At 72.0% G+C, this 57671-nt stretch carries 47 protein-coding genes and 1 pseudogene (2 of these 48 only partly in view); 29 read left to right on the top strand and 19 right to left on the bottom strand.

The features are described 5' to 3' along the window. The 3 genes in view from OCT49_RS12405 to OCT49_RS12395 are tightly spaced (at most 38 nt apart) and all read left to right on the top strand, a layout consistent with a single transcriptional unit that may run on beyond the window. On the top strand, nt 1-997 hold the 3' portion of the coding sequence (locus OCT49_RS12405; RefSeq protein ID WP_283851936.1) for a COG1470 family protein. It extends 32 nt beyond the left edge of the window; the window shows 997 of its 1029 coding nt (coding positions 33-1029); its start codon lies beyond the left edge, outside the window; its stop codon occupies nt 995-997. Continuing rightward, a complete protein-coding gene (locus OCT49_RS12400) occupies nt 994-2178 on the top strand; it encodes a hypothetical protein (protein ID WP_283851935.1) in 1185 nt (394 codons plus the stop codon). Before OCT49_RS12405 ends, OCT49_RS12400 begins: the two co-directional genes overlap by 4 nt. Before the next feature lie 38 nt (nt 2179-2216). Further along, nucleotides 2217-3587, top strand: coding sequence for a hypothetical protein (locus OCT49_RS12395; protein ID WP_283855770.1), 1371 nt, complete (start codon nt 2217-2219; stop codon nt 3585-3587). Between the two features lie 186 nt (nt 3588-3773). Here the strand turns inward: OCT49_RS12395 and OCT49_RS12390 are convergent, their stop codons facing one another. After that, complete coding sequence (locus OCT49_RS12390) at nt 3774-5264, bottom strand: peptide MFS transporter (RefSeq protein WP_283851934.1); 1491 nt, start codon at nt 5262-5264, stop codon at nt 3774-3776. Nucleotides 5265-5757: 493 nt separating this feature from the next. On the opposite strand from OCT49_RS12390, the gene OCT49_RS12385 reads away from it, so the two are divergent. Together OCT49_RS12385 and OCT49_RS12380 are read left to right on the top strand one after the other, a co-directional pair. Beyond that, nucleotides 5758-6435, top strand: a complete 678-nt coding sequence (locus tag OCT49_RS12385; RefSeq protein ID WP_283851933.1) for a response regulator transcription factor — start codon at nt 5758-5760, stop codon at nt 6433-6435. A gap of 119 nt (nt 6436-6554) precedes the next feature. Further along, nucleotides 6555-7820, top strand: coding sequence for a sensor histidine kinase (locus OCT49_RS12380; protein ID WP_283851932.1), 1266 nt, complete (start codon nt 6555-6557; stop codon nt 7818-7820). A gap of 301 nt (nt 7821-8121) precedes the next feature. Here OCT49_RS12380 and OCT49_RS12375 read toward each other — a convergent pair. Continuing rightward, nucleotides 8122-8598: pseudogene (locus OCT49_RS12375) on the bottom strand (GtrA family protein); the annotation flags it as partial. A 213-nt stretch (nt 8599-8811) separates the two neighbouring features. On the opposite strand from OCT49_RS12375, the gene OCT49_RS12370 reads away from it, so the two are divergent. The 3 genes from OCT49_RS12370 (at nt 8812) to OCT49_RS12360 (ending at nt 11790) form a co-directional block, all read left to right on the top strand. Next, nucleotides 8812-9951 (top strand): 5-(carboxyamino)imidazole ribonucleotide synthase, encoded by a 1140-nt coding sequence (locus tag OCT49_RS12370; protein WP_283851931.1) that lies wholly within the window; start codon nt 8812-8814, stop codon nt 9949-9951. Then, nucleotides 9948-10487: a 5-(carboxyamino)imidazole ribonucleotide mutase gene (purE, locus tag OCT49_RS12365; RefSeq protein ID WP_283851930.1), complete on the top strand. Its 540-nt coding sequence runs from the start codon at nt 9948-9950 to the stop codon at nt 10485-10487. The genes OCT49_RS12370 and purE overlap by 4 nt, the downstream gene beginning before the upstream one ends. A gap of 109 nt (nt 10488-10596) precedes the next feature. Next, entirely contained in the window at nt 10597-11790 is a 1194-nt protein-coding gene (locus tag OCT49_RS12360) for a dipeptidase (RefSeq protein WP_502963364.1), read from the top strand. Between the two features lie 97 nt (nt 11791-11887). Here OCT49_RS12360 and OCT49_RS12355 read toward each other — a convergent pair whose 3' ends face one another. Next, nucleotides 11888-12250, bottom strand: coding sequence for a VOC family protein (locus OCT49_RS12355; protein ID WP_283851929.1), 363 nt, complete (start codon nt 12248-12250; stop codon nt 11888-11890). Between the two features lie 95 nt (nt 12251-12345). On the opposite strand from OCT49_RS12355, the gene OCT49_RS12350 reads away from it, so the two are divergent. After that, nucleotides 12346-12897 carry a CGNR zinc finger domain-containing protein gene (locus OCT49_RS12350; RefSeq protein ID WP_283851928.1) on the top strand — a complete coding sequence of 184 codons (552 nt, stop codon included), beginning with the start codon at nt 12346-12348 and terminating at the stop codon, nt 12895-12897. Between the two features lie 48 nt (nt 12898-12945). On the opposite strand, the gene OCT49_RS12345 is transcribed toward OCT49_RS12350, so the two are convergent. Further along, complete coding sequence (locus OCT49_RS12345; protein WP_283851927.1) at nt 12946-14289, bottom strand: UDP-glucose dehydrogenase family protein; 1344 nt, start codon at nt 14287-14289, stop codon at nt 12946-12948. Between the two features lie 199 nt (nt 14290-14488). Here OCT49_RS12345 and OCT49_RS12340 point away from each other — a divergent pair, with 199 nt between their 5' ends. Further along, the gene (locus OCT49_RS12340; RefSeq protein WP_148838296.1) at nt 14489-15646 is read left to right on the top strand and encodes an acyl-CoA dehydrogenase; all 1158 of its coding nucleotides are present in this window, start codon (nt 14489-14491) and stop codon (nt 15644-15646) included. A gap of 85 nt (nt 15647-15731) precedes the next feature. On the opposite strand, the gene OCT49_RS12335 is transcribed toward OCT49_RS12340, so the two are convergent. The 3 genes from OCT49_RS12335 to OCT49_RS12325 form a co-directional block, all read right to left on the bottom strand. After that, a complete protein-coding gene (locus OCT49_RS12335) occupies nt 15732-16628 on the bottom strand; it encodes an RpnC/YadD family protein (protein ID WP_283851926.1) in 897 nt (298 codons plus the stop codon). Nucleotides 16629-16661: 33 nt separating this feature from the next. Beyond that, nucleotides 16662-17660: a helix-turn-helix domain-containing protein gene (locus tag OCT49_RS12330; protein WP_283851925.1), complete on the bottom strand. Its 999-nt coding sequence runs from the start codon at nt 17658-17660 to the stop codon at nt 16662-16664. Between the two features lie 204 nt (nt 17661-17864). After that, entirely contained in the window at nt 17865-18356 is a 492-nt protein-coding gene (locus OCT49_RS12325; RefSeq protein ID WP_283851924.1) for an ATP-binding protein, read from the bottom strand. A gap of 165 nt (nt 18357-18521) precedes the next feature. On the opposite strand from OCT49_RS12325, the gene OCT49_RS12320 reads away from it, so the two are divergent. After that, entirely contained in the window at nt 18522-19403 is an 882-nt protein-coding gene (locus OCT49_RS12320; protein WP_283851923.1) for a helix-turn-helix domain-containing protein, read from the top strand. Further along, nucleotides 19400-19609, top strand: coding sequence for a DUF397 domain-containing protein (locus OCT49_RS12315; protein ID WP_283851922.1), 210 nt, complete (start codon nt 19400-19402; stop codon nt 19607-19609). Before OCT49_RS12320 ends, OCT49_RS12315 begins: the two co-directional genes overlap by 4 nt. Nucleotides 19610-19646: 37 nt before the next feature. Here OCT49_RS12315 and OCT49_RS12310 read toward each other — a convergent pair whose 3' ends face one another. Next, on the bottom strand, nt 19647-20396 hold the full coding sequence (locus OCT49_RS12310) for an SMI1/KNR4 family protein (RefSeq protein ID WP_283851921.1): 750 nt from the start codon (nt 20394-20396) through the stop codon (nt 19647-19649). A gap of 106 nt (nt 20397-20502) precedes the next feature. Here OCT49_RS12310 and OCT49_RS12305 point away from each other — a divergent pair, with 106 nt between their 5' ends. Further along, nucleotides 20503-21513, top strand: coding sequence for a DUF5954 family protein (locus tag OCT49_RS12305; protein WP_283851920.1), 1011 nt, complete (start codon nt 20503-20505; stop codon nt 21511-21513). An 84-nt stretch (nt 21514-21597) separates the two neighbouring features. Here the strand turns inward: OCT49_RS12305 and OCT49_RS12300 are convergent, their stop codons facing one another. Continuing rightward, a complete protein-coding gene (locus OCT49_RS12300; protein WP_283851919.1) occupies nt 21598-22944 on the bottom strand; it encodes an LCP family protein in 1347 nt (448 codons plus the stop codon). Nucleotides 22945-23063: 119 nt separating this feature from the next. On the opposite strand from OCT49_RS12300, the gene OCT49_RS12295 reads away from it, so the two are divergent. Then, entirely contained in the window at nt 23064-23612 is a 549-nt protein-coding gene (locus OCT49_RS12295) for an acyl-CoA thioesterase (protein WP_283851918.1), read from the top strand. Nucleotides 23613-23672: 60 nt separating this feature from the next. On the opposite strand, the gene OCT49_RS12290 is transcribed toward OCT49_RS12295, so the two are convergent. The 5 genes from OCT49_RS12290 to OCT49_RS12270 all read right to left on the bottom strand — a co-directional run bounded on the left by OCT49_RS12290 (nt 23673) and on the right by OCT49_RS12270 (nt 31692). After that, nucleotides 23673-25301, bottom strand: a complete 1629-nt coding sequence (locus tag OCT49_RS12290) for an LCP family protein (protein ID WP_283851917.1) — start codon at nt 25299-25301, stop codon at nt 23673-23675. 206 nt (nt 25302-25507) lie between these two features. Continuing rightward, complete coding sequence (locus OCT49_RS12285; protein ID WP_283851916.1) at nt 25508-27178, bottom strand: LCP family protein; 1671 nt, start codon at nt 27176-27178, stop codon at nt 25508-25510. Between the two features lie 49 nt (nt 27179-27227). Beyond that, entirely contained in the window at nt 27228-29048 is a 1821-nt protein-coding gene (locus OCT49_RS12280) for an LCP family protein (RefSeq protein ID WP_283851915.1), read from the bottom strand. Nucleotides 29049-29271: 223 nt separating this feature from the next. Continuing rightward, nucleotides 29272-30771 carry an LCP family protein gene (locus OCT49_RS12275; RefSeq protein ID WP_283851914.1) on the bottom strand — a complete coding sequence of 500 codons (1500 nt, stop codon included), beginning with the start codon at nt 30769-30771 and terminating at the stop codon, nt 29272-29274. 168 nt (nt 30772-30939) lie between these two features. Next, nucleotides 30940-31692 carry a TIGR03089 family protein gene (locus tag OCT49_RS12270; protein ID WP_283851913.1) on the bottom strand — a complete coding sequence of 251 codons (753 nt, stop codon included), beginning with the start codon at nt 31690-31692 and terminating at the stop codon, nt 30940-30942. A 137-nt stretch (nt 31693-31829) separates the two neighbouring features. Between OCT49_RS12270 and OCT49_RS12265 the strand changes: the two genes are divergently transcribed. The 3 genes from OCT49_RS12265 to OCT49_RS12255 all read left to right on the top strand — a co-directional run bounded on the left by OCT49_RS12265 (nt 31830) and on the right by OCT49_RS12255 (nt 35879). After that, nucleotides 31830-33479 carry a peptidoglycan recognition protein family protein gene (locus tag OCT49_RS12265; protein WP_283851912.1) on the top strand — a complete coding sequence of 550 codons (1650 nt, stop codon included), beginning with the start codon at nt 31830-31832 and terminating at the stop codon, nt 33477-33479. Between the two features lie 119 nt (nt 33480-33598). Next, nucleotides 33599-34690, top strand: coding sequence for a mannose-1-phosphate guanylyltransferase (manB, locus tag OCT49_RS12260; protein ID WP_283851911.1), 1092 nt, complete (start codon nt 33599-33601; stop codon nt 34688-34690). Between the two features lie 112 nt (nt 34691-34802). After that, nucleotides 34803-35879 carry a DNA-3-methyladenine glycosylase family protein gene (locus tag OCT49_RS12255; RefSeq protein WP_283851910.1) on the top strand — a complete coding sequence of 359 codons (1077 nt, stop codon included), beginning with the start codon at nt 34803-34805 and terminating at the stop codon, nt 35877-35879. Nucleotides 35880-35985: 106 nt separating this feature from the next. Here OCT49_RS12255 and OCT49_RS12250 read toward each other — a convergent pair whose 3' ends face one another. From OCT49_RS12250 to OCT49_RS12240, 3 genes are all read right to left on the bottom strand, one after another. After that, entirely contained in the window at nt 35986-37371 is a 1386-nt protein-coding gene (locus OCT49_RS12250; protein WP_283851909.1) for a coenzyme F420-0:L-glutamate ligase, read from the bottom strand. Then, nucleotides 37368-38324: a 2-phospho-L-lactate transferase gene (gene cofD / locus OCT49_RS12245; RefSeq protein WP_283851908.1), complete on the bottom strand. Its 957-nt coding sequence runs from the start codon at nt 38322-38324 to the stop codon at nt 37368-37370. The genes OCT49_RS12250 and cofD overlap by 4 nt, the downstream gene beginning before the upstream one ends. Nucleotides 38325-38485: 161 nt before the next feature. Continuing rightward, complete coding sequence (locus OCT49_RS12240) at nt 38486-39025, bottom strand: cysteine dioxygenase (protein ID WP_283851907.1); 540 nt, start codon at nt 39023-39025, stop codon at nt 38486-38488. A 738-nt stretch (nt 39026-39763) separates the two neighbouring features. Here OCT49_RS12240 and OCT49_RS12235 point away from each other — a divergent pair. From OCT49_RS12235 to OCT49_RS12225, 3 genes are all read left to right on the top strand, one after another. Next, a complete protein-coding gene (locus OCT49_RS12235) occupies nt 39764-40027 on the top strand; it encodes a WhiB family transcriptional regulator (protein ID WP_003968728.1) in 264 nt (87 codons plus the stop codon). Nucleotides 40028-40795: 768 nt separating this feature from the next. Beyond that, the gene (locus tag OCT49_RS12230; protein ID WP_283851906.1) at nt 40796-44668 is read left to right on the top strand and encodes a glycosyltransferase; all 3873 of its coding nucleotides are present in this window, start codon (nt 40796-40798) and stop codon (nt 44666-44668) included. Continuing rightward, complete coding sequence (locus OCT49_RS12225; protein WP_283851905.1) at nt 44665-46227, top strand: DUF5719 family protein; 1563 nt, start codon at nt 44665-44667, stop codon at nt 46225-46227. The genes OCT49_RS12230 and OCT49_RS12225 overlap by 4 nt, the downstream gene beginning before the upstream one ends. Nucleotides 46228-46422: 195 nt before the next feature. On the opposite strand, the gene OCT49_RS12220 is transcribed toward OCT49_RS12225, so the two are convergent. Next, nucleotides 46423-46869 (bottom strand): metallopeptidase family protein, encoded by a 447-nt coding sequence (locus tag OCT49_RS12220; RefSeq protein ID WP_283855768.1) that lies wholly within the window; start codon nt 46867-46869, stop codon nt 46423-46425. Between the two features lie 322 nt (nt 46870-47191). Here OCT49_RS12220 and OCT49_RS12215 point away from each other — a divergent pair, with 322 nt between their 5' ends. The 8 genes from OCT49_RS12215 (at nt 47192) to OCT49_RS12180 (ending at nt 55830) form a co-directional block, all read left to right on the top strand. Next, nucleotides 47192-47569, top strand: coding sequence for a DUF3499 domain-containing protein (locus OCT49_RS12215; RefSeq protein WP_283851904.1), 378 nt, complete (start codon nt 47192-47194; stop codon nt 47567-47569). Between the two features lie 236 nt (nt 47570-47805). Beyond that, nucleotides 47806-49188: a phosphomannomutase/phosphoglucomutase gene (locus tag OCT49_RS12210; RefSeq protein WP_283851903.1), complete on the top strand. Its 1383-nt coding sequence runs from the start codon at nt 47806-47808 to the stop codon at nt 49186-49188. A 160-nt stretch (nt 49189-49348) separates the two neighbouring features. Next, complete coding sequence (locus OCT49_RS12205) at nt 49349-49531, top strand: Trm112 family protein (RefSeq protein WP_283851902.1); 183 nt, start codon at nt 49349-49351, stop codon at nt 49529-49531. A 159-nt stretch (nt 49532-49690) separates the two neighbouring features. Beyond that, nucleotides 49691-50827, top strand: a complete 1137-nt coding sequence (locus tag OCT49_RS12200) for an SIS domain-containing protein (protein ID WP_283851901.1) — start codon at nt 49691-49693, stop codon at nt 50825-50827. 118 nt (nt 50828-50945) lie between these two features. Next, nucleotides 50946-52127, top strand: a complete 1182-nt coding sequence (gene manA / locus OCT49_RS12195) for a mannose-6-phosphate isomerase, class I (RefSeq protein ID WP_283851900.1) — start codon at nt 50946-50948, stop codon at nt 52125-52127. Nucleotides 52128-52215: 88 nt separating this feature from the next. Continuing rightward, entirely contained in the window at nt 52216-53211 is a 996-nt protein-coding gene (locus OCT49_RS12190; protein ID WP_283851899.1) for a cation diffusion facilitator family transporter, read from the top strand. 355 nt (nt 53212-53566) lie between these two features. Further along, nucleotides 53567-55024 carry an adenosylhomocysteinase gene (gene ahcY / locus OCT49_RS12185; RefSeq protein WP_283851898.1) on the top strand — a complete coding sequence of 486 codons (1458 nt, stop codon included), beginning with the start codon at nt 53567-53569 and terminating at the stop codon, nt 55022-55024. Nucleotides 55025-55218: 194 nt separating this feature from the next. Beyond that, nucleotides 55219-55830: a hypothetical protein gene (locus tag OCT49_RS12180; protein ID WP_283851897.1), complete on the top strand. Its 612-nt coding sequence runs from the start codon at nt 55219-55221 to the stop codon at nt 55828-55830. Between the two features lie 67 nt (nt 55831-55897). Here OCT49_RS12180 and OCT49_RS12175 read toward each other — a convergent pair whose 3' ends face one another. Beyond that, nucleotides 55898-56899, bottom strand: coding sequence for an RDD family protein (locus OCT49_RS12175; protein WP_283851896.1), 1002 nt, complete (start codon nt 56897-56899; stop codon nt 55898-55900). A 124-nt stretch (nt 56900-57023) separates the two neighbouring features. On the opposite strand from OCT49_RS12175, the gene OCT49_RS12170 reads away from it, so the two are divergent. After that, nucleotides 57024-57671, top strand: the 5' portion of a protein-coding gene (locus OCT49_RS12170) for a stage II sporulation protein M (RefSeq protein ID WP_283851895.1). The gene runs 360 nt beyond the window's last position; only the first 648 of its 1008 coding nucleotides appear in the window; it begins with the start codon at nt 57024-57026; the stop codon falls past the right edge of the window.

Here is a 57671-nt window from a genome sequence, read left to right as displayed (position 1 = left end):
ACTCGCCCTCGCCGTACTGCTGTGCGCTCTCGCCGTGCCCCCGGAGGCGGTCGCCGTTCCCCGGGCGCCGTCGCCCGCGAAGGACGCGTCGTGGACGGCGCGGCCTGCCGGGAGCGGTTCGGGCGGGAAGGGCAGCAGACCGTACTTCTACCTGGAGGGGGCGCCCGGCAGCGTTCTGCAGGACCGGCTCTCCGTCACCAACCCCGGCTCCTCCCCGATCACCGTGCGCCTGCGCGGCACGGACGGGCCCGGGGCGACGACCGCACCGCGGCCGGGCACGGGGGGCGCGCCCGGCACCGGCCCCGGGGCCTGGCTGCGGGCCGCCGCCACCGAGGTGACCGTGCCCGCCCGCACCCGCGCCGACGTGCCGTTCACCGTCACGGTCCCGGCCGGGGCGGTGCCCGGCGACCGTTCCGGCGCGCTCGTCGTACGCGGCGGCGACCGCTCGGTGGAGGTGGACCTCCGGCTGCGGATCGGCGGACCGGCCGTGGCCGCGCTCACCGTCGAGGACGTCACCGTGTCCGGCCGGACCATCCACTACACGCTGGTCAACCGGGGCAACACGGTCCTCGCCCCGGAAGTCGCCGTCCGGGCCGACGGGCTGTTCGGGACGGTGCTGCGGCGCGAGGCCCGCGCCCTGCCGGTGCGCCTGCTGCCCGGACAGCGCCTCGGGCTCACCGAACCGTGGCGGGACACCCCCGCGCTGGACTCGACGACCGTCCGGCTGCGCGTCACCGCGGCGGGCGACGTGCACGGCGAGGCGACCGCCCGCGCGGTCTTCGTCCCGTGGGCCCCGCTGACCGGCGGCGCGCTGTTCCTCCTGGCCGCCGTCGCCACCGGCGCGTACGCGTACCGGCGCCGGCGCCCGCGCGGCCGACCGGCGGACGAGGGCCGGTCGACGGGCGACGAGCGGTTGCCGGACGGCGAGCGGGCCGCGCGGGACCAGCAGCAGCACTCCGGGACGAGGCATTCGGTGCAGGCGGGAGCGGAATCGTGACGGGACAGGCCGGACCGGCGGCACTCCGGAGAGGCGGTCGGCGGCGGACCGCGGCACTGCTCGCCGTACTGCTGCCCGTACTTCTGCCCGCCCTCCTGCTGCTCCCCGCGACCGGCGCCGGAGCGGCGGACGCGAAGGCGACGGGGGGCGTCGAGGTGGCGTCCGCGAAGGCGACGCTGGGAGCCAAGGCGGCGGAGAAAGATGCGAAGCCCGTGGTCACGCTCTCCGCCCGGCAGGCGGGCAAGGGTGGCGAGATCACCGTGAAGGGCCGAGGCTGGCGCCCGAACACGTTGCTGATGATGCTGATCTGCGGCCGGTCCACCCCGGACCGCGGCGTGATCGGCGGCACCAACTCCTGCGCCAACGCCGACGGCCGGGCCGTCACCACCGACGCGGAGGGCGGCTTCCGCAAGAAGCTGCCGGTCGCCGAACCGCCCGTGCCCTGCCCGTGCGTGGTGCACATCGCCACCGTCACCGGCGAACGGGCCGACGCCGACGCCGTGTTCGTCGTCGCGGGCCACCCGACCGCCCCGCTGCCGAAGGAGGGCACGGGCGGCAGGCTCGCGGTGCTCGCCACCGCACGGCTGGAGGGCGACAGCGGCATCCTCACCTGGTTCGGGGCCCCGCCCGCCCGGCGCCTCGTCCTCACCGTGGGCAACCTCGGCTCCGCCCCGGTCGAGGACCCGGTCTTCGAGATCGGCACCGCGCACGGCGTCTTCGCGCCGCAGTGGGAGGAACGGCCGTGGCGCGGCACCATCGCCTCCGGCCGCAAGGCCCGGATCGAGCTGCCGGTCGAGCTGGCCGCGGGCGCCCACGGCGACTACCAGATCTCGCTCAGGTACGGCGGCAAGGTGCTGGTCGAGCAGCCGTGGGGGGTCGGCCGCCCCTGGGGGGTCACGCTCTTCTGGGTGCTGTTGTGCCTGGTGGTGCCGGCCGCCGTGTTCCGGATCGGTATGGCGGTCGTCGACAAGGTGCGCCCCCGTTCCCCGCGCGCTCCGGCCCGTACCCCGCGCGCTCCGGCCCGCGCCGGGCGCCGCCACCGTCCGCGTCCGGCCGCCGCGCCCACGAACCCTCCGGCCGGGTCCGCCGACGACCCGGCCGCCACCACGGCCGCGCTGCCGTGGTTCACCCCCGATTCCGCACCGTCAGGGAACAGACCGACGACGAAGGGACAGTCGTGAGTACGCAACGGAGGACGGTCGCGGCGGGAGTCGCGATGATGCTCGGCGGGGCGGGCCTGCTGCTGGCCGCCACCCCGGCCGAGGCCGCCGACATCTCGTACAGCACCGAGTGCATACCCCCGCCCATCTCCGGGCTGCCGGCCATGCAGGGCACCACCGTGGTGCAGCTGACCGCGCCCGCCGAGGCCGAGGTCGGGGACACCGTCGAGGTGGTGTGGAAGACGGTCCGGGCCGCTTCCAAGAACCCCGACGTGCTCGACCTGGACAAGGACACGGTCAAGCCGACCGGCACGATCAAGCTGGGCGGCGCGGCCACGGGCACCCTGCGGATGGAAGGACCGCGGCAGAACCCGCCGATTCCGAAGAACAGCGACATGCTGCTGTCCGACATGAAGGGCACGCTGAAGCTGGAGAAGGCCGGTGAGATCACGCTGACGCCGGACGCGTACGACATCAACGTCTCCAAGCCGATCTCCACGGACACCAAGTGCAGCCCGAAGGGGACCGTGCAGCCGGGCGCGACCATCAAGGTCACCGACGGCGGCTCGACGACCACGGGCGGCACCAGCTCCGGCACGACCAGCGGTACGACCAGTGGCACGACCGGTGGCACCAGCTCCGGTTCCACCACCGCGGGCGGTACGACCTCCGGCACCACCTCGGGCTCCGGCGGCAGCACGTCGGCCTCCGGAGGCACCACGTCCGGCACCACGTCCGGGACCACCTCCGGCTCCACGTCCGGTTCCGGCGGGGGCGACGGGCAGACCGACTTCCCGGGCAAGGAGGTCTCCGCCAACTTCACCTGTACGTCCCCCGGCCCGGCCGACATCGCCTCCAAGGTGACGATCAACGCCAAGAAGAGCGGCGGCAGCTACGCGCTCACGGTCAAGACGGCCAAGGGCGTGATGGACAGCCCGGCCGCCCTGCCGGCCGGTGCGCTCAAGCCGTCCATGGACGTCACCCTGGGCGGCGCCGACAAGGGCTCGGTGAAGGTCACCGGACCCGCCAACACCGAACCGCTGGAGCAGGGCAAGCCGGTCGACCTGCCCGACATGACCGGCACCTACAAACCGGGCGCGTCCGGCAAGTCCACGCTCAGCCCCGGCACCCTGACCATCGACGTCACCCTGGGCGCCTCGAAGATCAGCATCCCCTGCAAGATCAAGGGCACGGTGAGCCCGTCGCTGGAACTCGACACCACGGCCCAGGAGGGCGGCGCGTCCGGCTCCGCCGCCTCGGGCTCGGCCGGGGCCACCGGCTCCGCGACCTCCGGCGGCGGACTGGCCGACACCGGGGCCGGGGACCACGGCACCCTGCGCGCCCTCGGCCTGGTCGCGGGCACGACGATCCTGCTCGGCGGCGCCGTGTTCGCCTTCACCCCCTGGCGCAGGCTGCGCGGCACCGCCTGAGCCGTACTCGCACTCGCACCCGTATCCGTACGAAACACCCGTACCCGTACGGAATCGCCCGGGGCCGTCGTACCGCCGCACCGGCGGCGCGGCGGCCCCGGAACGCACCGTGCCCGCGCCCTCCGGAGAACCGGACGGGCGCGGGCACGAGCACGGGCGTGCGACGCGGATGGGCGGGTCAGCGCATCAGCGCACGTCCCCCATGAGCTGGGTGACCTTCTTGCGGTACATCCAGATCGCGAACGCCGCGACGACGGCGAGCCCCGCCTCCAGGGCCACGATCCCCGTCTTGTTCAGGTTGACGCCCGCCAGCGACAGCAGGCTGGTGGTGCAGTCGCCCGCGGTGACGGCGAGGAACCAGACACCCATCATCTGGCTGCCGTACTTCGCCGGAGCCATCTTCGTGGTGACCGACAGGCCGACCGGGGAGAGGCAGAGCTCACCGACGGTCTGCAGGAAGTAGATCGACACCAGCCACATCGGGCTGACCTTGTCGCCGTCCGACGCCATGGTCAGCGGCATCATGAAGACGAAGAAGGAGACACCGACGAGGAAGAGGCCCGAGCCGAACTTGACGACCGTGCTCGGCTCCTTGCCGCGCCGGTTCAGCGCCAGCCAGATCCAGGCGACGACCGGGGCCATCGCCATGATGAAGACCGGGTTGATCGTCTGGTACCAGGAGGTCGGGAAGTCCAGGCCCAGCACGCTGCCGGTGGTGGAGGACTCACCGAAGAGCGACAGCGTGGAACCGCCCTGGTCGTAGATCATCCAGAACACGGCGGCGGCGACGAAGAACCAGATGTAGCCGGACATCTTCGACTGCTCGGCCTTCGACAGGTCCCGGTCGCGCTTGATCCGCACCAGCACCGTGACCGGGATGAGCAGACCGGCGACGGTGATCGGGACGAGCGCCCAGTTCAGCGTGTAGACGTCGGTGGCGACGAGCACGCCGTAGAAGACGACGGCGACGATCAGCCAGATCAGACCCTTGCGCAGGGCGGAGCGGCGCTCCTCGGCCGACAGCGGCTTCGGGACGACGCTGCTGCGCGCGCTGAGGTGGCGGGTGCCGATGAGGAACTGGGCCAGGCCCAGCGCCATGCCGACCGCCGCGATGGCGAAGCCGAGGTGCCAGTTCACCTTCTCGCCGACGGTGCCGATGATCAGCGGCGCGGCGAAGGCACCGAGGTTGATGCCCATGTAGAAGACGGTGAAGCCCCCGTCGCGGCGCGGGTCCTCCGGGCCGTTGTAGAGGTGGCCGACCATCGTCGAGATGTTGGCCTTCAGCAGCCCGGAGCCGAGCGCGACGAGCGCCAGACCGGCGAAGAAGGTTCCGGAACCGGGCAGCGCGAGCGTCAGGTGGCCCAGCATGATGACCGAGGCCGAGACGGTGACCGTCTTGCGCGGCCCCCAGACCCGGTCGCCGAACCATCCGCCGGGCATGGCGAGCAGGTACACCATCGCCATGTAGATGGAGTAGATCGCGGTGGCCGTGGCCGCGTTCATGTCCAGGCCGGAGCTGGAGACCAGGTAGAGCGGAAGCAGGGCCCGCATGCCGTAGAAGCTGAAGCGCTCCCACATCTCGGTCATGAAGAGAGTGGCCAGGCCGCGGGGGTGGCCGAAGAAGGTCTTCTCGGATCCAGAAGTACTGGCCGGGTCCTTCGTCAGGCTGGACGCCATGGTCGATCCTTGTGTGCTCGGGACGCGACGCCTTGTGAGCGTGGTGCGCCCGGTGGGGGGAGGCCGGCACCGGCACGGACACGTCCCGCTCCCCGACGCCCCGGAGGAGATTTCGTCCCGCCCGCCGTACTCGTCGAGGAGCCGGCGGAGCGACGGGGACCGACCGTGCCGGGATCCACGCCCGGCGCGCATTCTCGCGCTCCGGGCCCGGCCGCAGGTCATTCACTGACATTCACGACTGGCGGGTACCAGCCGGCAAAACAAAAGAGACCCTCGGCGCTAAAAGCTGCCCAAGGGTCCTTGAGTGGTGCAACAGGCGTCGAGCAACCATACGACATGACAGAGCCCGAAATGAACGGACTTGAGAGATGGATCACAGGTGCCGGTGCAACCGCACCCGTGTATTCGAAGGTTTCTCCCCCCTTGTTTCGCAGACCCGCAGGGCTTTTGGATCACCTCCCGGCAGCCGCCCCGCGCGGACTACCATCACTGCATGACCCGTGTACTGCTCGCCGAGGACGACGCGTCCATCTCGGAGCCGCTGGCCCGCGCACTGCGCCGGGAGGGTTACGAGGTCGAGGTCCGGGAGGACGGTCCGGCCGCGCTCGACGCCGGCCTCCAGGGATCGATCGACCTGGTCGTGCTCGACCTGGGCCTGCCGGGGATGGACGGGCTCGAAGTGGCCCGCAGACTCCGGGCCGAGGGCCACACCGTCCCGATCCTGGTGCTGACCGCCCGGGCCGACGAGGTGGACACCGTCGTCGGTCTGGACGCGGGCGCCGACGACTACGTCACCAAGCCCTTCCGGCTGGCCGAACTCCTGGCCCGGGTCCGGGCCCTGCTGCGTCGCGGCGCCTCCGAGCCCGCCCCGCAGCCCGCGACGCACGGCGTCAGGATCGACGTCGAGTCGCACCGGGCCTGGATGGGCGACGAGGAACTCCAGCTCACCGCGAAGGAGTTCGACCTGCTCCGGGTCCTGGTGCGCGACGCCGGCCGGGTCGTCACCCGCGACCAGCTGATGCGGGAGGTCTGGGACACCACCTGGTGGTCGTCGACCAAGACCCTCGACATGCACATCTCCTGGCTCCGCAAGAAGCTCGGCGACGACGCCGCCAACCCGCGGTACATCGCGACCGTGCGGGGCGTCGGCTTCCGCTTCGAGAAGAGCTGACCGGACGAGGCCGATCGGGAAGAACCGACCGGACGAGCTGACGTCCCGGGAGGACCGGAGGACCGGAGCATTTGGAGTCCTCCCGGAACCCGGGGAAGAACCGACGAGCAGAAGCAACCATGCGCCGCAGACTGATCAACTCCACGCTCGCCGTGGTGCTCGTGGTGATCGCCGTCTTCGGCGTCTCCCTCGTCATCGTCGAGACCCGCACCATCAGCAACAGCGCCCAGGAGAGCGTCGAGTCCGAGGCGCTGCGGCTCATCAGCGTCGTCGAGAGCCGGCTCGTGGAGGACGAGCGGCTCACCCCCGGCCTGCTCTCCCAGCAGATCGACAGCAAGCGCTACGCACTGGTCAAGGTGCCCGGCCGGCCCACGATCGAGGTCGGCGAGCGTCCCACCGGCAGTGTGATCCGCGGCACGGCCGAGGGGGAGCGCGGCGAGCGGGTCACCGTCGAGGAGTCCAGCTCCGCGGTCACCCGTGAGGTCGGCCGCACCCTGATGATCATCGGCGCGGTGGCCCTGCTGGCCATCGTCTCCGCCGTGCTCCTGGCGGTGCGCCAGGCCAACAGGCTGACCCTGCCGCTGACGGACCTCGCCGAGACCGCCGAGCGCCTGGGCTCGGGCGACCCGCGACCCCGCCACAAGCGGTACGGGGTGCCGGAGCTGGACCGGGTCGCCGACGTCCTGGACGCCTCCGCCGAACGGATCGCCCGGATGCTGACCGCGGAACGCCGACTGGCCGCCGACGCCTCGCACCAGCTCCGCACGCCGCTGACCGCGCTCTCCATGCGGATCGAGGAGATCTCCGTCACCGACGACCCGGAGACGGTGAAGGAGGAGGCGAACATCGCGCTCACCCAGGTCGAGCGGCTCACCGACGTGGTGGAGCGGCTGCTGACCAACGCCCGCGACCCGCGCACCGGCTCCGCCGTCGTCTTCGACCTCGACGAGGTGGTCAAGCAGCAGATCGAGGAGTGGCGTCCGGCCTACCGGAGCGCGGGCCGCGCCATCGTCTGCTCCGGCAAGCAGGGGCTGCGGGCCGTCGGCACCCCGGGCGCGGTCGCCCAGGTGCTGGCCGCGCTGATCGAGAACTCGCTGATGCACGGTGGCGGCACGGTCGCGCTGCGCACCCGGGTCACCGGCAATCAGACGGTCATCGAGGTCACGGACGAGGGCCCCGGCGTTCCCGCCGGTCTCGGCGCCCGGATCTTCGAGCGGACGATCAGCGGCCGCAACTCCACCGGCATCGGCCTCGCCGTCGCCCGGGACCTCGCGGAGGCGGACGGCGGCCGTCTCGAACTGCTCCAGCAGCAGCCGCCGGTCTTCGCCCTGTTCCTCAGCCGGGTGGCCCGGAAGCGGGAGGAACCGGAACGTCCGGTGCGGTGACCGGCAGAGCCGGAGACGTACCGGCCCATACGGGCACCGGCCCCACCGGCCCGTACCGGGCACTGACCGCCACCCGGCCCGTGCCGGGCACCGGCTACCGGCGTGCCGAATTCGCCCCGACCCGCGCCGGCCGCGCCGATCGTTCCGCGCGGCGTTGCTTCAGGAACCCCTCGGCGACCCGCACGGGCCCGTCCGACACGGCTTCCCCGGCCGACGCGGCTTCCCCGTCGGGCGCGGCGGAGTCCGCGGCGGAATCGGCCGGGGCATCGGTCACGACATCGGCCGGGGAATTGCCCACGGCATCGGCCGGGGGCGCCTCGGCCTCGTCGGGCAGGGGCCTCGCCTCGGGCAGGGCCTTGAAGACCCACGTCCGGTAGGACCAGAAGCGGAACATCGTCGCGATGCCGATCCCGAGGATCTTGAAGACATTGCTCTGGACCGGGCTGTTCCAGCCGAAGCCGTACGTCGCCACGTACAGCACACCGGACTCGATCACCGCACCCACCGCGCTGAACAGCAGGAACAGTGTCAGCTCCCGGGTGCGCCCGCTCTTGTCGCGGTCCCGGTACGTCCAGTAGCGGAAGCCGAGGTAGTTGCCGCAGATGGCGATCAGGGTCGCCAGCAGACCGGCCCGGACCGTCGGGATGTCCGTGTACCGCCAGAGCAGGTTGGACGCCCCGATGTTGACCACCAGGCCGACCCCGCCGACCACGCCGAACTTGGCGATTTCCCGGGCCAGCAGATCCAGCCGGGCCCGCAGTGCGCCCCGTTCGCTCATGGTGATCGCTCAGCCCGTCAGTCGATTACGTCAACCCGGTCATGCTAACCAGCCCGTCCCCGCCCCGCCCCGGATGCGGTGTTCCGGTGTGGCGATGCCGTGACGCGGCCGGGCGGCGGCGGAGGGACCGGAGCGGAGGGCGCCGAGGGAGCGGAGGGACCGGGGCGGAGGGCGTCGTCGGAGGGGCTCCGGGACGGCGGATACCCTGGAGGAGTGACGTTCCCGGTAGTCGGCATGGTCGGTGGCGGTCAGCTCGCCCGTATGACCCACGAGGCGGGCATCCCCCTCGGCATCAAGTTCAAGCTCCTCAGTGACACCCCCCAGGACTCGGCGGCCCAGGTGGTGAGCGAAGTCGTCGTCGGCGACTATCGCGACCTGGACACGCTGCGCGCCTTCGCGCAGGGTTGTGACGTGATCACCTTCGATCACGAGCACGTACCGACCGAGCACCTGCGGGCCCTGGAGGCGGACGGCATTCCCGTGCGCCCGGGACCCGCCGCGCTGGTGCACGCCCAGGACAAGGGGGTGATGCGCGCGAAGCTCGACGAGATCGGCGCGCCCTGCCCCCGCCACCGCATCGTGGCGGATCCGGCCGACGTGGCCGCCTTCGCCGAGGAGACCGGCGGCTTCCCCGTCGTCCTCAAGACGGTCCGCGGCGGCTACGACGGCAAGGGCGTCTGGGTGGTCCGCTCCGAGGCGGACGCGGCCGAGCCCTTCCGGGCCGGTGTCGCGGTCCTCGCCGAGGAGAAGGTCGACTTCGTACGGGAGCTGGCGGCCAACATCGTCCGCTCGCCGCACGGCCAGGCCGTCGCCTACCCGGTCGTCGAGTCGATCCAGGTCGACGGCGTCTGCGACACGGTCATCGCCCCCGCCCCCGAGCTGGACGAGCGGCTCGCCGGCGAGGCCCAGCAGCTCGCCCTGCGCATCGCCGCCGAACTGGGCGTCGTCGGCCACCTCGCCGTCGAGCTCTTCGAGACCCGTGACGGCCGCATCCTGGTCAACGAACTCGCGATGCGCCCGCACAACTCCGGGCACTGGACCCAGGACGGCGCGATCACCTCCCAGTTCGCCAACCACGTCCGGGCCGTGCTCGACCTGCCGCTCGGCGACCCCCGCCCGCGCGCCACCTGGACGGTCATGTCCAACGTCCTGGGCGGCGACTACCCGGACATGTACCAGGCGTACCTGCACTGCATGGCCCGCGATCCGCAGCTCAAGATCCACATGTACGGCAAGGACGTGAAGCCCGGCCGCAAGGTCGGACACGTCAACACCTACGGCGACGACCTGGCGGACGTGCGGGAGCGCGCCCGGCACGCGGCCGACTACCTGCGAGGAACGATCACCGAATGACCTCCCCCGCCACCGCCGCGCCCCTCGTCGGCATCGTCATGGGCTCGGACTCCGACTGGCCCGTCATGGAGGCCGCGGCCAAGGCCCTCGACGAGTTCGAGATCCCCTACGAGGTCGACGTCGTCTCCGCCCACCGCATGCCGCACGAGATGATCGCGTACGGCGAGCAGGCGGCGGAGCGCGGCCTGAAGGCGATCATCGCGGGCGCGGGCGGTGCCGCCCACCTCCCCGGCATGCTCGCCTCCGTGACCCCGCTGCCGGTCATCGGCGTGCCGGTCCCGCTGAAGTACCTGGACGGCATGGACAGCCTGCTCTCCATCGTGCAGATGCCCGCCGGGGTGCCGGTCGCGACCGTCTCGGTCGGCGGCGCGCGCAACGCGGGCCTGCTCGCCGCCCGCATCCTCGCCACCCACGACGCCGAGCTGCTGACCCGGATGCGGGAGTTCCAGCAGGAGCTGAACGACCAGGCGACGGAGAAGGGCAAGCGACTCCGCAGCAAGGTCCGCGGCGCCGACGCCTTCGGCTTCGGGAAGTAGCCGACTCCTTCGGCTTCGGGCAGCAGCCAACTTTTTCGGGAAACAGTTGACGCCTTCGGTTTCGGGAAGCAGCCGACTTCTTCGGCTTCGGAAAGCAGGGGCAGGGATCGTGGAACAGTTGGAACGGGCGAGGGAACTCCTCGCCGCATACCCGGTCGTCGACGGGCACAACGACCTGCCGTGGGCGCTGCGCGAACAGGTCCGCTACGACCTCGACGCCCGCGACATAGCCACCGACCAGTCGGCCCACCTGCACACCGACATACCCCGGCTGCGCGCCGGCGGCGTCGGCGCGCAGTTCTGGTCCGTCTACGTGCAGTCCGACATGGCGGGCGACGAAGCGGTCAGCGCCACCCTGGAGCAGATCGACGTCGTCACCGAGCTCCTCGCCCGGTACCCCGCCGACCTGCGGCGCGCACTCACCGCCGACGACATGGAGGCGGCCCGCGCCGAGGGCCGCATCGCCTCCCTGATGGGTGCCGAGGGCGGCCACTCCATCGACAACTCGCTGGGCACCCTGCGCGCCCTGCACGCACTGGGCGTCCGGTACATGACGCTCACCCACAACGACAACATCGCCTGGGCGGACTCGGCGACCGACGAACCGGGCGTCGGCGGCCTCTCGCCCTTCGGCCACGAGGTCGTACGGGAGATGAACCGCACCGGCATGCTGGTCGACCTCTCCCACGTGGCGGCCACCACGATGCGCGACGCGCTGGACACCTCCACCGCGCCGGTGATCTTCTCGCACTCCTCCTCGCGCGCGATCTGCGACCACCCGCGCAACGTCCCCGACGACGTCCTCGGCCGACTCCCCGCCAACGGGGGCATCGCCATGGCGACCTTCGTGCCGAAGTTCGTCCTCCCGGAGGCCGTCGCCTGGACCCTGGCCGCGGACGAGAACCTGCGCGCCCACGGCCTGCACCACCTGGACACCACCGAGCGGGCCATGCGGATCCACGCCGACTTCGAGGCGGCCCACCCACGCCCGGTCGCCACCGTGGCGACGATCGCCGACCACCTCGACCACATGCGCGAGGTCGCCGGCATCGACCACATCGGCATCGGCGGCGACTACGACGGCACGGCCTTCCTCCCGGACGGCCTCCAGGACGTCTCCGGCTACCCCAACCTGATCGCGGAACTCCTCGACCGCGGCTGGTCCACCGCCGACCTCGCCAAGCTCACCTGGAGCAACGCGGTACGGGTGCTGCGCGACGCCGAGGACGTGGCGCGCGAGCTGCGCACCCGCCGCGGCCCGTCGCACGCCACGATCGAGCAGCTGGACGGCCCGGCCGCCTGACCGGCCGGCCACGACGGACGTGTGGGGTGCCCCCTCGGAAGGGGGCACCCCACACGTGTTTTCCCGTCGGGCTCAGGGCCTCGATCCGCGCACGGCCTCAGTTCAGGCACAGACAGAACGGGTGCCCGGCCGGGTCCGCGTACACCCGGAAGCTCCGCTCCCGGTCCGCCGCGTCCAGCACGGTGGCGCCCAGCGCGAGCACCTCCTTCTCCGCCGCGTCCAGGTCCGGCACGACCAGGTCCAGATGGAGCTGCTGCGAGCCGTCCGGGGCCGGCCACTGCGGCGGTACGTGACCGGGCGCTGCCTGGAACGCGACGACCGTGCCCCCGGTCCCGGTCAGCTCCACCCAGTCGTCACCGCCGCGCTCGACCTTCCCGCCGAGCAGCCCGGCGTAGAAATCGGCGAGTGCGACGGGGTCGGTGCAGTCCAGGACGACGGCACCCAGCTCGGCGAGAGCCATGACGTGTTCCTCCTCAGAGCGACATGGTTACCTCTACATCGGCTCAACCGGTAACCGTTACTGCATGCTGCCGCATGACGGGTAACGTCGCAACCATGAGTGAGAAGGAATCCGCGCCCGGTGGACTCGCGCTGATCGAGGCGCTGGTCAACACGCTGGACATCGAGACCGGCGCGGACCGCCTCGACACGGAGGACGGGCGCGCCGCGTTCGGCATCGCCGAGCAGGACGTCGGGGACGCCCGGGAACTGCGCGAGGCGCTGCGCACCGTCTGCCTCGCCCACGCCGGCCACCGCCCGCCGGGCGCCGCCGCGCCGCTGCTGGACCGGCTGCTCGCCGGGGCGCCCCTGCGCGTCACCGTGGACGCCGCGGGCGCCGCGGCCCTGCGCCCCGCCACCGAACCCGCCGGGCTGACCGCGCGGATCGCGGCGGCCATCGCCACCGCGGCGGCCGACGGCACCTGGGCCCGGCTCAAGGCGTGCGAGGCGGAGGACTGCCGGTGGGCGTACTACGACCGCAGCCCGGCGGGACGCCGCCGCTGGTGCTCCATGTCGGTGTGCGGCGCCCGCGCCAAGATGCGTACCTACCGCGCCAGGCACGGCGGCCAGGGCCCCTCAAGCCGAACGAGTCCAGGACCCCCGGCCTGAACGAGTCCAGGCCCCCTCGAACCGGATGAACCGGATGGACCGGATGAATCAGGCCTTCGGGCGGCCCATGGCCCGGTACGTCCAGCCGGCCCCGCGCCACAGCTCGCCGTCGAGCGCGTTGCGGCCGTCCAGGACGATCCGCCGGGACGCGACCGCGCCGAGCTCCGCCGGGTCCAGCTCACGGAACTCGCGCCACTCCGTCAGGTGCAGCACCACGTCCGCGCCCCGCACCGCCTCCAGCGCCGACTCCGCGTAGCCGAGGGTCGGGAAGAGCCGCCGGGCGTTGTCCATGCCCTTCGGGTCGAAGACGGTGACCTGGCCGCCCTGGAGGTGTATCTGCCCGGCCACGTTCAGCGCGGGCGAGTCCCGTACGTCGTCCGAGTCCGGCTTGAACGTCGCGCCCAGCACCGCCACCCGCCTGCCCAGGAAGGAGCCGCCGCCCACGGCCTCCCGCGCCAGCTCCACCATGTGGCCGCGGCGCCGCATGTTGATCGAGTCGACCTCGCGGAGGAAGGTCAGCGCCTGGTCCGCGCCCAGCTCACCGGCGCGCGCCATGAAGGCCCGGATGTCCTTCGGCAGGCAGCCGCCGCCGAACCCGATCCCGGCCCGCAGGAACTTCGACCCGATCCGCTCGTCGTGCCCGATCGCCTCGGCCAGCTTCATCACGTCGCCGTCGGAGGCCTCGCAGACCTCGGCCATGGCGTTGATGAACGAGATCTTCGTGGCCAGGAACGAATTGGCCGCGGTCTTCACCAGCTCGGCGGTCGGGAAGTCCGTCACCACGAGCGGCGACCCCTCGGCGATCGGCGTCGCGTACACCTCGCGCAGCAGCTTCTCGGCCCGCTCGCTCGCCACGCCGACGACGATCCGGTCCGGGTGCAGGGTGTCGTTCACGGCGAAGCCCTCGCGCAGGAACTCCGGGTTCCAGGCCAGCTCGGCGTCGGCGCCCGCCGGTGCCAGCTCCGCCAGCCGCGCCGAGAGCCGGGCCGCCGACCCCACCGGGACGGTCGACTTCCCGACGACCAGCGCGGGCCGGGTCAGGTGCGGGGCCAGCGACTCGAACGCGCTGTCCACGTGGCTCATGTCGCAGGCGTACTCGCCGTGCTTCTGCGGAGTGTTCACGCAGACGAAGTGGACGTCGCCGAAGGCCGCCACCTCTTCCCACGAGGAGGTGAACCGCAGACGCCCCGTGGACCCCTCGATGCCCTCGACGTGCCTGCGCAGCAGCCCCTCCAGCCCGGGCTCGTACATCGGGACCCGACCGGCGCCCAGCATCTCGATCTTCTCGGGCACGATGTCGAGGCCGAGCACCTCGAAGCCCAGTTCCGCCATGGCCGCGGCGTGGGTGGCACCGAGGTAGCCGGTGCCGATCACAGTGATCCTGAGGGCCATGAAACGCTCCTGGGAGATGCGGACAGACGTGCGGTGAACGAGCATAGTCGTGCTCCTGGAGGCCCGGTTTCCGACCGGCTGCGCGACTTCTCCCACCCCTGTCGTGAAGCTCACGCACGCATGGCATAGGCCATCGTGGGAGCCGGGAACTAAAATTGGGTTACTTAACGGTAGTTAGCGTCTTTGGGGAGTGAGCGTCTTGGCGGGTTCGACCGATTTCGACCTGTACCGTCCGGCCGAGGAGCACGAGATGCTCCGGGAGACGGTGCGCGCGCTCGCCGAGGCGAAGATCGCCCCGCACGCGGCCGCGGTCGACGAGGAGGCGCGCTTCCCGCAGGAGGCGCTCGACGCCCTGACCGCCGCCGACCTGCACGCGGTGCACGTACCGGAGCAGTACGGCGGCGCGGGCGCCGACGCCCTCGCCACGGTCATCGTGATCGAGGAGGTGGCCCGGGTCTGCGCCTCCTCCTCCCTGATCCCGGCCGTGAACAAGCTCGGCTCGCTCCCGGTGATCCTCTCCGGCTCCGAGGACCTGAAGAAGAAGTACCTGGGCCCGCTCGCCAAGGGCGACGGCATGTTCTCGTACTGCCTCTCCGAGCCCGACGCGGGTTCCGACGCGGCCGGCATGAAGACCCGCGCCGTGCGCGACGGCGACTTCTGGGTGCTCAACGGCGTGAAGCGCTGGATCACCAACGCGGGCGTCTCCGAGTACTACACGGTCATGGCCGTCACCGACCCGACCAAGCGCTCCAAGGGCATCTCGGCGTTCGTCGTCGAGAAGTCGGACGAAGGCGTCTCCTTCGGCGCCCCGGAGAAGAAGCTCGGCATCAAGGGCTCGCCGACCCGCGAGGTCTACTTCGACAACGTCCGCATCCCCGCCGACCGCATGATCGGCGAGGAGGGCACCGGCTTCGCCACCGCGATGAAGACCCTGGACCACACCCGCATCACCATCGCGGCCCAGGCCCTCGGCATCGCCCAGGGCGCCCTGGACTACGCCAAGGGCTACGTCCAGGAGCGCAAGCAGTTCGGCAAGCCGATCGCCGACTTCCAGGGCATCCAGTTCATGCTCGCCGACATGGCCATGAAGCTGGAGGCGGCCCGCCAGCTCACCTACTCGGCCGCCGCCAAGTCCGAGCGCGTCGACGGCGACCTCACCTTCTTCGGCGCCGCGGCCAAGTGCTTCGCCTCCGACGTCGCGATGGAGATCACCACGGACGCGGTCCAGCTCCTCGGCGGCTACGGCTACACGCGGGACTACCCGGTGGAGCGGATGATGCGCGACGCCAAGATTACCCAGATTTACGAAGGCACGAACCAGGTCCAGCGGATCGTCATGGCGAGGAACCTCCCGTAACGGCCTCTGTCCCGAACGTCCGGCCCCCGATGGCGATGGTCCATCGGGGGCCGGGTGCGTGTATGGGCTCAGGGAGCTGAGTGGATCACTTGTCGGTGAAGACGTCGTCGGCGGTGGTGGCCGTGGCGGCGCGGTTGAGCCACTGGAGCAGGAGCCGGGAGTCGTCGCAGTTGCCGATCTTCTCGCGGATCTCGTCGGTGACGGCGATGCCGCGCGCTTCGAGGATCAGCAAGAGGCCTTCGGCCTGGCCTTTGACCAGCCCTTCGGCCCGGCCTTCGGCTCGGCCTTCGGCCCGGATTTCTTCCGACATGAAGGACTTGTAGAAAGAGAGGTCCACGGCCACCAGGTTCCTCCACTGTTGTGCGGCCGAGCGGTTGCCCAGGCCCTGTGCGGTGAGTTCGACGATGGGGTTGGCGATGGTTTCCGGTGCGTCCCGCAGTGCGGCGGACAGGGTTTTCAGTATGGCACCGACGTCCGGATTGTCGGCGTGTGTGATGGCGGCCAGAGTGGCGAGCGCGAGGTCCTTGCGGGCCTCGGCCACGTCGGTGATGACGGGCATGTTGTGGGGTCCGGCGACGAGGGGGCTCAAGGTGAGGGTCTGCCATCGACGGATCCCGATGGAGACGGGGCGCGCGGCCCATTCGGCGGTGGCGTGGTCCTGGCAGACGACCAGCAGCAGGACGGGCAGCCCGTATCTGTTGTGGAGATAGCTGACGTAGTACGGCCAGCTGGCGGACTTGCGCGGGTCCTTCTTGCCCTGGGCCTCGATGGCGAGGAGGAAGGCCCCCTCGCGCTCCGTCTCGATGCGCAGGAGGGTGTCCACCCGGCGTTCGACGGGGCGGGCCTCGGTGAGGTCGGTGGGCAGGGCGACGGCCGAGGTCGGTGGCGGGATGTCGACTCCGAGCACTTCGGAGACGCGGGAGAAGAGGCCGGGGTACTCCTGGAAGATGCTGTGCATTGCCTCGTGGGGTGAGCTGACCATGCAGGTCCGTTCGGGTTGTGGGTGATGTTCCGGTCAGGCGGCCGGGAGTTGTTCGGTGCGGCAGTCGCGGCAGTGGCCGGGGTGGGGGGAGCGGAAGGCGCGGTCGCAGCCGTCGCAGTTCTGGAGCGGGGCGACGGTGGTGCGGGGGTGGTGGGGGTCGGCGGGGGAGTTGTTCCGGGGTGCCGGGAGGGGTGGCGGGAGGAGCGTCGTGATCCGGTGGCGCAGGAGTCCGGCCGGGTGTTTGAGGGGGGTGGGGAGGTCGGTGGTGAGGGTGTGGCGGATGGTTTCGGGGTGGATCTTGCGTTCGAGCCAGGTGGTCAGGCCGGGGGCGAGGGTGCGGATGTCGTGCTCGGAGAGGACGAGTTGGGGTGCGTGGCGGCGCAGGCCGGCCAGGAGTGTGGTGGCCTTGTGCAGCAGTTCCGGGGTGAGGTGGTGCGGCTGGGGGAGTGGGGGCGGTGGTGGTGTGGTGCGTGGGGTGGGGGCCGGTGCGGGGGCGGGTGCGGGGGCGGGTTGCGGTGGTGGCGCGGGTGCCGGGGGAGGCGCGGGTGCCGGAGCGGGGGGTGGCTCGGGAGGGGTCGTGCGTGGCGGTGGAGGCGGTGGAGGCGGTGGTGGTGTGGGGGGTTCGGGAGCGGCCGGGGTCTGGCGGTGGGGAGCTGGGGCAGCGGTGCCGGGCTGGTTGTACGACGTGGTGCGGGTGACGATGCGGCCGTCGGCGAGGCGTACGCGGCTGCGGTGGAGGTAGCCGTGGGCTTCGAGTTCGCGCAGGGCGGCGGCGATGCGGGTCTCGCTCTCGGGGAAGCGTTCGGCAAGGTGCTTGATGCCGATCCTGGCCCCGGCGGGGAGTGACTGGATGTGGGCGGCGAGCCCGATCGCGGTCAGGGAGAGGCGGCGGTGCTGGGTGAGGTGGTTGCCGATGACGGTGAAGCGCGAGACATGACGGGAGTTGACGTGGACGACGCCGGATGACGGCGTGGCGTCTTCGGGTACGGGGGGCGGGGCGTGCGGGGGCACGGTAATCTGCGGGGTATCCATCGGGAAGCTCTCTTCTTCCTCGGTGGTCAGGCCCCCGGTTGAGAGTGCGAATCTCGTCGGGGGCCGTCGCGTGTCTGGAGTTGTCGCGGCGAGCATAAACCGATCAACCCACCCGAAATCCAGCTGAGTTGCCCCATGTCACCTGAGTGGGTGACAGGGTGGGGTTTGGCTGGGGAGGGTTGTTTCCCCAGGTTCTTAAAAGCTTTAAGCGTCGTGGAGCACGGGGACGCGGCTCACCGGGTCGTGGGTTTCCGCGACCCGGTGGAACGGTTGCGGTACGAGGTCGATTTCGGCCCAGACCGTCTTGCGCGGCACCGGTCCGGTGACGGTGCCCCAGCGGTCGGCGAGCGCATCGACGATCAGCAGCCCGCGCCCGGATTCCGCGTCGGCGGACGGGGCGGACGCGGCGGGCAGCTGCTCGCCCCGGGTGTCGGTCACCTCGATCCGCAGGAGTGCGTCGCGGTGGACGGCCAGACCGAGCCGGAAGTCCCGGCCCGGTACGCGGCCGTGGACGGCGGCATTGGCAGCCAGCTCGGCGACGATGTGCGCGGCCGACTCCACGGGCAGCCCCCAGGCGCTCAGGTGAGCCGTGGTCAGGAGGCGGGCGAGCCTGGCACCCCGGCGGGTGGGGGAGAGCAGCACCGTGAACTGTCGGGTGGGAGCGGAACGTTCGGTTCGGGTGATGTGTTGGTTCACATCGCTCAGCGTGGCCGGGGCGTGCGTAGCGTGAACAGTGACAAGGCCCTTGCGTACGGTGATTGTCCCGTACTTGTCCAGTGCTGTCCCGGCTGTCCGGGGTGACGTGTGGGAGACACCGGGGGTTGAGCCAGGAACGGCAAACGCATCGGAAGTGGGGCACGGATGAGCGTGGATGAAGTAGGTGCGGAGCAGCGCGGCGACTGCGGGGCGGACGAGCCGGGCTGGGACGTCGACCCGGACGACGAGTCGGGAGCGGCCGTGGTCGCGGCGGTGGGCCGCCAGCTCAAGGCGTGGCGGGAGGCCGCGGGGCTGCGGGCCGGCGAGTTCGGGGCCGCGATCGGGTACGGGGAGGACCAGGTCTACAAGGTGGAAGGCGGGCGGTGGATCCCCCGGCCGGAACTGCTGGACAAAGCGGACGAGGTGCTCGGCGCGGGCGGGAAGATCGCCGCGATGAAGCAGGACGTGGCGGAGGTCCGGTACCCGAAGAAGATCCGGGACCTGGCGGGAGTGGAGGCGAAGGCGGTCGAGATCGCCGCCTACGTGGGACACGGTCTGCATGGGCTGTTGCAGACTCCGGGGCACGCGCGGGCGCTGTTCGAGGCCCGGCAGCCCCCGTACTCGCAGGACGAAGTGGAGCGGATGGTGGCCGGGCGCATGGCGCGGCAGTCGATCTTCGAGCGATCGCCCGCGCCTGCTCTGAGTTTCGTCCAGGAGGAGTCGTCGCTATGGCGGCCCATCGGGGGCACAATGGAGTGGCGGCGACAGCTTGAACGCCTGTTGGAGATTGGTCAGTTGCGCAATGTCACTCTCCAGGTGATGCCTACACGTCGTGAGGCGCATCCCGGCATGGATGGGGACATCAGTGTGTTGAAGTTCAAGGATGGTTCGGCGGTTGGGTGTTCGCACGGGGCGTTCAACGGGCGTCGGGTGACCGATCCGAGGCAGCTCCGTATCCTCGAACTGCGGTATGGCACCATCCGGGCCGAGGCTCTCACGCCCCGAGAGACCCTGGCCCTCATCGAGCGAATGCTGGGAGAGACATGATCCGCAGGACTTCCGTGCAGGACGTTTCCGAGTTGGTCTGGTTCAAGAGCAGCTACAGCAGCAACGGCAACGAAGGCGACTGCGTCGAGATCGCCGCTTCCCCCGGTACGGTGCACGTTCGGGATTCCAAGGACGTCCAAGGTCCTCGTCTGGCCTTCGGTCCTGGTGCCTGGGCGGGCTTCGTCTCCTACGCCGCCGAGCGCTGATGCCGCTCGGCCGTCGGCCCCGCCGGGGCGGCCCCGGTCAGTCCTCCTCGTCCTCCTCGCCTTCCTCGTCGAAGCGGTCGAAGGCCGCCTCCGTGCGGGCGCGGAACATCGCGGTCCCGTGGTCGTCGCGGAGGATGATCTCGTCGTGCGCGTACCACCGCGAGCCCCGTTGTTGGCTGATCGGGTACTCCGGCAGCGGCAGGCGCCGGAAGGTGGTGGTGATGTCCTCGGGCAGGCCGGTGTCGCCGTCGGAGGTCACCCACCCGAACAGGTCGTCGTCCGCGCACAGGGCCTCGGACAGGGCGATCTCGACGAACGCGACGCTGACCCGGTCCAGCCACGCCTTCCAGTCGTCGGCGGTGGGCCGGACGAGGTCGGCGCGCATCACCACCGGCGGGTCGTCCTGGCCGAGGTCCGTGACGCGTATGCCCCAGTAGGCGCAGGCCTGGTTCTCGACCCGGAAGACCAGCACACCCCGGTCCTCGTCCAGGTGGAGATCGCGCGGGGCGAGAAGTGAGTCCTGGTTGTCCGTCAAATCCTTGCGGTTGCCGATCAGTTGGTAGGCCTCGCGCAGTGCTGCCGGCAAGGGCAGGCCGAGCCGGACCTGGGCCGCGTCGAGTTCGGCGGGGGCGCAGCCGTCGGCTTCGGTGAGGGGGCGTTGGCTCCAGTCGCGGGCGAAGGCGCGGATGAAACGCCATGCCGCCTGCCTGTCGGGCCGCTCGCCGACGGCCGCGGTGAGCGCGTCGAGGTCGAGCATGAGGTTCGAGGACGGTGACTCCTTGGTCATGCGTGCGACTGTAGGCGCCGCCACTGACAAGGTTCCGTCGGCGAGTTCCGTACCTCCTTCCCGTATTCCTCGTACCCGCCGCCCACAACCTCGGCACACTGGGTGCATGAACGATCACCGACAGGCACCGCCGGACCACCTCGTCATCAATGTGAAGCACCGGGACGACCCGGTGTCCCTGGTCACCGAGGCGGACGCGCTCGCCGCGTCCCGGACGTACGCGAAGATCGTGGTCCGGGGGCCACTTTTCGGCATCGCCGAGCAGCGCCGGGGCGAGCGGCCCCGGTGGCGGATGCTGACCGGGCTGGACACCGGCTATCCGCAGGACGCCCGCGACGAGCTGAACTCCCATCTCTGGTTCAGGGCCAGGGACGAGGTGAAGGATCCCCGCGAACGGCGCTCCCTGCTGGACGCGGTGGCCCGGCTGGAGACCGAGCCGGTGAACGAGCTGACCGCCGGTGACACGCGCTACCGCGTCGTGCGCGCCGACGAGTTCGCCCGGATCGGCGAGGGGCGCATGGAGCCGCCCAGGCCCACGGACGTCGACTCGGAGGGCTGGGACGTCCTGACGCGTACGCCCTCGACGACCGAGGGCTTCGTCATCGACCACGCGGCGGCGGGGGGGCTGACGGAAGGGCTGGACCGGATGGGGATGGTGCCGGTCGCGTACACCTCGGAGCGCTTCCCGCCCGACGTGCTGGCGGACTCGCAGCGGGCGTTGCGGACCCACCCGGGCCTGGTGCTGCTCCCGGTCGTCTTCCGGGTGATGGAGCGCAAGGAGAAGTCCTGGTCGATGGTGTCGGAGCAGCTCCCCACCCCGCAGGACGCGCGGCGCGCACTGGTCGACCATCTGCGGACGATGCTGCCGCGGATCGAGCAGCTCGACGAGCGGGAGGCCGCCGTGTACGCGCGGGCGGCGGACGCGTTCATGCGGCGTCGGCGGCCCAACGAGCTGATCGTACGGGGGCGTTGCTTCGAGATCGCCCGGATCGAGCGGATGATGCGCATCGGCCCCGCCGGTCCGGAGACACCCAGGCGTTCGGACGTCGACGACCAGGAACCCTCGAAGATCCACCCCACGATGGACGAGTGGGGCAACATCACCCCCGGCTCCTAGCGGACGGGCGGAGAGGGACGGAGACGAACGGAGCCAGGCGGAAGGGCCCGGACGATTCCGGGCCCTTCCGTTCGTCAGGTGGCGTCACTTCTCGGTGACGGTGACCTTCTCGTCGTTCTTCAGCTGCTCCACCAGCTGCTTGACCTTGGCCTTGTCCCAGACCAGGTTGCCGCCCACGGAGCCGGAGATCGGCATGTTCATCGACGTGCCGTCGCCGCCCGTGACGCCCTTCATGGCGAAGAACATCTGGCTCAGGGACCAGAGCGACATGTCCTTGTCGACGATCAGGGTGTCCAGGCCGGCTCCCATCGTCGGGTACAGCTTGAACGGGTTGAGGATCGTCGACGGGGTCGCCGTCTGGCTCGCCAGCGCCGCGAGGAACTTCTGCTGGTTCTTCGTGCGGTCCAGGTCGCTGCCCGCGAAGGCGTACCGGGTGCGGACGAAGGCCAGGGACTGCTCGCCGTTCAGCGTCTGCTTGCCCGCCTGGAAGTCGGCGCCGGACTTCTTGTCCTTGAACGCCTTGGGGATGTCCATCTCGACGCCGCCGATCGCGTCCACGATCTTGGCGAAGCCGCCGAAGCCGATCTCGACGTAGTGGTCGATGCGCAGCCCGGTGTTGAACTCGACGGTGCGGACGAGGAGTTCGGGGCCGTCCATGGCGTACGCGGCGTTCAGCTTGGTGAAGCGGCCGCGGCCCGGGTAGAGCTTGCCGGAGTCGGAGCCCTTGAACGAGGGGATCTCGACGTTGGAGTCGCGGGGCAGGGAGATGAGCGTCGGCCCGTTCGATCCGTCGTGCAGGATCATCATCGAGTCGGTCCGCTTGCCCTCGGCGGAGCCCGTGTGGAGCTTCTTCTTGTCCTCGGCGGTCATGCCCTCGCGGCTGTCGGAACCGACGATCAGGTAGTTGGTGCCGTCGCCCTCCTCGGGCCGCTCGATGACCTTGGAGAGGTCCACCTCGCGCTTGAGCTTGGAGTCGGCCCAGAAGTACGTGCCTATGGAGACCACGAGCACCACGCTCACCAGGGCCAGCGAGCCTATCTTGATCCGGCGGCGCCAGTCGGGCGGCGGGCCCTGGACGCGCCCGCCGTCGTTCCGCCCGTTCCCGCCGTTGCCACCGGTCCGGCGGACGTTGCCGGCGCCGTAGACCTGTCCCGTGTTGTAACCACTGTCGTACGCCGCGTTGTCACCCGGTCCGCCCGGTCCGCCCGGTCCGCCGGGCCCGGCAGGGGTGCCGGGGGCGTACTGCGGCGGCTCCGGCCGGCGCTGCCGGGGCGCCGCGCCGCGCGGCGCGTTGCGCGGCTGCGGCGGCACGGAGGGCCGCTGGACATGCCGCATCACGCGGGCGCTCTCGGGTCGGTCGTTGTCGCTGCCCTGTCCGTAGCGATTTCCGCTGCGGTTGTCGTCGGTCCGCCCGTCGGGCCAGTCGCTCATACGGACCAGTGTGCAGGCCGGAGCCACCCCCCTTACAGGGGGTACGGGAAATCGGGGCGGCCCTGTTGCCAAGCTGATGCATTGCCGCAGGACGCGGGACCACGCATAAGGTGGACGGTATGACAGATCAGGCCCCGCGCCCGGAGGGCGACATACAGGGCAAGCCGACCGCGGCTTCCCGGACCACCCTCAGCCACATCATGACCGGCAACGACACCAACCTGCTGGGCACGGTGCACGGTGGCGTGATCATGAAACTGGTCGACGACGCGGCCGGTGCCGTGGCCGGCCGGCACTCCGGCGGTCCCGCCGTCACCGCCTCGATGGACGAGATGGTCTTCCTGGAGCCGGTCCGCGTGGGTGATCTCGTTCACGTCCGCGCCCAGGTGAACTGGACCGGCCGCTCCTCCATGGAGGTCGGCGTCCGGGTCATGGCCGAGCGGTGGAACGAATCGACCCCCGCCCAGCAGGTCGGCAGCGCCTACCTGGTGTTCGCGGCGGTCGACGCGGACGGCAGGCCGCGCCCCGTGCCGCCGGTGATACCGGAGACCGAGCGCGACAAGCGGCGCTACCAGGAGGCCCAGATCCGCCGCACCCACCGCCTCGCCCGGCGCCGCGCGATCAAGGAGCTGCGGGAGAAGCGCGCGGCGGACGGCATCGACGACTGAGAGCTGCCGGAGGATCCCCGGACGGACGGCATCGACCACGGAACCCCCGAGGGGGCGCGGTCACGGGCAGGCGACCTCGTCGCCCGTGACCGTGTCGAACTCGCCCCGGTCCGCCTCCTGGGCCCGCACCTTCCGGACCTTCTCGAAGTCCGTGCCCACCGTCACCCGCAGCATGACGCCCTGGCCCGCCACCGCCCGCAGCTCGGCCCCGGGCAGGGCCTCGGCCAGGGACTTCGCGGACCGGTCCCAGCGCGGGTCGTAGGTGATCAGGGTGCGCTTCAGGTCGCCCGGGTGCGGGGCCGTGCTCGGACCGTCCGGGTCGGTGCTCGGTTCCGCCTTCGGACCGTCCGGGTCGGTGCTCGGACCGTTCGGGGGCGCGTTCAGCGGGGTTCGCGTGGTGTCGAAGCCGGTGGCGCGCAGGGCGTCGTCGACCCTCCTTCCCAGGCCCTCCTTCGTGGTCCCGTTGTAGACCTGGACCCGGATCAGCCGCGGGTCGACGTCGACCTCCACGGCCTTCGGCCGCGCGGGGCGCTTCGAGGCGAGCGGCTTGTCCTCGCGCAGGGCCCGGAAGAGCTTCTCCGACTTCTGCTCGTCCCACTTGACCGTCGAGCCGATGCCCTTGACCGGGTAGGAGACGTTCCCCATCGGGACGGAGGCGAACTCGGACGAGGCGGGGGAGAAGTCGCGCATCGCCTGCCCGAGCTCCAGCATCTGCTCCGTGCCGAAGTCCTTGTCGGCCCGGACCGAGTTCAGCATCGTCGAGGCGACGTCCCGGAACTTCACCGGATTCAGCAGCACCCCGCTGCCGGTCGCCCGCTCGATCAGTGAGGCGAGGAACTTCTGCTGACGCTGCATCCGGCCCAGGTCGGCGGCCCCGTCGATGTGCCGGGAACGCACGTACTGCAGGGCCTGTCCACCGTTCAACTCATGGGTGCCCGCGGCCAGGTCGAGACCGGTGTACGGGTCCTTCATCGGCCGGGTGGTGCAGATCTTCACCCCGCCCAGGGTGTCCACCGTCTTCATGAAGCTGGTGAAGTCGACCTCCAGATAGTGGTCGATCTTGATGCCCGTCATGTGCTCGACGGTCCGCACGGTCAGGCCCGGCCCGCCCTCGGCGTAGGCCGCGTTCAGCTTCACCGGGTGGGCGGTGTGCTGCTTGCCGGTGGTCCGGTCCCGGTGCTCGGGGACCTCGGCATAGCTGTCGCGGGGCAGCGAGACGACGCTCGCCCGCTCCTTGTCCGCCGACAGGTGCACCAGCATGATCGTGTCGGTGCAGTGGCAGGGGGCGCCGCCCAGCCGGTACCGCTTCTTCTCCTCCGGGGTGATCCGGTCGCGGCCGTCGGTGCCCACGAGCAGCAGGTTCGTGCCGGTGCCCGCGCGGGGCCGGTTCTTCATGTCCTTGAACGGGTCGACCCGGTCGATCCCGGTCGCCAGGTCGGTCACCACCGCGTGGCCGATGCCCCCGGCCCCCAGTACCAGCACGGAGAGACCGGTCACCATCCGCATGCCCCAGCCCGGCCGCTCGTCCTGTCTTCGGGAGCGGTGCCGCGGCGGGAGCGCGTGGGAACGCGGCCAACGGGGCGAGTGCGACGCATGCGGTGAACGGGAGGGGTGGGGGGAGCGAGGAGAGCGGGGGGAACGGTGCGGCGTGGGCACGGGGGGACACCTCCGCGGTGCGAGGGAAACCATTCGCACAGTAGGTCCATATGATCGGGTGCCCGGTGCGTGACCCGGCGGGACGCGCCCCTGTCCCCCATTCGCGGTAACGCGGCGGGCCTCGCGGTCGGCACGACCGTCGTGACCACCGCAGGGCCCGTACCCGTTCCGGAACGCCGAAGGGGGCCCCTCCGAAGCTTCGGAGGGGCCCCCTTCGGCGTTCTGCGCGCCCGTTGTCGTTACCAGGTGAAGCCAGGCTGGATGTCCATGCAGGCGCCCTCGTTGTCGCCCTTGAGCGCGCGTGCGCTCTCCGGGGTCTTCTCGTCGGCCTCGTCCGCGTGGTAGTCCCCGTCCTCGCGCCAGTCGGCCCCCACGGCCAGGGTGATGCCCGAGACGTCGGTCGACTTCTTCACCGCCGACATCGGGATGCCGAGCGCCTTGGCCACGGCCTGGGCGTTGCCCTGCATGTCCACGCTGGGGAAGAGGATCTTGGTGCGGGCCGACGCCTCGGTGTTCTGGGCGTCGACCGTGGCCTGGGCGAAGCCCTTGTCGATCAGCAGCTGCTTGACCGCCCCGGCCCGGCCCTTGACCGGGTAGTCGAGCCCCACGCGCGTGCCGTTGCGGACACTGACCGGGATCTCGGCAATCGGTGACGTGGGCTCCTTGACGACCGGCTTCTTGCGCTTGGAAGCCTTGCCGTCGAGCGGGATGTCGTCGCGGACCATCTGGAAGAGCTGGTCGGCGTCGCCGGCCTTGGGGAGCACCCGTCCGGCGAGCGCGCCCGTCCCGTAGACGTTCGGCATCGTCGTCATGGTGATGCGCTTGGTGGGAGCCTTCTTGAGCTCCTCCGCCAGGTCGTACAGCTTCTTGACGGTGTCGAGGCCCTTGTCGACCGTCAGTGCCTTGGTCGCCGCGTCGGCCAGGTTCATCAGCTTGCCCGGGTCGGTGAGCTTGGTGCCCTTGCGCAGCTCACGGACCATCGAGTTCATGTACATGTGCTGGGCGTGCGTGCGGCCGAGGTCGGTGCCGTCCTCGAAGCCGTAGCGGGTGCGCAGCCACTGGAGGGCCTGCTCGCCCTTGATCTTGGTGGTGCCCTTTTCCAGTTTCAGCCCGGAGCCCTTGCCGTCCCTGGTGCGGGAGTGGACGTTCTCCTTGACGCAGACCGGGACGCCGCCGATCGCGTCGGCCATCGAGACCACACCGGCGAAGTCGATCATCATGAAGTGGTCGATGGTGATGCCGGTCAGCTCGTACCAAGTGGCCACGGTGCATCCCGGACCGCCGCGGCCGAGCGTCTGGTTGGTCATCGCGAGACCGTTGGAGGCGGGGTAGACGCGCTTCGTCTTCGGATCGGTGCACTTCGGGATCTTCAGCATCGTGTCCCGCGGCATGCTGATCACCGACATGTTGCTGCGGTCGGCGGACAGGTGCAGCAGCATCTGCACATCGGCCAGCGGCGGCGCGTCGAAGGTGTCCTTGGCGCCGCCGAGCTTCTTGTTCGCCTTGGAGTTCCGGGCGTCCGAACCGATGAGCAGGATGTTCAACGGGGTCTGCCCGGCGGCGTTGGCCTTGTGGCCGGCCATCTTCCGGTCGCCGAGCGTCAGATCGGCCTTCTTGATGTTGCTGTTGAGGCGTTCGTAGTAGAGGTATCCGGCCCCCGCGCCGCCGAGTATGAGCAGCGCGAGAACGGAGGCGCTCCAGCGCAGCACCCGGCGTTTGCCCTTCTTGCCCTGGCGTTTCGGCCCCCCGCGCCGATGACCGCCCGCCGAGGACGCCGACCGTCGGCCGCCCCCTTCCCGATTCGCGCCCTTTTCCGGGGCGTCCTCGCTCAGCCCGTCCTCCGGGCCGAGTTGACCGGTGTGGCGGACGCGTGACCGTGTCCCCTCCCCGGGCGTGCTGCTCCGTCCCACCGGGACCCCCCTGCTGCTCGGACTCGTGATGTGGCGCGGTGACCCGGTGTCACTTGGCGCACTCTGCCTTGTCGGCGTTTGCCTGCTGGACGTCCGCCGGAACCTTGGTGGGTCCGACGATGGGTGTGCCCGCGCTCTCGAAGTCGTCGCCGAGCGTCAGGACCATCGCCTGAAGCCCCTCGGCGTCCTCGGTGCCCTGTTTCATGGCCGAGCCGGGCAGGCCCATCATGGCGGCCAGGGCACGGGCCTGGTCCGCCTGGTTCGGTGCGTACTCCAGCGTCGTCTTCGCGGTCTTCGCCGGGGCGTTGGCCTTGTTCGACGACTTGAGCACGCCCTTCTCGTTCTGCAGCCAGGCGACCGTCGCCTGCGCGGCACCGGCGACCTTGCCGCCGTTGTACACGTCCACGCGCACGTCGCCCGCCGCTGCCCTGGGGCCCTTGAGGAGTGCGTCCTGCTTGCTCTTCGCGTCCTTCTTCTGCGACTTCACCTCGGTCAGCGAGGTGTCGTTGCGCATCATGGCGAACAGCGGTTCGGCCCTGGCCTCGTCCACCACGACGGTGGCCTTGACCTTCTCGGCCGGGTTGTCGAGCACCGGCACGGTGGTGAAGGTGATGTTCTTGGTGTTGACCTTGCCGAGCTCCTGGGCCAGCGACGCCAGCTTCGCCCCCGTGCCGATGCCGGTATCGACGGTGAGTGCCTTGGTCGCCGCGTCCGCCAGCTTGTACAGCTTGGTCGGGCTGGTCAGGGTGTCGTCCGACTGCATCTGCCGCATCATCGACGCCATGAACTGCTGCTGGACCTTGATCCGGTCCAGGTCGCCGTGATTGCCGAAGCTGTGCCGGGTCCGTACGAACGCCAGGGCGGTCTCGCCCTGGATGCGGTGCTCACCGGCCGGCAGGTCCAGGTGCGAGTCCGGGTCCTTGACCGGCTTGGCCAGGCAGACCTCGACGCCGCCGACCGCCGTGGACAGTTCCTTCACCGCGTTGAAGTCGACCATCATGAAGTGGTCGACCTTCAGGCCGGTGATCTTCCTGACGGTCTCCATGGTGCAGCCCGGGTCGCGGCCCTCCTGGCCGAGGCTGTTGTTGAACCGGACGTTCGGGGTGCCCGGGATGACCTTCTCCGTACCGTCCGGCTGCTTGGACGTGCACTGCGGGATGTCGGTGATCAGGTCGCGCGGGATGCTCAGCGCCGTCGCGTTGGTGCGGTCCTCGGAGACGTGGAAGAGGATGTTGGTGTCGGCGTGGCCCACGCTGTTCTTGTCGCCGTAGCCCTCGTTGCCCTTGCCGGTGCGCTTGTCGGTGCCGATGACCAGGATGTTGATCGGGGCGTCGGAGTCGAAGACGTTCTTGTTGCCGGCCCCGCCCACGTCGACCGTGCTCAGGTTGCCGTTGAAGTGCTGGTACAGCGCGTACCCGGCCGCCGACAGGCCGACGAGCACGAAGGCCATCGAGCCGCCGGTCCACAGCAGCACCTTCTTGCGGCGGCTCTTGGCGGCCTTGGGCGCCTTGCGGCTGCGCCGGCCCGCCGGCTCCGCCCCCGTGCCGCCGGAGCCGGAACCCTCCTGGCCGCGTCGGCCGTTGGCCGCCCGGCGGCTGCGCTGGCCCGGCACCTCGTGGCGCGCGGCCGGCCCGTGGCCGTCCCGGGCCGCGGCGCGGCGCCCGCCCCGGGGGGTGTCGTCGCGTGCCACGTCCTCGTCCCGGACCGGACCCCTGCTTCTGGGGACACGCGGCGCGGAAGCCTGCGAAGGGCTTGCCGAATCCCCTCCGGAATGATTCAGTCGCAGTTCGTAATCACCGGTCTGCGGGTTGAGTACCCACTGGTCCGCGGGGTCGATTTCGTCCCCCCGCCCACGACTTTGCGCATCCACGGTCGCTTGAGTCCTCCGTCGGTGCCACGCCAGGCGCCTCCCCCGATCAGGCGCTCGTTCTTTCGCTCCAAAAGTGCGCGGCCTGGCGGCCGGAAGCACCGGATCGCGTCACACTATCGGCCTCGTTCGGCATCGAGCGACGAGCGTGACAAATTCCACGGTCCTTACAACTGGTCATACTGCCCATTACACGCCGATCACCGGCCCCTGCTTGGGAATTGCTTTACTGCTCGCACAGGTCCGCCGCCGCGTTGTTGCCCGAATAGGTCGGCGTGGGGCTCGGTCCGGAAGCCTCCGGAGAACCGGTCGCGGCATTCTTTTTCCGATTGTTCTTCTCGTCGTCATCCCGGGAGCGGTCCGCGCCGTCCCCGGACCCGCCCGTGCCGTCCTGGAGCTGGTCGGCCGGGACGACGGCGACCGGATCGTCCTCGCGCAGCCGCTTGAAGAGCCGGTCCGCGTCGGGCTGGACGAGTTCGTCCCGGTTCCGGTTGGCGGCGTACGGCTGCCGGGGCACGGTCAGGAACTGCACCTTGTCGGTCGGTACGTCACGCATGCCGCGCACCAGCTCGTACAGGTCCTTGAGGCTGTCCAGGCCCGGGTCCGTGGTCAGCGCCTTGGTCGCCGCGTCCAGGACCGGGTAGAGCCGGGTCGGGTTGAGCAGGACGCCGTTGCTCTGCACCTTGTTCACCAGCGCGCCCAGGAACTGCTGCTGGCGGTCCATCCGTTCGGTGTCGCTGCCGTTGCCGATCGACTTGCGGGCCCGTACGTAGCCCAGCGCCTGCTCGCCGTCGAGCGTCTGGCGCCCGGCGGGGAGCTTCAGATGGGCGTCGTCGTCGTCGACCGGCTTCTTGAGGCAGACCTCCACCCCGTCCACGGCGTCGACCATGTCCTTGAAGCCGTCGAAGTCGACGACCATGTGGTGGTCGATCCTGATGCCGGTCAACTTCTCGACGGTGCGGACCGTGCAGGCGGTGCCACCGAGCTCGAAGGCCCAGTTGAACTGGGCGAATTGCTTCTTCGTCGCTTTGCCGTCCGCAGTGTGACAGACCGGGACATCCACCATCAGATCGCGCGGCAGGGACATCGCGGTGGCGCTCTTCCGGTCCGCCGCCAGGTGCAACAGGATCGTGGTGTCCGAGCGCTGGCTGCCGCCGTCGTCACGGCCGTACGCGCGGTTCTTGCCGGCCCGGCTGTCGGAGCCGATGAGCAGGATGTTCTCCGCGTCGTGCACCACGGAGACGGGCCGCTCCCGCTCGTACGTCTTCAGCTCGGCCGCCGCGGAGACGTCCGTCCTGATGTTGCCGTCCAGCTTCCGGTACAGCCACCAGCCGACGCCCGCCGCGACCAGGACGAAGAACGAGGCGCCGAGCGCGGTCCAGCGCAGCCAGCGGCGTCGATGTCCGTCGGCGGGGGGCGGGGCGGGGGTGGCGCCGGGACCGGACTCGGAACCGGTTTCGGTCCCCGTCCCGGAGTCGGACTCGGAACCGGTCTCGGCCCCCGGGGTGGCGTCGGGGCCGGACTCGGCCCTGGTCCCGGTTTCGGTTTCGATCTCTGCTCCGGGGCCGGTCCCTGTCCCGGTCTCCGCCCCGGTTCCGGTTCCCGTCCCGGAGTCGGGGCCGGTTCCCGTACCGGAACCGGCCCCGGCCCCCGGCCCGCTGCCGCCCGCGGCCGAGTCGTCGGAGTCGTCCGGCGGTCCGGCGCTTTCGCTCACGTCTGCGTCCATCCTTCACGTTCGGCGGCGCGCTGGGCCGCCGGTCGCAGGAGTAGACGGCTGAACCTCACGCTTGGTTGTGTCCCGGGTGGGCCGTAACGCCGATCATGTACCGGAGTTGGGGCGCATCCTCGGGGACTCGGCCCGGTGTGGGCCGGACGGGTGGCCCCAGGGCGCTTGTCATGCCGTCGTGTTGGTGACCCGCTCGCTCTCGACGCGTTTCGCCAGGGCGTCGGCGTCCAGCCGCTCCAGGTTCCGGCACAGGACCACGGAGCCCCCGACGGCCAGCGGTGCGAACAGCCCCGCGCTCAGCCCCTCCCAGCTGTCGTACGCACCCCCGGTGAGCAGCCGCGATCCGGCGGTCAGGCCGAGCCCGGCCGCGTCCTCGCGGGCCCGTGCCACCAGTTGCGCCGACGTCAGCTCGACGCCGTCCACCGCCAGCGCGGGGGCGTCCGGGTCCACGGGGGTGAACGGGGCGAACCGGTCGCCCTGCCCCGGCACCTCGACCGCGTAGTCCGCGAAACCCTCCGGCGGCTGCGGGAACCTGCCGCCCAGCGGGCGCAGGGCCAGGGCGATCCGCTCGCCGGAGCAGGCGCGCGCCGCCTCCAGCGTGTCCGGGCCGCTGACGACGAGGTCGGCGGCGGCCGGGTCGCCCTGTACGTCGGCGACTACCCCGACCGAGGAGCAGGCGAGCAGCCAGACCGCGGACTGCCAGTGCGCGGGCAGCAGGAGCGCGAGCCGGTCGCCCGGCTCGGCGGCGAGGTCGCCCTGGAGGAGGTTGGCGGTCTTGGCCACCCAATTGGCGAAGGTGGCCACCGACAGTTCGACGCGTTCTCCGGTGGCGTCGTCGTAGAAAGTGACCAAGGGGCGGGCCGGGTCCGCGGCGAGCGCGGAACGCAGCAGGTCGGCAGGGGTGCGGTCGGTGGCGTTCATCCGCGCAAGAGTACGCGGCGACGGCGGGCGGGGTGGGGCGGAAGGGGGCCGGGGACACCGGTTCGGCAGACGGCCCGTCAATTGTCGAGACATGTCCGGGTGGCCGGAGTTGCGGAATTATGTCCAATATCATTTTTATGCGTGCCTTCCTAGCCTCCTCGATCGGTGTCACCTGCGCGGCCGTTCTCGTACTGCCGTCGGCCGCGCCGGCGGGCGCCGCCCCCGACACCCGTGCCGCCACCGACACCCGTGCCGTCCCCGCCGCTCCCGCCGGGTCCGCAGGCTCCACCGACCTGCCCGGCTCGACGCAGTCCCTGCCGATGCGGCCCCTGCCGGCCGCGTCCGGCCGGGCGGCGGAGCCCTCCGGGCAGGGGCTGACCGAACGTGAGGTCCGGCCCTTCTCCCTGGTCGGCGTCGTCTGGGACGACGTCGACACCGAACTCCACGGCACCGTCCAGGTCCGCACCCGGGCCGCCGGTACCGGACGCTGGTCGGACTGGCAGGACCTGGAGACGCACAACGCGGAGCACGCCGCGGACCCCGGCTCCGCCGAGCGCGACTCGGGCACGGTCCGGGGCGCCACCGCCCCGCTCTGGGTCGGTGACTCCGACGGCGTCGCGGTCCGCGTGGTCCCGGACCTGCCGGATCCGCAGGACCCGCAGGACCGGGCCGGGCACGGGGTCTCGCTGCCCGGCGGGCTGCGGCTCGAACTCGTCGACCCGGGCGAGGACCCGCGACCGCTCCCCGTGCCGGACGAGGGGGCGGGCGCCGGGGCGGGTATCGGGACGGATGGGGCGGCCGGGGACGCGGCGGGCGCCGAGAACGCGAGCGGGGATCAGGCCGCGCCGGACGGCCAGGCCATGACGGACGGCCAGGCCATGACAGGGGCCCAGGCCATGACAGGCGCCCAGCTCCTGGCGGACATCCGGGCCGAGGTGGACGCCCAGCTCCTGGCGGGCATGCAGGCCGCGACCGCCGCAGTGTCAGGGACGACGGGTGCCGGGACCGGTACGGAAACCGGGACCGGTACGGAAACCGGGGCGGGGACGGAAACCGGAGCAGGGGCCGGGACGGACGGGCGCACCACGCCCCTCGAACCGAGCGTGCTCCCCGCCCTGAGCCGGGCGGAGACCGAGGCCCGGGCCGGGGCGGAGAACAAGGCGGCAGCGGGCGCCCGCCCCTACATCGGACCCCGGCCGCGCATCATCACCCGCAAGGGCTGGGGCGCCGACGAGAAGCTCAGGGAACGCGCCTTCGCGTACACCAAGACCGTCAAGGCCGCCTTCGTCCACCACAGCGCCACGGGCAACAACTACAAGTGCTCCCAGGCCCCCTCGGTCCTGCGCGGCATCTACCGCTACCACGTGAAGAGCAGCGGCTGGCGCGACTTCGGCTACAACTTCGCCGTCGACAAGTGCGGAAACATCTACGAAGGACGCGCGGGCGGCGTGACGAAGCCGGTCCTGGGAGCACACACGCTCGGCTTCAACTCCAACAGCATGGGCATCGCGGTGCTCGGCACCTTCACCAAGTCGAACCCGCCCGCCGCGGCCGTCACCGCCGTCTCGAAGCTCACCGCCTGGAAGCTCGGCCTGTTCGGGGCCAACCCGAAGGGCAAGGTGACCCTGGTCTCGGGCGGCGGCAACAAGTACAAGAAGGGCAAGAAGGTCCGGCTCCACGTCATCTCCGGTCACCGGGACGGCTTCGCAACCGAATGCCCCGGAGCGCGTCTCTACAAGAAGCTCGGCTCGGCCAGGACCAGTTCCGCCCGACTGCAGGGCCGCTGACCGGAGGCCCGCGGGACCGGCGCGGAACGCTGCGCCTGCCGATCGGGCCGGCCGGACCGGTCTGCATACACTGGCCAGCCGAAACAGGCCAGGTCCCAGCAGGAAGCAGAGTCAGTGCCGTGACAGAGGCAAAAGAAGCGATCCTCCTGGTCGGTGGCAAGGGGACCAGGCTGCGACCGCTCACGGTGCACACGCCCAAGCCGATGGTTCCGGCGGCGGGCGTCCCGTTCCTCACGCACCAGCTGGCGCGGGCCCGGGCCGCCGGTGTCGAGCACATCGTGCTCGCGACGTCGTACCTGGCGGAGGTCTTCGAGCCGTACTTCGGCGACGGCTCGTCGCTCGGCCTGCACATCGAGTACGTCACCGAACGCGAACCGCTCGGCACCGGCGGCGCGATCCGCAACGTCGCGTCCCGGCTCGCGGCGGGGCCGGGCGAACCGGTGCTCGTCTTCAACGGCGACATCCTCACCGGCCTCGACATCCGGACGCTGGTCGCCACGCACACGGACTCCGGCGCGGACGTCTCCCTGCACCTCACCCGGGTGGAGGACCCGCGCGCCTTCGGCCTCGTGCCGACGGACGCGAACGGCAGGGTCACCGCGTTCCTGGAGAAGCCGCAGACGCCCGAGGAGATCGTCACCGACCAGATCAACGCGGGGGCGTACATCTTCCGCCGGTCGGTCATCGACACCATCCCGGCCGGCCGCCCCGTCTCCGTCGAGCGCGAGACCTTCCCCGGACTGCTCGCCTCCGGCGCCCACCTCCAGGGCATGGTCGACTCCACGTACTGGCTGGACCTCGGCACCCCGCAGGCCTTCGTGCGCGGCTCCGCCGATCTGGTCCTGGGCCGCGCCCCGTCACCGGCGGTCCCCGGCCGGTGCGGCGACCGGCTCGTGCTGCCGACGGCCTCCGTCGCCTCCGACGCCAAGCTCGGCGGCGGCACGGTGATCGGCGAGCGCGCCCGGATCGGCGACGGGGCCCGGATCGACGGCTCCGCGATCCTGGCCGACGCGGTCGTCGAGCCGGGGGCGGTGATCACCGACTCGCTGGTCGGGGCCGGGGCCCGGATCGGCAGCCGTACGGTGCTCGCGGGCGCGGTCGTCGGGGACGGCGCCCGGATCGGCGCCGACAACGAACTGCGCGACGGCGTACGCGTCTGGTGCGGGGCGGTCCTCCCGGACGCGTCGGTGCGCTTCTCGTCCGACGAGTAGGCGGGCGCACGGCGTTTTACGGGCGGCCAGGCGGGAGGCGGGGGACGAAGGCGCGGGCGGCGGGTGCGGCGCTTACCCTCGACAGGCAGCCCCGACGACCGAGGACCCCACCGTGGCAGGACGATTCGCCCCCCGCAACGCTCCCCGCACGGCCCTCCCGCACCCGACGTCGGTACCGGCCCCGGCTTCGGCATTGGTACCGGCTCCGGCTCCGGCGTCGGTACCGGCTCAGGCATCGGCCCCCGTGTCGGCTCCGGACACCGGTGCGCTGACCCGGGAGTGGACCCCGCCCGGCCCGTTCGACCTGCGGCTCGTCGTCGGACCGCTGCGCCGGGGGCCCGCCGATCCCACGTTCCGGATGACCCGGGACGGCACGGTCTGGCGGGCGAGCCGTACCCCCGCGGGGCCCGGCACCCTCCGCCTCGCCGCCCGGGGCGGCCGGATCGAGGCGGCGGCCTGGGGCCCCGGCGCGCCCTGGCTGCTGGACCGGCTCCCGACCCTGCTGGGCGCGACGGACGACCCGGACGCCTTCCGCCCCCGCCACCGCCTGCTCGCCCTCACCCGGCACAGCCGGCCCGGCCTGCGCCTGGTGCGCACCGGCCTGGTCATGGAGTCGCTGATCCCGTCGATCCTGGAACAGAAGGTCACCACGGACGAGGCCTACCGGGCCTGGCGCCTGCTGGTCCGGGGGCACGGCACCCCGGCGCCCGGCCCCGCGGACCACGCCCCCTTCACCGCACTCGGACTGCACGTCATGCCGGACGCCCGCACCTGGTCCCTGATCCCCTCCTGGGAATGGCACCGGGCGGGCGTCGACGCCAAACGCTCGGCCACGATCCTGCGCGCGGTCCGCGTGGCCCGCCGCCTGGAGGAGGCCGCGGCCATGGAACTCCCCGAGGCCACGGCCCGGCTGGAACTGATCCCCGGCATCGGCCCCTGGACCTCGGCCGAGACCCTCCAGCGCTCGAACGGCGCGGCGGACGCGGTCACGGTCGGCGACCTCCACCTCCCCGGCATCGTCGGTCACGCCCTGGCGGGCAACCGGGACGCCGACGACGAGGAGATGCTGAGGCTCCTGGCCCCGTACGAGGGGCAGCGCCACCGCGCCACCCGGCTCGTCCTGCTGTCGGGCCGCACCCCGCCCCGCCGCGCCCCGCGCCGGACCCGCGGCGACATCGGCCGCCTGTAGCGCCCGCCCCGCGCGGTCGTGGCGCGGGGCCCGCCGTACCGCCCGGGAACCACCTGCCGTACCGGACGCGGCGTCCGTACGTCCCGGCCGGGCGCCCCGCCCCGTCTCATCGCACCGTGACGAAGTCCTCCGGGTCCCGGCCCGCCCGGGCCACCGGCGCGACCAGCGGGCGCCCCACCGCGACCGCCCCCAGCGGGTCCCACGACTCCGGCAGGTCCAGCACCTCGCGCACCACGTCCCGGCAGAACATCGTCGAGGACACCCACGCCGACCCCAGCCGCTCACCGGCCAGCGCCACCAGGAAGTTCTGGATGCCGGCGCCCGCGGCGACCACGAACATCTCGCGCTCCGCGCCGTCCCGCCGCTCGTCCCCGTACGTGTGGGAGCCGTCCATCACCAGGCACGGCACCACCAGGTACGGCGCCCGGCGCAGCACGTCGCCGCGCCGCACCCGCTTCGCGATCGACTCCTCGCTCTTCCCGTCGCGCCGCAGGTCCGCGATCCACGCGTCCCGCATCGCGTCGAGCAGCCGGGTCCGGGACTCCTCGGACTCCAGCAGGACGAACCGCCACGGCGTCGTGTGGTGCGGCGCGGGCGCCGTCACGGCGGCGGCCACGGCCCGCCGCACCGCCCCCGGGTCCACCGGGTCGTCGGTGAACTCGCGCACCGTGCGCCGCAGGGTCACCGCCTCCCGCACCGCCTCCGACGTACCGAGCCGGAACATGTCGTCGGCCGCGCCCCGCACCATCGCCCGGGCGCCGCCCACCGCGTCCGTCGGGTCCACCACGTGGCCGAGCCCCCGGACCACCGCGACCGGCAGCCCCGAGGCCTTGCCCTTGACCAGGTCGCCGGCCGCGGCCAGCTCGTCGGCGGTGGCCACCACGGTCGCGCTCAGCGGATTGCCGTACGCGTCCGTGCCGCCGCGCAGATCGTCCAGCACCCGGACCCCGGCCGCCCCGATCGCCACATCGGTCAACCCGCTGCGCCAGGGGCGCCCGAAGGTGTCCGTGACGACGACGCCGACCTCGACACCGAGGCTGTCCCGCAGCCCGTCCCGGATCGCCCGCGCCGAGGCGTCGGGGTCCTCGGGCAGCAGCAGCACCGTCCCGGCGGGGGTGTTCGAGGCGTCGACCCCGGCCGCGGCCATGACCAGGCCCTGCCGGTTCTCCACGATGCGCAGCGTGCCGCGCCGCGCCACCACCCGTACCGTCTCGGCGTCGATCGCCGCCTCCCGGTCGGTGGCCTCGACGATCCGGCCCTCCGCCTTGGAGACGATCTTCGAGGTGACCAGCAGCACGTCGCCGTCGACCAGCCCCGGCTCGGCCGCGGCGATCAGCTTCGCCAGGTCGTCCCCGGCCCGCACCTCGGGCATCCCGGGCAGCGCCCAGACCCGGTAGGCCGGCGGAGAAGGAGAAGAGGAAGCGGGGGAGGAGGCGGAAGAGGGAGCGGGCCCGGGGCCGTTCGCGGGCCCGGGGGCATCGGCGGCGTTCACGCCCGTACCTCCTCGGCCAGCTCCAGCGCCTGCCGCGCCATCTCCGCCGTCGCGTCGACGTCGGTCATCATCAGCGGTACGGCGCGGCAACGGATGCCCGCGGCCTCCACCTCGTCGACCGCCCCGGCGTCCACGGTGTCGACGAGCCACCCGTCGAGCAGTCCGGAGCCGTAGTGCCGGGCCACGGCCGACGCCGTCGACTCCACGCCCACCGCGGCGAGCACCTTGTCCGCCATGCCGCGCACGGGCGCGTCCCCGACGATGGGGGAGAGGCCGACGACCGGCACCCCGGCCTCCGCGACGGCCTCCCGGATGCCGGGCACGGCGAGGATCGTTCCCACCGACACGACGGGGTTGGACGGCGGGAAGAGGATCACGTCGGCCTCGGCGAGGGCCTCCAGCACGCCCGGCGCGGGCTTGGCCTGCTCGGCGCCGACCGGCACGATCGCCTGCGCCTCGACCGAGGCGCGCAGCTTCACCCAGTACTCCTGGAAGTGGATCGCCCGGCGTTCGCCGTCGAGGTCGACCGCGACGTGCGTCTCGACCCGGTCGTCGGACATCGGCAGCAGCCGGACCCCCGGCTTCCAGCGCGCGCAGAGCGCCTCGGTGACGGCGCTCAGCGGGTAGCCCGCGCCCAGCATCTGCGTGCGGACGATGTGCGTCGCGAAGTCGCGGTCGCCGAGCCCGAACCACTCGGGCCCCACACCGTACGCCGCGAGCTCCTCCTTGACGTGGAAGCTCTCGTCCGTACGTCCCCAGCCCTGCTCCTCGTTGATGCCACCGCCGAGGGTGTACATCACGGTGTCGAGGTCGGGGCAGACCTTCAGCCCGAACAGATGGATGTCGTCACCGGTGTTGCCGATCACCGTGATGTCCGCCCCGGGCGCGGCCTGCTTGAGGCCACGCAGGAAACGAGCACCGCCGATACCGCCGGCCAGAACCACAATGCGCATGCAAGACAGTCTGTCAGGCGGAGCCTGGTCCTTGTGGGGGTGGTGGTGGGCGACGGGTGGGCCTGTCGGGCGGAGCCTGGTCCTTGTGGGGGTGGTGGTGGGCGACGGGTGGGCCTGTCGGGCGGAGCCTGGTCCTTGTGGGGGTGGTGGTGCGTGGGGCGTCAGGCGGGTACGACGTCCGCGGTCGCCGGGGAGCACTGCGCCGCGTGCATCGGCATCTCGGTCAGGCCGGGGTAGTAGATGTGCAGGCTGACGGCCGGTTCGAGCGAGTCGTTGACCACTTCGTGCACGTATCCGGGGGCGAAGACCCGCTGCGCGCCGGGGTCCAGGGTCCGGTCGCCGCGTTCGGTGCGCTCGGTCAGCCGGCCCTCCAGGACGGTCAGCACGCCGGAGGACGGGCCGTGGTCGTGGCGTCCGCTGCCCTGGCCGGGCACCCAGCTGAGCAGCCAGACCTCGTAGCCGAGGGGGGCCTCCCCCGCTCGGGCGGAGCCGGGAGCCGGGGGGACGGTGTGCAGCCGGTGGTACCAGCGGGTGGTGGCGTCGTACCGGACGAGCGGCTCCCACCGCGCGCGGTCGGCGGCGATGCGGCGGGCGAGCCCGACGAAATCGGCCACGGTGGCAGGGTGCTCGCGGGGCGGCTGGAGGAGGTGCTGGACTTCGAGGATGTCGCCGGCGATCTGCAGGTCGCTGTCGCTGTTCATGGATGAGGTGGTTCCTCGGCATGGGGGTGCGTGTGCGGGGGTCGCGGAGACCGGAGAGCCGCGGCCGTACGGGACGGACGTCCCGCGGAACGCTCTGCGGATCCGCGGAGGGGCTCCGCGCGGAAGAGCGGAGGAGCTGGAGAGCTGGATCGAAGAAGCCGGATCAGAGCCGGTGCCCCGGGGGCATCAACAGCTGTGACAGCTGGAACAGCAACAGCGGGCCTGGACAGCGGTGCGGAACCCACGGACGTGGGTGGCGTACATCGCTGCGGTCGCTGGCATGCAGTCAAGGAGACCGGCTCGATGTCGCCGCTGTCAACCCGATGCCCGGTTTGGCGGCAATGTTTCACCCCATTCGGTCGGGTGGCCAGCAGAAAGGTTTATTCAGCCATGGTGGCGGAGATGTGGCGCACCAACCGTGCTCTTGAGCGGCGTTGAAGGTCCGTGACCCGGCTGTGATCTTGGTCGCTTCGGTGATCGAATCCGAAACATGGAGATGTCTCCAGTCGTCTCACCCAGTGGGAGGCGGGGCGTGATGAGACCCACGGCACATGTCAGTTTTTTGCCGATTTGCACACTTTCTGCATACGTTTGGTTCCGCAGAGTGAATACCGAGGCCGATAGCAGATCCTCGCTTGACTGGCCTGGAGATACACACTTGTAATTTCACTCGTGTCGTTCGGCCGCGATCAGTAACGGCTGCATCACGGGGACGCAAGAGACAGACGAGGGGCGCACATGACCGAGCTGTTCCAGCAACTGCTGGTCGAGGACGCGGACGAGGAACTCGGCTGGCAGGAGCGCGCACTGTGCGCCCAGACCGATCCCGAGTCCTTCTTCCCCGAGAAGGGCGGATCCACCCGCGAGGCCAAGAAGGTCTGCCTCGCCTGCGAAGTCCGGTCCGAATGCCTTGAGTACGCCCTTTCCAACGACGAACGCTTCGGAATCTGGGGCGGTCTTTCGGAACGTGAGCGACGCCGCCTGAAAAAGGCCGCCATCTGATCGCGGAACCCCGCGACGAGACGAGACGGAGCCCGCCCCGCGACGAGCGGAACGGCGGGACGAGCGGAACGGCGGGGCGGGTGGCCCGCCGTCCCCTGCACCCGGCCCGCCACAGCGGGCGGACCACCCCGCGGACGCCCCGTCCGAGACAACAACCTCCGCGGACGACCGCGTACGACCGGACGATTGAACGGCCGGACCGGCCGGACCGGCCGTACACCCGAAGGTCCGGATTCCGGGATTCCACGCACGGCTCCGCGACTCCACCCCGGGTTCGGACCCTGGGCCCCGAACCCCGGGCCCCGAATCGTGAACAGCGAACCGCGACCGGCCATGGTCCGTCGTCTGCACCTTGCCCGCAGGCGACGGGCCATCGCCGTGCCCGGCCCATGCCTGGCCCCCCGGCCCATGCCTGGCCCCCCGGCCCATGCCTGGCCCCCCGGCCCATGCCTGGCCCCCCGGCCCATGCCCGGCCCCCGGCCCATGCCCGGCCCCCGGCCCATGCCTGGCCCCCCGGCCCATGCCCGGCCCCCGGCCCGTCCCCGCCCGGCCTCCGCCGCCCCCGGTCCGCCCCTGGTCAGCGCCCGCCACCGGGCTCCGCAGCCCTCGCACCGGGCCCCGTTCGAGCGCTCGGCGCCGCCGTGGTGGTCCGTACCGTTAGTGTGGGGCCCCGTCCGAGACGCGCCAACGCCCTGACGGAGCGCGCGTGTACACCGATGCAGCCCCCGGGGGACTTCCCCCGGATCCGGCCGGAGGGCCCGTACCTCGATGTCCGTGCACAGCCAATCGGCGGCGCCGTACGCGGCCGCCGCCGCCCCCGAGTTCCCCCGGCACGTCGTCACCGCCGTGCTCGTCTCCCACGACGGAGCGCGCTGGCTGCCCGACGCGCTCGCCGGACTGCTCGGGCAGGAACGTCCCGTGCAGAACGTCGTCGCCGCCGACACCGGCAGCGCCGACGACTCCGCGCAACTGGTCACCGAGGCGCTCGGCGACGAACGCGTCCTGCACCTCGCGCGCCGTACGAGCTTCGGCACCGCCGTCGACGAGGCGGTCCGCACGGCCGGCGTCCTCTCCGCCGACGAGCTGCCGTACCTGAAGCGCCCCAGCGGCTGGGACCCCGTCAGCAGGACCTGGCGCGACGACGCGTACGAGATGCCGGAGCTGCCGCACGGCGAACCGGTGCAGTGGCTCTGGCTGCTCCACGACGACTGCGCCCCCGCCCCCGACGCCCTCGCCGAGATGCTGCGCGTCGTGGACACCGACCCGCACGCCGCGATCGTCGGCCCCAAGCTCCGCGGCTGGTACGACCGCAGGCAGCTGCTGGAGGTCGGCGTCTCCATCGCCAACAGCGGGCGCCGCTGGACCGGGCTCGACCGGCGCGAACAGGACCAGGGCCAGCACGACCAGGTCCGTACCGTGCTCTCCGTCTCCACCGCGGGCATGCTGATCCGCCGTGATGTCTGGGAGGAGCTCGGCGGGTTCGACCGCAGGCTGCCCCTGATGCGTGACGACGTCGACCTGTGCTGGCGCGCGCACGTCGCGGGACACCGGGTGCTCGTAGCCCCCGACGCCGTCCTCCGGCACGCCGAGGCGTCCGCCCGCGAACGCCGCCCCATCGACTGCGCGGGACGCTCGGTCGCCTCCCCGCACCGCGTCGACAAGGCCGGCGCCGTCTACACGATGCTGGCCAACGCACGCGCCAAGGTCCTGCCCTGGGTGCTGCTCCGGCTCGTCGTCGGCACCCTGCTGCGCACCCTCGCCTACCTCGTCGGCAAGGTGCCCGGCCAGGCCCTCGACGAGGTCGCCGGGCTCTTCGGCACCCTGCTGCGGCCGGGCAGGATCCTCGCGGCCCGGCGCGCCCGCGGCAAGGGCGCCGTCGACCAGGCCGAACTGCGCGGCCTCTTCCCGCCGCCCGGCGCCACCGTCCGCGCCACCGTCGAGCAGGTCGCCGGCAACTTCGGCAGCGGCTCCGACACCGACTCCGGCGGCTCCCGGCACGGCGCCGTGGAATCCGGCCCCGGCGGCGACGACGCCGACTTCCTGGAGATCGAGCAGTTCGCCAGGCTGAAGCGGATCGGCCGCAAGCCGGGCCCGGTGCTCTTCGCCGTCCTGCTGATCGTCTCGCTCGTCGCCTGCCGCGGCCTCCTCGGCGGCGGCTCGCTGACCGGCGGCGCGCTGCTGCCCGCTCCCGGCGACGTCTCCGACCTGTGGGGCAAGTACGCGGACGCCTGGCACACGGTCGGCACCGGCGGCACCTGGACCGCACCGCCCTACCTCGCCGTGCTCTCCGCGCTGTCCGCGCTGTTCCTCGGCTCGACCGGCCTCGCGCTCACGCTGCTGCTGGTCTGCTCCGTCCCGCTCGCCGGACTCACCGCGTACTTCGCCTCCCGGCCCCTGCTCGAATCCAGGCTGCTGAGGGCCTGGGCGAGCGTCGCGTACGCCTTCCTGCCCGCCGCGACCGGCGCCCTGGCGACCGGCCGCCTCGGCACCGCCGTACTGGCCGTGTTCCTCCCGCCGATCGCCCGCGCCGCCGTCTCCGCACACGGCATGCGCGCCTCCGGCGGCGCCCGGGGCAGCTGGCGCGCGACCTGGGCGTACACCCTGCTCCTCACCTTCGTGATGGCGTTCACGCCCATCGTCTGGCCGCTCGCCGTCGTCCTCGGCATCGGCGTGCTGGTGCTGCGCCGCGACGACATCACCGCGTACGGCCTGCGCTTCCTCGCCACGATCGGCACCCCGCTGCTCGTGCTCGCGCCCTGGTCGCTCTCGCTGCTCACCAGCCCGTCCCGCTTCTTCGACGAGGCGGGCCTGGACATCGGCGCGGGTACGGCCTCCGCGCTCGACCTGCTCGCCATCAGCCCCGGCGGCCCCAAGGCCGCGGGCAGCGTGCTGCTGTTCGGCATCGTGCTCGCCGCCCTGGCCGCGCTGCTGCGCGGGGAGCGGCAGTTCGCGGTGCGCGCCGCCTGGACGGTCGCGCTCGTCGCGATGGTCTTCGCCGCCCTGGCCAACGGCTCGGGCTGGGCCGGCCCCGCCACCCTCGTGTACGGCATCGCGCTGATCGCCGCCGCGCTGGTCGGCGCGGACGGCGCCCGGGTGCGCGTCGCCGAGCTCAGCTTCGGATGGCGGCAGCCCGTCGCCGCGCTGATCGCCCTCGCCGCGGCCCTCGCCCCGGCCGTGGCCGCCGTGAGCTGGATGATCGGCGGCGCCGGGGGACCGCTGGAGCGCCGCGACCCGGTGCAGGTGCCCGCGTTCGTGGCGGAGGAGAGCACCACCCGCGACCAGCCGCGCACCCTGGTGCTCGGCGGCTCCTCGCCCTCCACCGTCTCGTACACCCTGGTACGCGGCTCCGGGGCGCGCCTCGGGGACGCCGAACTGACCGCGGCGGGCGGCAGCAACAGCCACCTCGACAAGGTCGTCGCCAACCTGGTCGCGGGCTCCGGCGCCGACCAGGGCAGCCAGCTCAGCGGCTTCGCGATCCGGTACGTACTGGTCCGCGACGGCGCCCCGAAGGAGATGAGCCGGGTCCTCGACGCGACCCCGGGCCTCAGCCGGCTGAGCCAGCTGGACGGCAGCGCGCTGTGGCGGGTGGAGCGCCAGGTCGCCCGGATCATGATCGTCCCGCCCGGCGAGGGCGGCGAGCAGCTGCCCGTGGGCTCCCTCCCCGTCGAGGCGCACACCAGGATCCCGGCGGGCGAGGCCGGCCGGGTGCTGCGGATCGCGGACGCCGCCGACGCCGGCTGGCAGGCCACGCTCGACGGCCGGCCGCTGACCCGCAAGACCGTCGACGGCTGGGCCCAGGGCTTCGAGCTGCCCGCCGAGGGCGGCACGCTGGACCTCACGTACGACACCCCGTTCACCCACACCGCCTGGATCTGGGCCCAGTGCACGCTGGCGCTCGTCCTGCTGGTCCTCGCCCTGCCGGGCCGTCGCCGCGAGATCGACGACGACCTGCCCGAGGAGGGCGTGGCGGCCCCCGCGGAACCGGTCACGGGCGAGGGGCGCCGGGCCCGCAGGCTGCGCGCGGCGGCCCAGGCGGAGGCCGAGGCCGAGGCCACGCCGGTCCCGGACACCGCCGCCGGGCAGGCACCGCACGCGCCGGAGGAGCACGTCCCGGCCCAGCGGGCGGAGGAGTACGACCCCGCCCCCGCCCCCGCACAGCAGCCGCAGTCGGAGCAGGACGGCGACGGTCAGTACGCGGCGGTGCCGCAGCAGCAGTACGGCGAATGGGACGGGCAGCAGTACCAGGACACCGGCTACCAGCAGTACCCGGGCAACGGGTACGACGGGAGCCCGTACCAGAACGGCCAGTACCAGGAGACCCAGTACCAGGAGACCCAGTACCAGGAGACCCAGTACCAGGAGGGTCAGTACCAGGACGGCGGATACGGCGCGCACGGCACGCACCAGGAACCCGCCACCGCCGACCCGTACGGGCAGAACTCCTACGACCCGTACGGCTACGCCCAGCAGCAACAGCAGCAGTACGACCCGCAGACCGGCACGTACGCGTCCCCGGCGCACTACGACCAGGGCGGCGGCGGCCACCCGGCCCCGTACGCCCCGCAGAACCCCGACGAGAACCCTGCCCCGGGCCAGAACCCGTGGCCGACCGGCAACGCATCGCGAGGCGAGTCCGAGTGAAGTCCACCAGCAGCCTGTCCCTCATCGCGGGCACCGTCGCCCTCGCCGCCGTCACCGGATTCGCCGTGCTCACCGCGCCCGGCGACGGGGAGACCGCCAAGGCGGCGACCGCCGCGCGACTGCCGGTGGAACGGTCCACCCTGCTCTGCCCGGCCCCCGGCCTCTCGGAACTCTCGGAGACCACCTACACCTCCTTCACCCCGGCGGGCGACGGCGCGGGCGAGGCCGGCACGGCCGAACTGACCCCGACCGCGACGTCCGAACTCACGGACGACGAGGGCGAGGGCGACAAGAAGGACGACAAGAGCGACAAGAAGGACGAGAAGGGGAAGAAGAAGGACGACAAGGAGGCGGGCGCCGGGAAGCCGGTCGTCTCCCTCAAGGAGCCCGGCAAACCGGCCGTCGCCGAGGAGTCCGGTGCCGACACCCCGGCCCTGGTCGGCACCGCCACCGGCCGCCTGGCCCCCGGCTGGAGCGCCCAGCAGACCACCATGGTCGAGGCGGGCGAGGGGCGCGGCCTGCTCGGCGTCAGCTGCACCGTCCCCGACACGGACTTCTGGTTCCCGGCCGTGAGCACCGCGAAGTCCCGCCAGGACTACGTCCACCTGACCAACCCGGACGACACCGCGGCCGTGGCCGACATCGAGCTCTACGGGCCCGAGGGCTCACTCAAGTCCGAGGTCGGCGAGGGCATCACGGTGCCCGCCCGGTCCAGCGTCCCGGTCCTCATCTCCACGCTCACCAGCGAGGCCGTCGACGACGTGACCGCCCACGTCACCACCCGCACCGGGCGCCTCGGGGCCGCCGTCAGGGCCGCGGACGACAAGACCGGCAGCGACTGGCTGGCCGCCTCCACCACCCCGACGGGCACCCTGGTGATGCCCGGCATCCCCGAGGACGCCACCTCGGTGCACCTCGTGGCCTTCGCGCCCGGCGACGACGACGCCGACCTGAAGGTGAAACTGCTCGGCAAGACCGGCGCGATCACCCCGGCCGGGAACGACGGACTGCACGTCAAGTCGCAGATGACCGCGAGCCTCGACCTGAAGGACCTCACCAAGGGCGAGCCCGGCTCCCTGCTGCTCGCCCCGGAGAAGGGCGGGAAGGGCACCCCGGTCGTCGCCGCGCTGCGCGTGGTCCGCGGCTCCGGCGACAAGCAGGAGGTCGGCTACATCCCGGCGACGGCCCCGGTGGGCGCGCGGGCCACGGTGGCCGACAACCGCTCCGAGGGCTCGGTGCTCTCGCTGACCGCCCCGGGAGCCGACGCCACGGTGAAGGTCACCGCATCGGCGGGCAGCGGGGGCGGCGAAAAGGTCATCAAGAAGTACACGGTCAAGGGCAGCACGACACTCGGGGTCGTCCCGCCCGTGCCGTCCGGCCTCAAGGGCGGCTACGCCCTGACGGTGGAGACGGAGTCGGGCGGCCCGGTCCACGCCGCGCGCACCCTCACCATCATGCAGGGCGGCATCAAGATGTTCACCGTGCAGACCCTGCCGGACGACGGCGGAACGGTCGAGGTGCCCGAGGCCGTCCAGGACCTCTCGGTCCTGCGGGACTAGGCCCCCGGCCGGCCGGGACTTCCGGAACACGCCCTACGGCGCTCCCGGCCGGACGGGACCTCCGGAACCGTCCCGGAGGGGCCGGAGCGACGGGTGGGAACGGTGGTGTGCGGGCGGGCCGGGAACGGTCGCCCCGCACGCCACCGTTCCCATTCCCGTTCCTGCTTCCGCTCCCGTCCCCGGGCCCGCTGCGGCCTACTCCTGCCCGTACCGCGGATCCACGGACTCCGGCGAGAGCCCGAGCAGGTCCGCGACCTGCTCCACCACGACCTCGTGCACCAGCAGGGCGCGCTCGTCGCGGTTCTTGGTGCGGATCTCCACCGGCCGCCGGTAGATGACGATCTGCGCGGGCCGGCCCTTCTCGGCGGACACCGCGTGCCCCAGCGGAACGCTCTCCTCCTGCGCCCCCGGCACGTCGAGCACCATGAAGTCGACGTCCGCCAGCTGGGGCCAGCGCCGCTCCAGCCGCTCCACCGAGTCCTGCACGAGGTCGCGGAAGTTCTCCGCCCTGCTGACCGAGAGCGGCACCTGGGGCGGGGCGACGGGCCCGCGCATGCCACGGCCGTGCCGGTCCCGGCGGCGCGGACGCGGCTCGGACGGGGGAGACGGCGGGGACGGGCGGGGCGGTACAGGACTGTCCATCACTGACGCAGGGTAACGCTCCGGAGGGCGGGGCGGCCGCCGCTCCCTGACGGGTCATCGGCATGTCCAATCCTGAACAATCCGGCCAACCGAGGGCTTGTTTCAGGCCCCGCTGCTGATCGCCGGACTCCTGCCGAATGACAACTTTTATGCCGAATGGTGACCGGAACCCTTGCTGATCCGGGCCGTTCCGGGCCGCTCCCGCGCAGGTCGGAAAGGTCGCCCGGAAGGCGGTTGTGCCGGACGTCACAGCGCGACACGAAGGGGTGACCTGGGGGATGGTCGTCGCAGCCCGCTCAAGAGTGCGGTACCGTCCAACATCGTGAGCCCTGTACGTCGCTGTTCGCGCACCGCGTGCGGCCGCCCTGCCGTCGCGACACTGACGTACGTCTATGCCGACTCGACTGCGGTCCTCGGCCCGCTCGCCACCTACGCCGAGCCCCACTGCTACGACCTCTGTGCCGAGCACAGCGAGCGGCTGACGGCACCGCGCGGCTGGGAAGTCGTCCGGCTCTCCGACCCCTCCGCGCCCTCCCGCCCCAGCGGCGACGACCTCGAAGCGCTCGCCAACGCGGTACGGGAAGCGGCCCGGCCGCACGACCGCGGGGCCGACGACGGCCGGGGCGGTTCGCCGACGGCCGACCCGATGGAGGTCGCGCGCCGCGGCCACCTGCGGGTGCTGCGCTCCCCGGACTCCTGACTCCTGCCGGATTCTGACCCTGCCGATTTCTGATCCCCGCCGGGGGCCGGTATTCCTTTACTCCTGCCGGAGCCCTGACCTCTGTCGGAATCCTGTTCCCCCGCCGGGGCCCCGGCCTCTGCCCGGCCCCGCCGTCCTCCGGCTCCGCGTACGCGGCGGCCGGAAGGCCCGACGGTCCGTCCGAGTGGCTGCCGGGTAGTTTGGGCGGTCCGCAGGAATCTCAGGAGGACCGGCCCGTGGCTGCTGATCTGTCGCAGATCGTCAAGGCGTACGACGTGCGCGGAGTGGTGCCCGACCAGTGGGACGAACCGCTCGCCGAGCAGTTCGGGGCGGCCTTCGTCGAGGTGACGGACGCGGACGCGATCGTGGTCGGCCACGACATGCGGCCCTCCTCGCCCGGCCTCTCGGGAGCCTTCGCGCGCGGGGCCGCAGCACGCGGCGCGGACGTCACGCTGATCGGCCTCTGCTCGACCGACCAGCTGTACTTCGCCTCGGGCAGCCTGGGCCTCCCCGGCGCGATGTTCACCGCCTCGCACAACCCGGCGCAGTACAACGGCATCAAGCTCTGCCGGGCGGGCGCTGCACCCGTGGGCCAGGACACCGGGCTCTCGGAGATCCGCGCCCTCGTCGAGAAGTGGGCCGAAACCGGCGCCCCCGGACCGGCCGGGACCCCCGGCACCGTCACCGGGCGCGAGACGCTCGCCGACTACGCCGCCCACCTGCTGTCCCTGGTCGACCTCGGGTCGATCCGCCCGCTGAAGGTCGTCGTCGACGCGGGCAACGGGATGGGCGGCCACACCGTCCCCACCGTCTTCGCGGACCTGCCCGTCGACCTCGTACCGATGTACTTCGAACTCGACGGCACGTTCCCCAACCACGAGGCCAACCCCCTCGACCCGAAGAACCTCGTCGACCTCCAGGCCCGTGTCGTGGCCGAGGGCGCCGACCTCGGCCTCGCCTTCGACGGCGACGCCGACCGCTGCTTCGTCGTCGACGAGCGGGGCGAGGGCGTCTCCCCGTCCGCGATCACGGCCCTGGTGGCGGCCCGGGAACTCGCCCGCAACGGCGGCCGGGGCACCGTCATCCACAACCTGATCACGTCGCTCTCGGTTCCCGAGGTCGTCCGCGAGAACGGCGGCACCCCGGTCCGCACCCGCGTGGGCCACTCCTTCATCAAGGCGGAGATGGCCGAGCACGGTGCGATCTTCGGCGGCGAACACTCCGCGCACTACTACTTCCGCGACTTCTGGAACGCCGACACGGGCATGCTGGCCGCGCTCCACGTGCTGGCCGCGCTGGGCGGGCAGCCGGGCTCCCTGTCGGACCTGGTCGCCCGGTACGACCGCTACGCCGGCTCCGGCGAGATCAACTCCACGGTCGCCGACCAGCGGGCCCGCACGGCAGCGGTACGCGCCTCCTTCGCGGACCGCGACGGGATCACGACCGACGACCTGGACGGCCTGACCGTCACCGCACCGGACTGGTGGTTCAACCTCCGCGCCTCCAACACCGAACCCCTGCTCCGCCTGAACGTGGAGGCCCGCGACGAACGGACGATGGCAGCGGTGCGGGACGAGGTGCTGGCCCTGGTCCGCTCCTCGGAGATCCCCGCCGTTTAGCCCTGGTCCACTCCCCGGAGACCCTGCCGTTCAGCACTGGCCCCCCCGGGCGTACACCCCGGCTCCACCCGCACCCACCCAGCCCCGCCCCACCCCGCGCGCCCCGCCCTCCGGCGGTAGGCTGACGTGGCCTGATCCGTTGTCTGAAGGGACCCGCCCCATGCCGCTCGAAGCCGGCCTCCTGGAGATCCTCGCCTGCCCGGCCTGCCACTCTCCGCTCGACGACCGGTCGGCATCCGACACCCCCGAGCTGGTCTGCACCGGCGACGACTGCGGACTGGCCTACCCGGTACGGGACGGCATCCCCGTCCTCCTCGTCGACGAGGCCCGCCACCCCGCGTAACGCCGGAGCCCGGGCGCACGCCCCGGCCCGCCGCCCCGCGCAACCGGAGCCCGGGCACACGAGGCCGTCGCCCCGCGCAACCGGAGCCCGGGCACACGAGGCCGTCGCCCGCCGCCCCGCCCCGCACGGTGATCAGCATGTGATCGGAGGACCGTCCCCATGCTCGACGAGTCGCTGCTCGACGCCCCGGAATCCCTGGCCCGAGCCGACCGCCGCGGCCTGCTCCGCGGCGCCGCCGAGGCCGGGGCCCGGGCCCGCACCGCCGCCCGGCACGCCGCCGAGGCCGGGATCGGCGAACTGAACCCGGAGGGCCGCCCCCGCGCCGTACTGGTCGCGGGCTTCGGCACCGCCGCGTCCGGCGTCGCCGACCTCGTCACCGCCCTGGTCGGCGCGTCCGCACCCGTCACGTCCATCCGCCCCACCGGGGTGGCCCCCGCCGCGGGCGCGCTGCGCTGGGCACTGCCCGGTTGGGCCGGACCCGTGGACCTGCTGCTCATCGTCACGGCCGACGGCGCCGAGCCGGGCCTCGCCCTCCTCGCCGAACAGGCGTACCGCCGCGGCTGCAGCGTCGTCGCGGTCGCCCCCCACCGGTCACCGCTGCGCGAGGCCGTCGACGGCGTGCGCGGCCTCCTCGTACCGATGGCCTCCGCCCCGCACGGCGAGTACGACGCCGAGACCTCGGCCGCCGGCCCCGGCACGCTCTGGGCGCTGTTCACCCCGCTGCTCGCGCTGCTGGACCGGGTCGGCCTGGTCACCGCCCCCGCCGACGCGCTGCAGGGCGTCGCGGACCGGCTGGACCGCACCGCGGAACGCTGCGGCCCGGCCATCGCCACGTACAGCAACCCGGCCAAGACCCTCGCCGCCGAACTCGCCGACAGCCTGCCCCTGATCTGGACCGAGGGCGACGCGGCCGGCCCGGTCGGCCGCAGGTTCGCCGCCGTCCTGGCCGAGCTGTCCGGGCGCCCCGCCCTCGCCGCGGAACTGCCCGGGGCGCTCCCCGCCCACGGCGGACTGCTGGCGGGCGCGTTCGCCGCGGGCGCCGACCCCGACGACTTCTTCCGCGACCGGGTCGAGGAGCCGGAGCCGCTGCACGCCCGCGTCGTACTGCTCCGGGACCGTCCCACGGGCGGCCTGAGCGCGACCCCCGCCGCCCGCGAACTGGCCCTCGGCCACGACACCGCGATCAGCGAACTCGAACCGGACGAGGGCACCGACCTCGAATCCCTCGCCGAACTGCTCGCGGTCACCGACTTCGCCGCCGTGTACCTGGCCCTCGCCTCGGAGGCCCGCGCCTGACCGGGCCCGCGCCCGTGCCCCGTACGACGGCGGGCCCCGTCCGCGCCCGGTCCGGCGACACCCGGACACCCAGCAGCACACCGCACCCGATCCACGCACCCCCAAGGACACAATTCCCATGGACCGGCTCTCCAACACCGTGCGCCCTTACGCCTGGGGCTCCACCACCGCCATACCCGAACTGCTCGGCGTCGCCCCCACCGGCGAACCCCAGGCCGAGATGTGGATGGGCGCCCACCCCGGCGCCCCCTCCCGCCTCACCCGGACCACCAGCACCGGGGAGCCCGGCCCCGAGCAGTCCCTCGCCGACGTCATCGCCGCCGACCCCGAGCGCGAACTGGGCCGGGCCACCGTCGAGAAGTTCGGCCCCCGCCTGCCCTTCCTCCTCAAACTGCTCGCAGCGGGCGCCCCGCTCTCCCTCCAGGTCCACCCCGACCTCGAACAGGCCCGAAGGGGTTACGAGGACGAGGAGCGCCGGTCCGTCCCGATCGACGCCCCCCACCGCACCTACAAGGACACCAACCACAAACCCGAGCTGATCTGCGCGCTCACCCCCTTCACCGGCCTGTGCGGCTTCCGCGACCCCGCCGAGGCGGCCCGGACGATCGCGGCCCTCGACGTCGACGAGCTCAAGCCGTACGTCGACCTCCTCGGCGCCCACCCCGAGGAGGCCGCCCTGCGCGAGGTCCTCACCGCGATCCTCGGCGCCGAGCCCACGGAAATGGCCGAGACGGTGCACCGCGCCGCCGCCGCGGCCGAACGCCTCGGCGGCGCCCACGCCCTGTACGCCCGGATCGCCCACCACTTCCCCGGCGACCCCGGGGTCCTCGCGGCGATGCTGCTGAACCCCGTGGAACTCAAACCCGGCGAGGCACTGTTCCTCGGCGCGGGCGTCCCGCACGCCTACCTCGACGGCCTAGGCGTCGAGATCATGGCCAACTCGGACAACGTGCTGCGCTGCGGGCTCACGCCCAAGCACATCGACGTACCCGAACTCCTGCGCATCGTCCGTTTCGAGGCGGCCGACCCCGACATCCTGCGCCCCGAGGCCGCACCGTCCGGCGAGGAACCGTACGAGACGCCCGTGGACGAGTTCCGGCTCTCCCGCTTCGACCTCTCGCCCGGCGCCGTTCCCGTGGACCTGACCCGGGACGCCCCGCAGATCCTGCTCTGCACCCAGGGCGCCACGAAGGCGGGCGCACTGGACCTCGCCCCCGGCGAATCCGTCTTCGTACCCGCCGGGGAAGAGGTCGAGGTGTCCGGTACGGGAACCTTGTTCCGTGCCACAGTGGTGGTCTGACGTACCACCCGCACCAGCGACTGCAACAATGTCCGGCCGTACGGCGGCGCCAGGGCCGCAGCAGCGAACGAAGGGACACCAGGCACCCATGAGTGCGTCAGGCGGAACCAAGGCGATCGTGGCGGCACTCGGCGCCAACCTGGCCATCGCGGTGGCCAAATTCGTGGCGTTCCTGTTCAGTGGCTCGTCATCGATGCTCGCGGAGAGCGTCCACTCGCTCGCCGACTCGGGCAACCAGGGACTGCTGCTGCTCGGCGGCAAGAAGGCCCGGCGCGAGGCCACCCCCCAGCACCCCTTCGGCTACGGCCGCGAGCGGTACATCTACGCCTTCCTCGTCTCCATCGTGCTGTTCTCCGTCGGTGGCATGTTCGCGCTGTACGAGGGCTACGAGAAGATCAAGGACCCGCACGAGATCGAGGCCTGGTACTGGCCGGTCGGGGTGCTGGTCTTCGCGATCATCGCCGAGAGCTTCTCCTTCCGCACGGCCATCAAGGAGTCCAACGGGATCCGCGGATCGCTCTCCTGGAAGGAGTTCGTCCGCCGGGCCAAGGCCCCCGAGCTGCCCGTCGTCCTCCTGGAGGACCTCGGCGCGCTGGTCGGCCTGATCCTCGCCCTCGGAGGCGTCGGCCTCTCCCTCGCGACCGGCGACGGCGTCTGGGACGGTATCGGCACCCTCTGCATCGGCGCCCTGCTGATCATCATCGCGATCGTGCTCGCCGCCGAGACGAAGTCGCTCCTGCTCGGTGAGGCCGCCGGGACCGAGGAGGTCGAGAAGATCAAGAACGCGGTCGTCGACGGCGACACGGTCACCCGCGTCATCCACATGCGCACGCTCCACCTCGGCCCCGAGGAACTGCTCGTCGCGGCCAAGATCGCGGTGGAGCACGACGACACGGCCGTCGAGGTGGCCAACGCCATCAACGCCGCCGAGGCCCGCATCCGCGCCGCGGTCCCGATCGCCCGGGTCGTCTACCTGGAGCCGGACATCTACAGCGAGGCCGCTGCCGCAGCCGGCATCAACCCCGGAAAGGCGCCGGGCGGAGCGCCCGGCGCTCCGGACACCCCGACGGAATCCGGCCACTGACCGAACCCGCCGCGACGGGCCGGTCCGTCCCGGCCGGGCATCCCCGGACCCGCCGCCCACCTGCCCATATGTCCTCCGGACACCCTCTCGACCCGCTCTCCCGCAGGCTTCCGCAACGTCCTCCCCGCCCCGCCCGGCTCCCGGGCGGGCTGGGAGGGACTGGGCCGATCGGTGTAGATTCGACGCCAGAGTCAGACGTCGCTGCTGATGGCGGTCGATCGGTCCCCACGTGCGGACCGGCCGAGGGAGAGAGGGCCTCCGACGGACTGCGCTGCGAGCACCGGGCATTCGTGTGCCCGTCGCCGCAGAGCCATCCGTGCCCCACCTCGACACCCTTCACGAGGAGCAGCCCGTTATGACGACGGTCGCCAACCGACAGGACTTCAAGGTCGCCGACCTCTCCCTCGCGGCGTTCGGCCGCAAGGAGATCACCCTGGCCGAGCACGAGATGCCCGGTCTGATGTCGATCCGCAAGGAGTACGCCGACGCGCAGCCGCTGGCCGGTGCCCGCATCACCGGTTCGCTGCACATGACCGTGCAGACGGCCGTGCTGATCGAGACCCTGGTCGCCCTCGGCGCCGAGGTCCGCTGGGCCTCCTGCAACATCTTCTCCACCCAGGACCACGCCGCCGCGGCCATCGCCGTCGGCCCGAACGGCACCCCCGAGGCTCCCGCGGGCGTCCCGGTCTTCGCCTGGAAGGGCGAGACGCTGGAGGAGTACTGGTGGTGCACGGAGCAGGCCCTGACCTGGCCGAACACGCCCACCGGCGGTCCGAACATGATCCTCGACGACGGTGGTGACGCCACCCTCCTGGTCCACAAGGGCGTCGAGTTCGAGAAGGCCGGCGCGGCCCCGGACCCCTCCACCGCGGACAGCGAGGAGTACGCCCACATCCTCACCCTGCTGAACCGCACCCTCGGCGAGTCCCCGCAGAAGTGGACGCAGCTGGCGTCGGAGATCCGCGGCGTCACCGAGGAGACCACGACCGGTGTGCACCGTCTCTACGAGATGCACCGCGACGGCACCCTCCTGTTCCCGGCGATCAATGTGAACGACGCCGTGACGAAGTCGAAGTTCGACAACAAGTACGGCTGCCGTCACTCGCTGATCGACGGCATCAACCGCGCCACCGACGTGCTGATCGGCGGCAAGACCGCGGTCGTGTGCGGTTACGGGGACGTGGGCAAGGGCTGCGCGGAGTCGCTGCGCGGCCAGGGCGCCCGGGTGATCGTGACGGAGATCGACCCGATCTGCGCGCTGCAGGCGGCGATGGACGGCTACCAGGTCGCCACCCTGGACGACGTGGTCGAGCAGGCGGACATCTTCGTGACCACGACGGGCAACAAGGACATCATCATGGCCTCGGACATGGCCAGGATGAAGCACCAGGCCATCGTGGGGAACATCGGCCACTTCGACAACGAGATCGACATGGCCGGTCTCGCGCAGATCGAGGGCATCGTCAAGGACGAGATCAAGCCGCAGGTCCACACCTGGACCTTCCCCGACGGCAAGGTCCTCATCGTGCTGTCCGAGGGCCGCCTGCTCAACCTGGGCAACGCGACCGGGCACCCCTCGTTCGTGATGTCCAACTCCTTCGCGGACCAGACGCTGGCCCAGATCGAGCTGTTCACCAAGCCCGAGGAGTACCCGACCGACGTCTACGTGCTGCCCAAGCACCTGGACGAGAAGGTCGCCCGCCTCCACCTCGACGCCCTCGGCGTCAAGCTCACCACGCTCCGCCCGGAGCAGGCCGCGTACATCGGGGTCGAGGTCGAGGGCCCGTACAAGCCCGACCACTACCGCTACTGACCCCACCCGCCGACGACCACCCCGGCACCGGCCGGCCGGTGACCCTCCACCTGGTCACCCCCCGGCCGGTGACGACCGGCCGCCGGCGACCGGAACGGTCTCCGCAGCAGTGACGAACGCAGGCCCCCGCACCCCCGTGTCGGGGGCCTGCGCCGTACCGCACCCGCTCAGCCCGAGGACCCCAGAAGGACCCCATGCCCCGCGGCCGATATTCGCTCCACGATCTCCACGATCACACCCCCCTCGGCGAAGAGCACTTCCAGTGCGCCCCCGGGCCCTCCGGCTGGCGCTACATCTCCCGGACCACCGCCCCGTCCGGTGATCACCTCGGCTCCGTCGACCTCACCCTCGACGAACTCGGCCGCCCCATCCGCCTCGAACTGCACGCCGCGAGCTGGCAGGTCCGCGGCGCCGCTCTCGAAGGCGTCACCTGGGTCCGCACCGACCCGACCGGCACCCATGCCACCGAAGGCAATGTCCGCGCCCACGCCTTCACCGGCACGTCCCCCGCGTTCCTCATCGCGACCGCACGACTGCTGCGTCTCACCCCCGGCTCACCCGCGACCCGCGTGCGCCTGGTCGCCTTCACGGATCCGGTCCTCGCCCCCCGGACCGTCGACCAGTCCTGGGCCCTGGTGAACAGTGAAGCGCACACCACTGACAACGGCCCCCTGACCGTGGACGAATACCAGGTCAGCGCCCTGGACACCGGCGAGCGGCACACCGTTCACATCGCCGGTGACGTGGTCCTGGCAGCCCCCGGCATCGAGCTGGAGGACCTGGACTCCCCGCCCTCGTACACCTGAGAGCCCGGCCCCACGGCGGTTCCCAGGCGAGTGGTACTCAGACGGGCGGCTCTCAAGCGGGTGGTGCTCAGGCGGGTGGTGCGAACCCGGTGGCAGCAGGCGGCGACGTCCGGCCGTCCGCCACCCCCGCGTCCGGCCCCGGTCCCTCCGCACTCGCGGACCGCTCCGACGCACCCGCCCCGAAGCCTTCGAAGCCTTCCGCGACGGGCCCGGACACCACCGGCGCCCACCCGGGACCCACACCCCCGGAACCACTGGGGCGCACGGCGCTCTCCGGCGCACCGCTCTCCCGAGCACCACGCTCCCGGGCACTCTCCTGAGCCGCGACGAACATCCGCCGCGCGTCCCGCGCCTGCCGCTCGTTCACCACCGCGGCCAGATACGCCCCGGCCGGCACCCCCTCCGGCACCGGAACCCCGGTCCGCCCCGCCAGCTCCCCGGCCAGCCGCTCCGCCATCGCCCCGCCCACCTGCGCGTCGAGCTGGTGCATCCGCGTCAGGTACTGGCGGACGGCCAGCCACAGGGAATCCGGCACCCCCGACAGGTCCAGCCCCGCGAACCGCCCGACCAGCCACGGCGGCGGAGGCGGCACAGCAGCCGCCCGCGAGGCCGGTACCCGCTCCCGTACGACGAGCGTCCCCGCGAACACGTCCCCGAGCCGCCGCCCCCGGGCCGACACCAGCGAGGCGATACAGGCGACGACCCCGAGCGTCAGCAGGATCTCGACGACCCCCACGGCCCCGCGCACCAGCGCGTGCCGGAACCGGATCGGCCCCCCGTCGTCCCGGACCACCCGCAGCCCGCACGCCAGCTTCCCCAGCGAACGCCCGCGGCTCAGCGTCTCCACCGCGATCGGCCCGCCCACCAGCACCAGCAGGAAACTCGCGACGGACACCGCAGCGAGCGCCGCGTCGTCCAGCGTCGCCGTCGCGACGGCCAGCCCGATCGACACCAGGACGAACGCCGCCCCCACCACGGCGAGATCGATGACCACCGCCAGCGCCCGGCTCGGCAGCTTCGCCGGCCGCAGTCCCAGCACGACCGCGTCCCCGGTCACGAGCTCACTCATCGCCGCCCCATCCTTCGCCGATCCGTCCCTGCCCCTCGGGCCCTCAGTCTGCCAAGCTGGCCCGCAGCGCGCCGCCGCCGTAGTACGAACCCGTACGCACCCATGCCTGGAGCAGCAGCCGAACATGGATCTCGACGTATTCGTGACCGCCCACCGCACCGAGTGGGACCGCCTGGACCAGCTCCTGCGCCGCGGGCGCCGTCTCACCGGCACGGAAGCCGACGAACTCGTCGAGCTCTACCAGCGCACGGCCACCCATCTCTCGCTCCTCCAGTCCAGCGCCCCGGACCCGATGCTCACCGCCCGCCTGACCCAGCTCGTGGCGCGTGCCCGGTCCACGGTCACGGGCACCCGCCGAGCCTCCTGGCGCGATGTCACCCGCTTCCTCACCGCCGGTTTCCCCGCCGCCGTCTACCGCTCCCGGCACTGGTGGATACCCACGGCCGTCCTCTCCACGGTGCTGGCGGCGGTCATCGGCTGGTGGATCGGTACGCATCCGGAGGTCCAGTCGGCCATCGCGGCCCCCGACGACCTCCGCCGCCTCACCAGCCCCGGCGGGGAGTACGAGACGTACTACTCCAGCCACCCGGCCGCGTCGTTCGCCGCCCAGGTGTGGACGAACAACGCCCAGGCCGCGGCCATGTGCCTGGTCCTGGGCGCGTTCCTCTGCGTCCCGGTGATCTGGATCCTCTTCATCAACGTGCTCAACCTCGGGGTCGGCATCGGCCTGATGTCCTCGGCGGGCCGGCTCGACACCTTCATGGGGCTGATC

It is taken from the genome of Streptomyces sp. ML-6, from assembly GCF_030116705.1.
In the GTDB taxonomy this organism is placed as follows: domain Bacteria; phylum Actinomycetota; class Actinomycetes; order Streptomycetales; family Streptomycetaceae; genus Streptomyces.
This window is presented reverse-complemented; position numbering and strand designations above follow the sequence as displayed.

What these genes read in the sequence shown, in the direction of transcription:
- OCT49_RS12350 (WP_283851928.1), top strand. Translation starts at nt 12,346, where the DNA reads ATGAGTGAGAAGGAATCCGCGCCCGGTGGACTCGCGCTGATCGAGGCG.
- OCT49_RS12310 (WP_283851921.1), bottom strand. Translation starts at nt 20,396, where the DNA reads ATGACCAAGGAGTCACCGTCCTCGAACCTCATGCTCGACCTCGACGCG.
- OCT49_RS12315 (WP_283851922.1), top strand. Translation starts at nt 19,400, where the DNA reads ATGATCCGCAGGACTTCCGTGCAGGACGTTTCCGAGTTGGTCTGGTTC.
- OCT49_RS12300 (WP_283851919.1), bottom strand. Translation starts at nt 22,944, where the DNA reads ATGAGCGACTGGCCCGACGGGCGGACCGACGACAACCGCAGCGGAAAT.
- OCT49_RS12240 (WP_283851907.1), bottom strand. Translation starts at nt 39,025, where the DNA reads ATGAACAGCGACAGCGACCTGCAGATCGCCGGCGACATCCTCGAAGTC.
- manA (WP_283851900.1), top strand. Translation starts at nt 50,946, where the DNA reads ATGGACCGGCTCTCCAACACCGTGCGCCCTTACGCCTGGGGCTCCACC.
- OCT49_RS12390 (WP_283851934.1), bottom strand. Translation starts at nt 5,264, where the DNA reads ATGGCGTCCAGCCTGACGAAGGACCCGGCCAGTACTTCTGGATCCGAG.
- OCT49_RS12335 (WP_283851926.1), bottom strand. Translation starts at nt 16,628, where the DNA reads ATGGTCAGCTCACCCCACGAGGCAATGCACAGCATCTTCCAGGAGTAC.
- OCT49_RS12290 (WP_283851917.1), bottom strand. Translation starts at nt 25,301, where the DNA reads ATGGTTTCCCTCGCACCGCGGAGGTGTCCCCCCGTGCCCACGCCGCAC.
- OCT49_RS12270 (WP_283851913.1), bottom strand. Translation starts at nt 31,692, where the DNA reads ATGAACGCCACCGACCGCACCCCTGCCGACCTGCTGCGTTCCGCGCTC.
- OCT49_RS12295 (WP_283851918.1), top strand. Translation starts at nt 23,064, where the DNA reads ATGACAGATCAGGCCCCGCGCCCGGAGGGCGACATACAGGGCAAGCCG.
- OCT49_RS12355 (WP_283851929.1), bottom strand. Translation starts at nt 12,250, where the DNA reads ATGGCTCTCGCCGAGCTGGGTGCCGTCGTCCTGGACTGCACCGACCCC.
- OCT49_RS12235 (WP_003968728.1), top strand. Translation starts at nt 39,764, where the DNA reads ATGACCGAGCTGTTCCAGCAACTGCTGGTCGAGGACGCGGACGAGGAA.
- OCT49_RS12220 (WP_283855768.1), bottom strand. Translation starts at nt 46,869, where the DNA reads ATGGACAGTCCTGTACCGCCCCGCCCGTCCCCGCCGTCTCCCCCGTCC.
- purE (WP_283851930.1), top strand. Translation starts at nt 9,948, where the DNA reads ATGACCTCCCCCGCCACCGCCGCGCCCCTCGTCGGCATCGTCATGGGC.
- OCT49_RS12320 (WP_283851923.1), top strand. Translation starts at nt 18,522, where the DNA reads ATGAGCGTGGATGAAGTAGGTGCGGAGCAGCGCGGCGACTGCGGGGCG.
- OCT49_RS12380 (WP_283851932.1), top strand. Translation starts at nt 6,555, where the DNA reads ATGCGCCGCAGACTGATCAACTCCACGCTCGCCGTGGTGCTCGTGGTG.
- OCT49_RS12275 (WP_283851914.1), bottom strand. Translation starts at nt 30,771, where the DNA reads ATGGACGCAGACGTGAGCGAAAGCGCCGGACCGCCGGACGACTCCGAC.
- OCT49_RS12190 (WP_283851899.1), top strand. Translation starts at nt 52,216, where the DNA reads ATGAGTGCGTCAGGCGGAACCAAGGCGATCGTGGCGGCACTCGGCGCC.
- OCT49_RS12385 (WP_283851933.1), top strand. Translation starts at nt 5,758, where the DNA reads ATGACCCGTGTACTGCTCGCCGAGGACGACGCGTCCATCTCGGAGCCG.
- OCT49_RS12230 (WP_283851906.1), top strand. Translation starts at nt 40,796, where the DNA reads ATGTCCGTGCACAGCCAATCGGCGGCGCCGTACGCGGCCGCCGCCGCC.
- OCT49_RS12330 (WP_283851925.1), bottom strand. Translation starts at nt 17,660, where the DNA reads ATGGATACCCCGCAGATTACCGTGCCCCCGCACGCCCCGCCCCCCGTA.
- OCT49_RS12265 (WP_283851912.1), top strand. Translation starts at nt 31,830, where the DNA reads ATGCGTGCCTTCCTAGCCTCCTCGATCGGTGTCACCTGCGCGGCCGTT.
- OCT49_RS12175 (WP_283851896.1), bottom strand. Translation starts at nt 56,899, where the DNA reads ATGAGTGAGCTCGTGACCGGGGACGCGGTCGTGCTGGGACTGCGGCCG.
- OCT49_RS12180 (WP_283851897.1), top strand. Translation starts at nt 55,219, where the DNA reads ATGCCCCGCGGCCGATATTCGCTCCACGATCTCCACGATCACACCCCC.
- OCT49_RS12200 (WP_283851901.1), top strand. Translation starts at nt 49,691, where the DNA reads ATGCTCGACGAGTCGCTGCTCGACGCCCCGGAATCCCTGGCCCGAGCC.
- ahcY (WP_283851898.1), top strand. Translation starts at nt 53,567, where the DNA reads ATGACGACGGTCGCCAACCGACAGGACTTCAAGGTCGCCGACCTCTCC.
- OCT49_RS12305 (WP_283851920.1), top strand. Translation starts at nt 20,503, where the DNA reads ATGAACGATCACCGACAGGCACCGCCGGACCACCTCGTCATCAATGTG.
- OCT49_RS12395 (WP_283855770.1), top strand. Translation starts at nt 2,217, where the DNA reads ATGCTCGGCGGGGCGGGCCTGCTGCTGGCCGCCACCCCGGCCGAGGCC.
- OCT49_RS12345 (WP_283851927.1), bottom strand. Translation starts at nt 14,289, where the DNA reads ATGGCCCTCAGGATCACTGTGATCGGCACCGGCTACCTCGGTGCCACC.
- cofD (WP_283851908.1), bottom strand. Translation starts at nt 38,324, where the DNA reads ATGCGCATTGTGGTTCTGGCCGGCGGTATCGGCGGTGCTCGTTTCCTG.
- OCT49_RS12205 (WP_283851902.1), top strand. Translation starts at nt 49,349, where the DNA reads ATGCCGCTCGAAGCCGGCCTCCTGGAGATCCTCGCCTGCCCGGCCTGC.